Below are 57671 nucleotides of genomic sequence, written 5' to 3' on the forward strand. Positions count from 1 at the left end.
CAGATGGGTTTTGCTAAGCGAACTTAGACAGAATATAAACACTTAATGAAGTGTGGACTCAAACAAAGCAAATCAGCTTTCCGAATTATTATTAACGTGGTCCAGAGATGGACACGGTAATAAACAGAATTTGCTTGGTGACAATAGCCTTGTGGAACCACCTGATCCCATCCCGAACTCAGAAGTGAAACGCAAACGCGCCGATGGTAGTGTGGGGTCTCCCCATGTGAGAGTAGGTCATCGCCAAGCGCCTAATTATCTCATTGAGATGTAATGAAGCCAGCTGAATAAGCTGGCTTTTTTGCATTCGCAATTTGTTAAATCCAGCCTAGTGTCTATTTAATTAGTCAGTTTTCCTCCTATTTTTCTCTCGATAATCCCTTTTTTACCTTCCACGATACGAATAATTTGCACCATTTGGCTTTATATCAATTCTATTAATATCCGCGACAACGGTTCTATCAGATTCAGTTCCGGAGAATAAGGCTGCAGTTTTATCTCAGATTATAAAATCTTCTGCCATCTTTGTTTGATGCCCCCGCACAGTCCATCATGATCGCGGTATAGCGGCCAAAGAACGTAGCTTCAGAAGTTAAGGCGAGGTGCAGCTGCATATAATCGTGGTTTGCAAAAGGCGTTATGATGACTTTGGATGGCGAGTAAGGGGGGGTATTTAGGATAGCCCTGATGAAACAAGCGATAAATATTGGCTTTTTAAAATGTGATACCAAACTCAGATTGAGTGAATTTAGGACTGAGTGAACTTAGCAACGTTCTTTCCCATCAACTGATCACCTTATGAAAATAAGTTTTGCTGATGTACGAAGGCGTTAAGACACAATGGACAAACGAGCGTTTCGTATAAGCAATGATGGGAATTGGTATTGTGTGGTTTTCACGTATACACTTTTTTACATTCCCCATCTAGCATCAGCTTTTAGGTTGAAATTTCAATGGAATTGCGTGGCTTATTGAGGTTATTGTCGCTATTGCTGTGTATGCCAGTACTGGTGAATGCTGATCGTTTCATGGTGTCTAGTGCTAAACTTGCGGATCAAGATGTTAGCGTCAAGTCTGCTGTGATAGTCCGTTATTGCGTTGATCCTGATTGGTTGCCCTATGAAGGAATACGAGAAGGTAAGCATCTGGGGATTTCATCGGACTATATTCGTCATGTTGAGTCACATTCTTCCCTTAAGTTTCAGCTAGTGCGGACATCTTCTTGGACCGAAACTTTATCTTTTTTGCAAAGTGGTCAGTGCGATTTAACCCCTATGTTGAATAAAACGCTAATACGCGAGACTTATCTGCACTTCAGTGATGTCTATTTCCGCTCACCAAATGTGCTTGTTTCACTTAAAGAACAGCCTTTTCTGCAAGGATTGGAGAATATCAATACGCGTATTTTAGCCGTGCCCAAAGGTTATCGTTTAGCTGAGTATATTCAGCATTATTATCCTCAGATAGAGATGCTTACTGTTGCCAGTGAACCTGCGGGATTGCAGTCGGTTCTGGATAAACGTGCAGATCTGTTTGTTGGGTCAATGTTTTCGGTTAACGCTTACATTCAACAAATGGGATTTGAACATTTAAAAATTGCGGGTTGGGGCGGGCCGGAAGATGAGTTACGGATGGGGGTCGCTTATGGTCAAGAGTCCTTGTTACCTGTGATAAATAAAGCCTTAAACACTGTGAGTGAGCAAGAGCGGATCACGATTTATCAGAAGTGGAATAATGTGACTGTGATAGATGAGACTAACTATTCGCTTGTGTATCAAATTATCTGCGCGACGTGTCTGTTGCTCCTAATGTTGGGGGCGAGAACTTACTTTATGAGTCAATATAATCGAAGATTAACCGATAAGAATAAACAGTTGGAAACTTTACGCGAACAGCTTGAAGCGTCAAATGCCGAACTCGAATTTTTATCTACCCACGACCCCTTAACTAAATTGTATAACCGACATTACTTTAATCGCTTTTTTATTAATAACGAGCTGCATGATAAATCTGCTGGGGCAGGCATGTGCCTTGTAATGATTGATATCGACTACTTTAAAGAGATTAATGACACGCTAGGGCATAACGTCGGCGATCGCATTCTTGAGCAAGTGTCACAGGTATTACAGCACTGTGTGCGTGATTCTGATGTGGTCGCACGTTGGGGGGGCGAAGAATTTGTGATCCTCTGCCAACAGTCATCATTGCCATTAGTTGAAAGCTTGTGTGTGCGGATTGCGCAGAGGATTAACAATTATCAATTTACTGACAATGTTCACTTAACTTGTAGTTTTGGTATAGCTAAGCTCGCAGAAAACGAACCTATACAATTGTGTTTTGAGCGGGCAGATCGAGCCCTTTATCGTGCTAAAGCACAAGGGCGTAATCAAATGTGCATCGACACGTAAGGGTTTACTCAAGACTGATTTGTGGTTATTTGGCTAAAAGACTGCGATTGAAGTGAGTCGCGGATGTCATCTCTATTTTGGAGATAGGTATAACATGATTGTTCTAGCATCCATGCTTGCAGGTTAATGTTTGATGTTTGTACTGACGATATGATCGAAATCCCTTGAAAATCGCCTTATCCCATTAAAATGAGGTTTATTTAACGGTTTTTATTGATTGAGTGAAAAATAAGCTAAAGTGTTTTACTTATCTGTTTTAGTTCGTGTTTATGGCTATTTATCTAAATTATTACGCGACTTTATCGTGAAAAAGTACTCTAGCCATTTGCGCCGAGCAGGGTTCCAATTTACAATATGCGCCTAAAATAATCTGATGTGCGGTGTGTCGGTGTTTGTCGCATACTCCGTCTACTTCTTAAACTACTCATTAAAGTTGAATCATGACCGAATTATCCAAATACAGAAACATTGGTATCTTCGCTCACGTTGACGCGGGTAAAACCACGACCACCGAGCGTATCCTTAAGTTAACAGGAAGAATCCATAAAGCCGGTGAGACTCACGATGGCGAATCTACCACTGACTTCATGGTACAGGAAGCTGAGCGCGGTATTACTATTCAGTCTGCTGCTGTAAGTTGCTTCTGGAGAGATCACCGTTTCAACGTTATCGACACTCCAGGACACGTTGACTTCACCGTTGAAGTTTATCGTTCTCTGAAAGTGCTTGATGGCGGTATCGGTGTATTCTGTGGTTCAGGCGGTGTTGAGCCTCAATCAGAAACTAACTGGCGCTATGCGAACGAATCTGAAGTTGCGCGTATTATCTTCGTAAACAAGTTAGACCGTATGGGTGCTGACTTCTTACGCGTAGTTAAGCAAACTAAAGACGTATTAGCTGCTACTCCACTGGTTATGGTTCTGCCAATCGGTGTTGAAGACGAATTCACTGGTGTTGTTGATCTGTTATCTCGTAAAGCATACGTGTGGGATGAGTCTGGTTTACCAGAAAACTTTAATATCCAAGATGTACCTGCTGACATGGTTGACATGGTTGAAGAATACCGTGAAATGCTGATCGAAACTGCCGTTGAGCAAGACGATGCTGTGATGGAAGCGTACATGGAAGGCGAAGAGCCATCTATCGAAGATATCAAGCGTTGTATCCGCAAAGGTACTCGTACTATGGCTTTCTTCCCAACATACTGTGGTTCTGCGTTCAAGAACAAAGGTATGCAACTGGTTCTTGATGCTGTTGTTGATTATTTACCAGCACCAGACGAAGTTGAACCACAGCCATTAACTGACGAAGAAGGCAACGAAACTGGCGAATTCGCTATCGTTTCTGCTGATGAGCCATTAAAAGCGTTAGCGTTCAAAATCATGGATGACCGTTTCGGTGCCCTGACTTTCGTACGTATCTACTCAGGCCGTCTGAAGAAGGGTGATACCATCCTGAACAGCGCGACTGGCAAGACTGAACGTATCGGCCGTATGTGTGAAATGCTAGCTGATGACCGTATTGAAATTGAATCTGCTCAAGCTGGCGACATTATCGCTATCGTGGGTATGAAGAACGTTCAAACTGGTCACACTTTATGTGACGTGAAACACCCAGTTACCTTAGAAGCTATGGTGTTCCCAGAGCCAGTTATCTCTATCGCAGTAGCGCCAAAAGATAAAGGCGGTTCTGAGAAAATGGGTATCGCAATCGGTAAGATGATCGCTGAAGATCCATCATTCCGCGTAGAAACTGACGAAGATTCAGGTGAAACCATCCTTAAAGGTATGGGCGAACTTCACTTAGATATCAAAGTAGACATTCTGAAGCGTACTTATGGTGTTGAATTGATCGTAGGTGAGCCACAAGTTGCTTACCGTGAAACCATTACTCAAATGGTTGAAGATCAATACACTCACAAGAAACAATCAGGTGGTTCTGGTCAATTCGGTAAGATCGAATATATCATCCGCCCAGGTGAGCCAAACACTGGTTTCGTGTTCAAATCTTCAGTTGTTGGTGGTAGCGTTCCGAAGGAATTCTGGCCAGCAGTTGAGAAAGGTTTCGCGAGCATGATGAACACAGGTACTATCGCTGGCTTCCCAGTGTTAGACGTTGAGTTCGAATTAACTGACGGTGCATTCCACGCAGTTGACTCATCAGCAATCGCGTTCGAAATCGCTGCTAAAGGCGCTTTCCGTCAGTCTATCGCTAAAGCTAAACCACAACTTCTTGAGCCAATCATGAAAGTTGACGTGTTCAGCCCAGATGACAACGTGGGTGACGTGATCGGTGACTTAAACCGTCGTCGCGGCATGATCAAAGACCAAGTTGCTGGTGTAACAGGTGTTCGCGTTAAAGCTGACGTACCGTTATCAGAAATGTTTGGTTATATCGGTACTTTACGTACAATGACTTCTGGTCGTGGTCAGTTCTCTATGGAGTTCTCACACTACAGCCAATGTCCAGCTAGCGTAGCTGAGAAAGTTGTTGCTCAAGTTAAAGAACGTAAGGCTGCTGAAGCTAAGAAGTAATTCTTAACTTACCTTAGCTAATAAAAACCGCTGTCGGCCTCTAGGCTCTCAGCGGTTTTTTTTATGGGAGAGATCCAACTGTAATCACCCGCTACGGCTGACGAAGTTTCGTATCTCGTTGTTTAAAATAATATTAGTTCTCGCTTTATTTTCTCAGCCTTCAGTTTTTTGTTTACTCAATTCGAGCAAGGCCTTGGCTGCTGGTGTTAAAGGTAAACTTTGGCGCCAAATAAGCGCCAGATCCCATGTCATTGCGGGCTGCATAGGTTTAAAGACCAGTTTACTGGTGCTTAATCGATTGCAGATAGGCTCAGGTAAAATAGCGACGCCCATATCGGCTTCGACCATGGCGGCAAGGAAATCCCACTGACCGCTGCGAAAGGCAATATTGAGTTGAACACCTGCTTTGCGACTGAGGCGATTAATCAGTTTAGCAAGGGAGAAGTCTTCGTTGTAGAGGATAAAAGGATAGGGTTGGAAGTCCTGCCATTTTAAGTGGTCTTTCTCGGCTAAGGGATGTCCTTCAGGCAGGCATGCGAGTAAAGGGTACTTAGTCAGGGGTTGGTTGACGAGTTCTGTCTCATGGGTCGTGGGGAGCGCAGTAAAGGCGATATCGAGACTGTTATTGAGCAATGCTTGTTCGCAGCCGAATCCACCGTACTCATACATGTGTAGTTCAACTCCCGGATAACGCTTACGATAGCTAGTGAGCAAACCAATAATAAGACTGCTCATCATAGGACATACACCCAGTCGCAACCGCCCCGATTTAAGACCGCTAAGGTTACTCATGTCCTCCTGCAGTCTATGCCATTGGCCGAGGATTTCCCGTGCACTGTGCTCAAAGAGCTGACCAGCTTGAGTTAACTCAACCTTTTGGTTATTTCGGATCAGCAAGGTTTCACCAAGGCTTTCTTCAAGTCTCTGTATTATTTTGCTTAGTGTCGGCTGGGTGATAAAACATTTCTGCGCGGCGCGGGTAAAGTTTTCAGTTTCCACTAAGGTTAGAAAACACTGTAAGGTCTTGATTGGGATGTTCATGCTCAAATGGAATCCATATTATGGAATTTATTCATTTTACTAATGATAGCCTAAGTATTACTTTGACCTTGTTAACAAAACAGGGGAATACCGATGAAATCAAGTTCAAGTCTGTGGGTAGGTGCTTTGTGGCAGGCGGCTATGCCTGTGGCAAAAGATGTGCAAAACGCTAAAGCGGCGCAAGTAACTAAAACGGCTCCAGCGGGTAATTTGCATAAAGCAAAACAACAAGTAAACCCAGCCTAGGCTGGGTTTTTACTTTTCTGTGTTTTAGATTCTGCTCTTATTTTTATTTCCCTCGATTCTCACTTTGCCTTTTTAACTTCTGCTCAATCCCTTCCTTGGTGAAAGTACTGTTCAGCAACGGACGCTGAACCAGCGATAGACGTTTAGTCTTATATTTACTTGAATACTCATTACTGGCTCTAAGCTAACTCATTAGGATTGGATGCTTAAATAGCAAAAAAGCCATCCTCATAAACTCGGGTGGCTTTGCTCTGCAGGGGAGTGTGGTTTACTGGACGGAGAATTGATTCTCGACGAGTGGTTGCTTGTTTTCGGCCTGAGCGACATGGCATTGAGTACAGGCATAGTTATGTCCGTTAACTGTGCCTTTATCATCAATCACGTGGGATTTAGCTACTGGTGTGGCTTTCATGCGTTTTGCCTTGTCCCAACTATGGCAGCTTAAACAGCCATTTTTATCTAAGGTGATCTTGTAATCGTCCTTATGTGGGATGAGCGGTGGTTGCTCGCTAAAACTGCGCTCAATAGAGGTGCCGCGACTAGGATAAATCGCCATGGCATTGGCTGGGCGAATGTCGGTGATCGCCATGTTTCCTGCGAGGGATTGAATATTAACTGGTGCTACGTTGGTGTCGGTTTGCTGACCTGAACAGCCGGTAATGGCGACGAGTAACGCAGTTAAGGTGAGTATTTTTCTCATTGGTTATTCTCCGCCTTGAAGACTTTCACTGGGCATTTTTTAAAGTCAGTTTCTTTTGACAGGGGATCGGTTGCATCCAATATCAGTTTGTTGACTAACTGGCGCGCATCGAAGAAAGGCATAAATACTACGCCGCGTGGCGGTTTGTTACGGCCTTTGGTTTCAACTCGGGTTTTCACTTCACCGCGCGGTGAAGCCACTATGACTTCGTCACCACGTTGTACGCCGCGAGCTTTCGCATCTTCTGGATGCATGAAAATTTGCGCGTCGGGGTAGGCACGGTAAAGCTCTGGTACGCGGGCTGTCATCGAGCCAGTGTGCCAATGCTCCAGCACGCGGCCAGTCGACATCCATAAATCGTATTCTTCATTCGGCTCTTCGACGGCGGGCTCATAGGGCAGGGCGAAAATCACCGCTTTGCCATCTGGCTTGCCATAGAATTTAAAGCCTTCACCCGCTTTGACATAAGGATCGCTCCCCTCAACGAAACGACGCAGCGTTTCTTTGCCATTAACGACTGGCCAGCGTAGGCCGCGGGTTTCGTGGTAACGGTCAAAGTCGGCTAAATCATGGCCATGGCCACGACCGAAAGCTGCATATTCTTCGAAAATGCCTTTTTGCAGGTAGAAACCGAAGTGTTCGCTCTCATCGTTTAATTCGGCTTTGCAATCGGAAGTTGGGAACTTGTCGATCACGCCATTGGCAAATAGCACTTCATATAAGGTTTTATCCGCGTATTCCGGTTGTTTGGCTATCAGTTCGGCTGGCCAGACTTCGGAGACTTTGAATCGTTTCGAAAATTCGACTAGTTGCCACAGATCTGAGGTTGCGCCTTCTGGGGCTTTTACTTGCTGATGCCACATATGAGTACGGCGCTCGGCGTTGCCGTAAGCTCCTTCTTTTTCAACCCACATTGCTGTTGGCAAAATTAAATCTGCCGCCATGGCTGTGATGGTTGGATAAGGATCTGAAACCACGATAAAGTTTTCTGGGTTACGAAAGCCAGGGTAAATCTCATCGTTGATGTTAGGGCCTGCCTGCATATTATTGGTACACATGGTCCAGTAGCAGTTGAGCTTGCCATCTTTGAGCATACGGCTCTGGAGTACGGCATGGTAGCCAGGTTTGGCGGGAATGGTCCCTTCAGGCACTTGCCATAGCTTTTCGGTAATGGCGCGGTGCTTGTCGTTAGTGACTTCCATATCGGCGGGTAAACGGTGGGCGAAAGTACCGACTTCACGTGCAGTACCGCAAGCCGAAGGTTGACCTGTTAATGAGAAAGGACTGTTACCCGGTGTGGCAATTTTGCCCGTGAGCAAATGGATGTTGTAAAGCATGTTGTTCGCCCACACGCCGCGAACGTGTTGGTTAATGCCCATGGTCCACAGGCTCATGATTTTCACCTTAGGGTCGGCATAGGCTTTGGCTAAAATCTCCAGCTTCTCTGGCTCGACGCCACTCATCTTAGCGGCATATTCCAGCGTATAAGTGCTGACAAACTTGGCATACTCGTCAAAGCTAATGGGCGTGGATTTACCATTGCCCGGATTTTTGGCTTTTTTCTCTAACGGATGTTCGGGACGCAGACCATAGCCAATATCGTCAACCCCAAGGGCAAACTTAGTGTGTTTGGTGACAAAGTCGGTATTAACGGCTTTATTTTCAATAATGTAATTGGCGATATAGTTGAGGATCACTAAGTCCGACTGTGGGCGGAACACCATAGGGTTATCGGCTAAATCGAAGCTGCGGTTCTCAAAGGTCGACAGCACATGCACTCGGCACGTTGGACTGCTTAAACGTCTATCGGATATTCGTGCCCACAGAATTGGGTGCATCTCCGCCATGTTTGCGCCCCAGAGCACAAACTGATCGGCGGCTTCTAAATCGTCATAACAACCCATGGGCTCATCGATACCGAAGGTGCGCATAAAGCCGCCTACGGCTGAGGCCATGCAGTGGCGCGCATTGGGATCTATGTTGTTGGTAAGGAAACCTGCTTTATGAAGTTTAGAGGCGGCATAACCTTCCCAAATAGTCCATTGACCAGAGCCAAACATACCTACCGACGTCGGGCCTTTGGTGGCGAGACTGTGTTTCCATTTCGCGGCCATAGTATCGAAGGCCACATCCCAGCTGACTGGGGTGAACTCACCTTCTTTATGGTATTTGCCGTCTTTCATCCGCAGCAATGGCGTGGTTAATCTGTCCTTGCCGTACATGATTTTTGATAGGAAATAACCTTTAATACAGTTAAGGCCACGGTTGACTGGACTTTCAGGATCGCCCTTAGTGGCGACCACTTTGCCCGCTTGGGTGCCCACTAATACGCTACACCCCACACCGCAGAAACGGCAGGGAGCTTTATCCCACTTGATACTGTCAGCTTGTTCGGCGGCTTCGACCATCTTAATGGGAAGTGTGACGCCAACGGCCGTCGCAGCGGCAACCGCTGCGTTGGCCTTGAGAAACTCGCGGCGGCTTATGCTCATAATATTTCCTCACTCTCTTGTACTAAGGGTTCTACTTGGTGGTAAATCAAGCTGGCAGATAACACGCCGGACAGGGCATTGATGGCTTCAATATTGTCAAGAATCGCTCTTTGGCTACTCCCTTCTAGGGTAACGACCAATTTTCCTTCGGGTGTAATTGCATGAATATCAGTACCCACTAATGCGCGGATATTGGCTTCAACCTGCTGTAAGGTTTTAGGCGTGGCATGCACCACAAGGCTGGTGACGTGGTATTCCTGACTCATACTGGATGACCTGTAGTAGCGTAAACTCGGTTACTTAAGATTAAAAAGGAGGGTAACCGAGTGCTGATACTGGCGAGTCTAGACCTGATAAAAAATGTGGGTATACCTCACAAGAGGTATTGAAAGCGATAGTCGATCCGGATCAAAGTTTTGCGAGTGATCTAACTCCCAGTTTGATATTTAAGCGGTTAGCACTGTCGTCACTAGGACATAGTGAGGAGTACATTTATGGAGAATACTATTGTGCATATCTGGAACCCGTGAACATTAACGGAAGCACAAGTGTGTAGATAGGAATCCTATACTTTTTACCAATTACAGGTGTTTATAAAATTTCTGAGTAAGAGCAATAGCTGACGTGCATGTTTGCAAAATCCTTCGATAGAACATATTTAGGAATAATTAGTTATATTCACATTGTTTAGTATATATAAGACGTTAATAGCCCGTTAGCTCCATATAACCCGTACCTGTATGGCTGCCAGAGAGATGCACTGGGCCTTCCCAGTAGGGCGTTGATAATGGCATAGCGCTATTGGGATTGAGCGGGGTGATAGTGAGATCGATATTTTCGCTGGGGATTTTGACTTGCCAGCTAACGGGATAGTCGCCATTGACTGTGTGTTGCCATCTAAGAGGCGTCATCTGAATGTCATTGGGATTGTCAGTGGAATTAATGTTGCGCCCTGTGCCATCGGCAAACATTCTTCTGGCGCTATAAAATGCTGAGATAGGTGCATTCTTTGCGGACTCTGCCGGAGACTGATCCCGTAGCTGAAACAACATCAGCGTCGAGCCATCATTTAACCTGAGCGCGAACCAATCCCAGCCCTGTTGCGTTTTAGTGAGGAATTGCGAGCTCCATTCCCTGTCGAGCCAACCTTGGCCTGTGACTTGCTCCACTTTGTCATTGCGGTTGATTTCACCTGAAATTTCAATAAAGGGTTGGCTGTAATAGTAAGAGGCTACTTGGCCGTCGCGGCTTTTAAGGCTATAGCCGTTAACGCCTTGGTATTGCAGTGGCGCTTGGCTATTAAGTTGAAGTCGATAGCTAAAATCAGAATTCTCCACCGTTAAGGTCGCGGGAAAGAGTGCATTGGTTTCGCTCTGCCAGTGCCAGTTATCGAGGCGGATTTGATAAGGATCTAATTTTACCTCGGCAAACTCGCTATGACGGCGTGACCACTTTTCGTTGGCCAAGTGAGCATTACTCGAGGTTAATGCACTGTGGGCTAAATAAAGCTGCTGAGTCTCCCAAGTGGATTCACTTTTGGGCGTTGCATCTGTTACTTGCGGAACTGTTGTTTGTGGAGCGATTGTTTGCAGAGTTGTGGGTTTCAGGGCGACTCTAAACTGCGTCCACTGGGCGCCGAGTTGCTCACCTTTCTCTGTGGTCAAATTCGCGGTTAGATACCACCATTCTTGGCGAAAACTGTTATGTGCTAAGTGATCCCGCGGAAATTCAAATCTATAGCCGGGAACAACAGGCGTAAAAGCTAAATCATCTTGATTAGTCGAGGTTTTCCCCACCACATTGGCCATGGATTTGGACTGAGTGTTTTGCGTCGATGGCGTTTTATCACAGCCGCCGATAAGCATTAACCCAACTACTGCCCATACAATACTGAGTGTTTTCATCACAGTGTCTCCTGCTGCAGACTGGCGACCAGTGGCTTGCGGGTTTGCCAATACAGCGGTAAGAGTACGGCTAAGGTGCAGGTGGTTAAGGCAATCAGTATTGCATGGCCGTAAGCTTGCCAATCCCAAATCATTTTTATCGTCCAGCCAAAGGCTTGCAAGGTGATCTTATTAATAAGTAGGTAACCTAACAGCGCGCCCGTTGGCATAGCGAGCAGGCAAGTGATCAGTACCACAATCAACATTTGCATAAACACCATACCGCGCAGAGCATTACGACTGACGCCGAGGGAATACAGCCGTGCCAGTGGCGCTTGCCTTGCCTGAGTCAACATTAAGCAGGCACTAAAGAGGCCAATCGCGGCGACAATCAAGGTTAAACTATTCAGCACTAAGGTAATGGAAAAAGTGCGTTTAAACATAGCGATAGCTTGGGTTTTAATCTTAGTTTGGCTGTAGATTTGCGCTTGGGATAAACCTAGCTCAGTCGCCAGTTGGACTTGTAGTTGATCCAGTTCTGCTTCACTTATCCTACTGCCTTGCTCTTTACCGCGAAAACTTGCCGCTAAACTCACCGGCAGTACAGGTAACTGGGCCCGTTGCCAAAGTGGCTGGCTGATAATGACCTCGTTTCGGGTATTGCCGTGGTCATAATAAATGCCGCCAATAATGGCTTTGCTGTTACCTGTTTTCTCAAGCACATCCAATGACACAGTATCACCAAGCTGTAATTGGTATTTGATGGCTAGAGGTTCGCTCACCAATACAATGGGTGCATTAAAGTAGGATTGCCACAATGTGGGCAGGCTTTCCTTAAGCGCACTGGTGTGCCGAGTCGAAAATTCATCGCGGCTGAGTAGGCTCACCGGAATCGTCTGCTCGCTCGGATTATCCGTTGAAACTGGCAGTGAAAGCTGGGCTTCAATCTGCCACTGCTGATAAAGACCGCTAACTCTTGGATCGTGCATCAATTGGGTTTGAATAGTGTCGATACGCTGGCTTGGTGGGCGGATATAGAGATCGGCATGCAAGCGAGTTTCTAGCCAAGATCGCAGGGTTTGTTCGAAGCTTCCAACGAGGGTGTTCATCGACACATTGGCACTGAGCGCCAGTAAGATCGCCATCATAGCCAAGGAAAGCGGTGCAATAAGCTCACGGGTTTCGGCGAGCAGATATTGCCATAATCCAGGACGCGCCAAGGGCATTAACGCACTGACGCCCCAATGCAATAATTGCGGCAACAATAAGGGAATAGCGATAGCGACGATACCGAGCAACACTAAGCTGATGTTATAGCTTTGGCTGAAGGGAAACAGCAGAGCCGCTAAGGTCAATAAGCCACAGGCTAAGGCAAATTGAATGCTATGGTTTTTGCGGTGTGCCTGCATTTGCTGATAACGATTCGCCCCTTGTGCAAGCGCTTGGCGCGTAAGATCTAAATACAAGGGCAAGCAAGCGGCGAGCGCGGCAATTAAGGTGAGGGCAATTGCCTCAAAAAGCCAAGTCCATTGCCAAATACCGGGGAGCAAGTGGGCGCCATACATTTGCTCTAAGGTCATGGCGATCATAGGTTGCAGCCAGTGGCTGAGTTGCAAACCACTGATAAAGCCCAAACTTGAACCTATGACAACTAACAAAATTAATTCGAACATCAGCGCCGTCATCAAGGCGCGGCGCTCGATTCCCTGTTGTAATAATTGCACTAATAGTTTTTGCCGTTTCATTAGGCTGTAGCGCACACCGTTGTAGGCGATAAAGAGGCCGACAACGAAGGCTAACATGCTCATAGCATTAAGATTAAGATGAAAACTGCGGGTCAGCGCTATCAGCGCTTGACCTTGATCTTGCTGGCTAAAGCTGGCCTTGTGGGGCGTAATCCCTAAAGCGTCGAGTTGGGATTTTAGTTTAGGTAGGTTTTCTCGCTCACTGAACATGCCGATATAGCTCAATCTGCCTTGCATATTTAGTAATCGCTGGGCGAGGGACATATCGGCCAAGATGGCGCTGCCTAGACCAAAACTGTCATCAATTGCAATGATATCTAAGGTGCTATTTTCTAAAACAAGTTTACCTTCTGGTGCCACTTTGGCAGCTAGGCTGCGGCTCATTATTACTGTGGCTGCGCCGCTGAGGAGATCGGCAAGCGGTAAGTCATTCATCTGTGGTGAGGTGGCTGATTGTGTGTCAGTCGAGGCGTTACTTCTCGATTTTTGTAGTGTTAATGCAGCGATCAAATCGCTGCCTTCCAGTTGCCAGAACTGACCGTTTTTACCGGAGATTTTACCACTTACGACGGCGAGACTCTGACTTAATCCGGCTCGTCTCAAGGCGAAATAGACAGATTCATCTAAAGTGTTTTGTCCTAGGGGCGGCGTGAGTAGCACATCGGCGCGTTGACTCAGTAACTCAGTCGCATCGCTATAGCTGCGCACGGCATTGTCATTGGTTGCCTTGACTCCAATGAGCAGAGTGACGGCTAAGGCGATACCGAGCAGAATGGCACCTGCTTGTATGGGCGCATGGCGATAATGGGCGATAAAAACCTTTAGGCTGAGCCACGTCAGCCTCAGCCAAGTTTGCTTAAGTCCAGTCTGTTTAAGTTCTGTTTGCTTAAGCGCTGTGGGAGTCGCCTTAGTGAGCTGTTTATTGTTCATAAATAGCGACTGCACCTTGGGATAAGTGCCAACGTTTTTGCATAAAGGCTGCGCATTCTTCGCTGTGGGTGACCATTAAGATACTGGTTTGGCTTTCTCGTGCCAGTTCACACAGTAGTGCCATCACTTGTTTGCCCGATACATCATCTAAGTTACCTGTGGGTTCGTCGGCCAGTAGCAAGGTCGGTTTATGGGCTAAGGCGCGGGCGATGGCGACACGCTGTTGTTGACCGCCTGACAGGGCTTCAACTTGGCGGTGAAGTAATGGCATCAGCCCAAGTTTTTCAACCAGATAGTCACACCAAGGCGACCATGGCTGCGCGGTTAAACTTAAGGAGAAGGCGATATTGTCTTTCACGTTGAGTGGCGTGAGTAAGTTAAATTGCTGAAACACGACACCTAAGGAATTACGTCTGAAACGGCTCCAATCTTTGTCTTGCCAAGTTGAGGTGGACGCTTGTTCTAGCAAGATTTCACCCGAGTCTGGCGTTTCAAAGCCGGCAATCAGGTTGAGTAAGGTGCTTTTGCCGCTGCCGCTGGGACCTGTAAGCGCCACGGTTTCACCTCTGTGGATCTGTAGATTGACCGCTTGCAGCACTTGATGATATTGCTCACCATCGCGAAAGCCTTTGGTGACTTGGTTAAGCTTAGCGACGTCGGCCATTGAGCAACTCCTTTATATCCATTGGCGGCGGGTGTGGTAAGCAGTGTTTCAAACTGCGGCTGCAACTTACTTAGTGGCCGCAATTTAGCATTGCCATTCTATGTTCAAGGTAAAGCATTTTCTATTCAGATAGATACTGATTTTTCTTGTAATAGGATCATCCACGGAGTAACAAAACATAAATCGTCATTTGGTGTAAAAATAGTCAACTGGATTAAATCCTCCGCGAACTGTGAGCAAACGGCTTGAGCTGACGCCGCATTTGTTGCATTCTGTGCGTCCTGTTAGCTTGGGAGTAGATCTCAATCTAGCAATCCGTTCGGATGAAGGTAGCAGGAGAGTGGGGAATTGACCCCACACCGACGAGGCAACTTTGGTTTTACAGAAGCGAGTCTTCTTATGAAAACAAAGCACTCTTTCAGGTGCCGATAGGCGTGGACTGTTACTGGACGAGCCTCTGGAGAGACTACCAGTTGCACTCATTGTGCAATCAGGTGGCGCCGAAGGCGAAAGTGTCGTGGTGTTATTGTATAACCTGCGACGCGAAACGCTCAGGCAAAAGGACAGAGGAGAGGATGACTGCACAGTCCCTGTCGTTTGTCGTCGTGGGCTATTTTTACTCTTTTGCTTGAGATGGAGCACTTTTGCTCTTATTGAAAGCACTCGTGTAGAGCTCTCGCTTGCTACGCTTTTAGCGTTCAGCTTAGGCGATTCTCTGCCGAGATTAGGTCAAAATAGTTCGCTATAGCGTCCGACTGCGGCGCGTCACAGCCATTTCTTTTCCTCCTCCGTTTATTAATTTTGTTGTTTAATATTCGAGGAATATCATGAGTTTTCAAGCTTTTCTTGCCAGCATTAATAGCATAGTCTGGGGCCCAATCACCCTTTGTTTGCTGGTGGGCACGGGGATTTATCTCACTGCGCGCCTCAAGCTTATCCAAGTATTTCGTCTGCCGATGGCGATGGGATTGTTGTTTAAACCCGCCAAAGGTCATGGGGATTTATCTTCCTTTGCAGCGCTTTGTACGGCGCTGTCCGCCACTATCGGTACCGGTAATATTGTTGGCGTGGCGACGGCGATAAAAATGGGCGGGCCAGGGGCGTTATTTTGGATGTGGCTGGCGGCATTTTTCGGCATGGCGACTAAATATGCCGAGTGTATGTTGGCGGTAAAGTACCGTACCACCGATGCTCGTGGGCAGATTGCGGGTGGCCCTATGTATTATATCGAGCGCGGCCTTGGTCTACCTTGGATGGCGAAATTGTTCGCTCTCTTTGGGGTTGGTGTGGCCTTTTTCGGTATTGGTACTTTTGCACAGGTCAATGCCATTAGCGATGCGCTGACGATCGCCTTTGAGGTGCCGACTTGGTTAACCGCGGCCGTACTGACATTTTTAGTGGCCGCAGTTACCTTGGGTGGGGTTAAGCGTATTTCAAATGTGGCGCAAAAACTTGTGCCTGCGATGTCGATTGGTTATGTGCTGGCCTGCGTGTGGATCTTAGTCGGTTTCTCCGAGCAGATTTTACCCGCCTTAGCTTTAGTGCTTGAATCTGCCTTTACGCCACTCTCAGCTGCGGGGGGATTTTTAGGGGCGACAGTCGCGCAGGCGATTCAAATCGGTATTGCCCGCGGTGTGTTCTCGAACGAATCTGGATTAGGTAGTGCACCCATTGCCGCCGCTGCCGCTAAGACCAATGAACCCGTTGAGCAAGGTCTCGTCAGCATGACGGGTACTTTCTTCGATACCATTATCATTTGCACTATGACGGGGTTAGTGCTGATCATCACTGGGGTATGGAGTGGTGAGACTGCGGGTGCCGCGATGACGAGTGCTGCTTTTGCTCTGGGAGGCTCAGCGCTTGTGGGTCAGTATTTGGTGACTATTGCACTAGTGTGTTTTGCATTTACCACTATTTTGGGCTGGCATTATTATGGTGAACGCTGTTGGTATTACTTAGTTGGTGAGCGCGGATTACGCATGTATCAAGTGGTGTTTTTGGTACTGATTGCGGGTGGTGCTTTTATCAAACTGGATGTGATTTGGTTGTTGGCCGATACGGTTAATGGTTTGATGGCTATCCCTAACTTGATCGCCATTGTGGGCTTGAGGCATATCATTATCGCCGAAACCCAAAGCTATTTTGCTCGTATCTTACCTAATCAAACCTTAGAGACGGCTTATTAGTGTTTTTAAAACAATAAATTACTTCACATTATTTTAACTTTGACATTGTCGCCACTAAATTCTTCGTTTACTTTATAAGTGCTATTTTTAAATGCAGTGCTTATAAAATCGAGGGCTTTAGGGCGACGCCATGGAAAAAAGTAAACTTCGTACTTTTCGCAGTAGAATTTTATCCCACATAGCCTTGCCTCTCATTTTAATTATGGCGAGTGTCTATGGTGTAAACGCTTGGTTTAGTTATATCTCTTCAGAGAATCGGCTTTACCATAGCCTGACTCAAGAGGCGAGTCATTCGGCTTCTCGTCTGCAGTTTCTGCTCGAGCATGCGCAGGCCAACACCCAAGGTCTTGCTGATTTTATTGGTTTTTTGTCAAGTAAAGAAGACATGAATGACACTGAGAGTGTTAAAAGTGTCTTGATGAATCGAGTCAAACGTCATCCTGATTTTTTTGGATCCGCAGTCGCATTTAAACCCAATACTTTTCCTAACCGCAAGCTATTTTCTCCCTATGTTTATCGCGATACAAGTGGTGGTAACGATTTACACTACCTCGATATTGGCGCTGAAGGCTACGACTATACCGATGGTACTTGGGATTGGTGGAGCAAGGCTATCAATCAAGCGAGCGGTTATTGGTCAAAGGCATACTTTGATGAGGGGGCAGGGAATATTCTGATGGTAACCTATTCGGCTCCTTTTGGTGAGGTAGGCAATTATTTTGGGGTTGCCACGGTTGATTTAGCCTTAGATGGATTGCCAAAACAATTGGGGATTGCACCAAATCGTCTGGTGGTTTTAGACGATCAAGGGCGGCTTATTTATCATATAGATAAAGAAAAAGTGCTGGCAACGACTTCAGCCCAGTGGCTCGATAAAAATAAAAATGCCGATTTTTGGACGCTACAGGATAAAAGGCTTGATGGTCAAACAAGGTTTGTTGATAACCAAGATGTTGTTTATCTTGCGAGTATTGCGACTGTCCCTCAATTAAAGTGGCGTGTGATTGTATTCGCGCCAGAACAAGATTTATTCAACTCCCTACTTGATGATCTAGCATCTATTATCCTCAATTTAAGTTTATTAACCCTCTTATTATTGCTGACCTGTTATCTGGCGGCGAAACGATTAACTCGGCCGTTAGAGCTACTCGAGTCGGGTATCTTGTCCTTTGGACAGGGTAAAGCTCAGCAGCTCATTGTACCTAAAGGTGCCGTGAGTGAAATAGTGACGCTGAGTACTACCTTCAATCAAATGGCGGAATTACTCGCAGAACGTGAACAAGCCATTCTTGATTCCCGTGGCAACCGCTTTGCGCGCCTAATTGATGGTATGAGCGATAAATCTTTCTATTGTTCCCTAGAACCTAATGGTCAACTCGCCCAAGTCAGTGAGGGGGTAACTAAGGTGTTGGGGATCTCACCTGATTTACTCAAGCGAAAATATCAAAGGCTCTTCTCGGCTAATCCCCTTAATGAGAAAAACTGGGAATATACCGATTTGGCCTTAAAGGGCCAAAATGTGCCTTCGCATCAAGTTGAAATGCTGGATGAAAAAGGGCATTTAAGAAGGCTCGATGTATTTATGCAGCCGTTATTATCAGATACGGGTGAGTTAATGTCGGTGGAGATGTTATTTACCGATGTTACTGAGCAGTTTTCAGCAGCAGTCTGGTCAAATGCCGTACTAGAAGCCGCTCCAGAGGCCATGCTCATTGTCGACGAACTTGGGAAAATCGTCTTTACTAACAGTCGCTGTCAGCAGCTCTTTGGATACGAATCGGGCGCTATGCTGGGTTTGCAGGTTGAGGCGTTATTGCCGCAAGAGTTAGGAAACGGGCATGTACTTGAGCGGCAAACATTCCTGCGCGAAGGCCGCGATAGAGGCATGGCAAATGCGCGTCATGTTCGGGCTTTAAAAGCCGATGGTAATGAATTTATTGCGGAAATAGCGCTGAGTATTCTTCCCCCTGCCTTTGATGGACAAAGGCAAGTGGCGGCTTCAATACGCGATATGACACAAAAACTGGCCGTTGAGCAGAAGATCCGTGATAGCGAACAGCGTTTTCGTGGCTTAGTGACTAATATTCCCGGCGCCGTTTATCGGACTCGTATCGGGGATGTATGGTTCATGGAATATATCAGTGACAATATTGCTGAGATTACGGGTTATGCAGCGAGTCAGTTTATTGAAAATCGCCAACGTACTTTTGCTTCGCTGATTTTAGAAGAGGATCGGCCTACATGTCATTTGCATATTGATAGAGCACTCGCGCAGCAAGAAACCTTTGAAGTGGAATATCGAATCCGCCATCGCGATGGCAGTGTGCGCTGGGTGCATGAGAAAGGTAAGGCAAGTTATACCGAAGAGGGCGTTCCACTTTGGTTCGACGGCAGTATTGATGACATCACAGAGAGTAAGCTTGCTATAGGGCAGTTGGAGGCTTCGCGCCTGCAATTGACCAATATTACAGAGTCTATTCCTTGTACTGTGTACCAATTGTTATGGCACTCGCCTACTGATCGCAGATTTACCTTTCTCTCTGGTGCGGCAATGAAAATGCTGGGGCTACATCGTGATGATCTTATTAGTAATTTTGACACCATCGCTGAGCGGATTTTTGATGACGAAAGGCCGGATGTCGTGCGAGCACTTTCGGGTAAGAGTGAAGATAGGTTTCAATGGATCCGCGAGTTTCGTTATCGCCATCCCAATGGCAGCATACGTTGGATGGAGGCGGGGGCGAGCGGCCATGTAGAAGAAGATGGCGCTATTACTTGGAATGGGTATGTAATGGACATTACCCAACGCAAGAGCATAGAACAAGAGTTAGCCCTCAGTGAAGCGCACTTTAAGGCACTGTTCGATGGTGCGACCATTGGTATCGTAAATGTGGATGTTAAAGGCGTTATCTTAGATTGTAATGACCAATTCTGTGCCGATATGGCGCGGTCACGGGAGAGTTTACGCAATACCGCAATTTTTGAGGTCCTTAGCGCGCAAGATAAGCATATTGCCAAGGCGCAATTTAAGGAATTGGTCGGTGGCAAAATTGACCATTATCGTGGCGAGAGAAGCTTTATTCGTCCTTCTGGTGCGCCTTTATGGATGACGGTCAATGTGTCGGCACTGTTAGATGCCCAAGGACAATTTGAATCGGCTGTGATCAGCATGGTCGATATGACAGAGCTTAAATTGCTCTCCGATGAACTGTTACTTGCCAAAGAGCAAGCCGATGCCGCCAGTAAAGCCAAAGGTGACTTCTTGGCGAATATGTCCCATGAAATACGCACCCCGATGAACGCCATTATCGGCATGTCGCAGCTGTGCTTACAGACCGAATTAGATAAAAAACAGAAAAACTATGTGGAGAAGATTGAGCGGGCATCGCAGTCTTTACTGTCTATTATCAATGACATTCTGGATTTCTCTAAGATTGAAGCGGGTAAGCTCGACATAGATTCAGTGCCATTTCAGCTCGATACTATGCTAGAAGATCTCAGCGATATGTTCTCTGAGAAAGCCGCCCACAAGCAGATTGAATTGTTATTTGCAGTCGCCCCTAACGTGCCGCGTTATTTATATGGTGATTCGCTACGCTTAGGTCAAGTGTTGATTAACTTGATGAATAACGCCATTAAATTCACCGAGCGGGGTGAAGTATTACTGTCGTTAAATCTTGTTGAACAGCAAGATGATGATGTCGTGCTGCGTTTTAGTGTGCGTGACAGCGGCATAGGCTTAACTGAGCAGCAGCAAGCAAAATTATTTAAATCCTTTACCCAAGCGGATACTTCAACCACCCGTAAATACGGTGGTACAGGCTTAGGCTTGGCTATTTGCAAGCAACTCGTTGAACTCATGGGGGGCAATATTGGTGTCGAAAGTCAATTTGGTCATGGCAGCACCTTCTATTTCACTGTGAAGTTACAAATTTCCGAGGGCCAAAAATTAGTGCTTGAGCAAGAGCTTGAGGGCATGTCTGTGCTGGTGGTAGATGATAACGCGACCGCCAGAGACATAATGCGTACAACGCTCGAAAGTATGGGCTTTAGAGTCGATACGGTTCGTTCAGGTGAAGAAGCAATAAGCCGCTGTTTACTGCAGACCTATGAAGTGGCATTAATCGATTGGAAAATGCCCAATATGGACGGGTTAGAAACCGCCCGCCAGATCCAACTACAGGCTAAGTCTCAGCCTAAGATCTTGATGGTATCCGCCCATGCTAATCATGAATTTATCACTCAAATTGAGCAATTAGCACTGGCGGGGTACATCAGTAAACCCATCAGCGCCTCACGCATGCTCGATGGCATAATGAATGCGATTGGCCGTGAAGGCATATTGCCAGTGAGACGCCGTACTGAAGAGCTGGCGCCACAGTTATTATTGCCACTTCAAGGGAAGCGTATCTTATTAGTGGAAGATAACGAGATGAATCTCGAAGTCGCCAGCGAGTTTTTAGAGCAAGTGGGGATTATTTTATCCATAGCGACCAATGGCCAAATTGCCTTAGATAAGCTATCCCAATAGCATTTCGATCTAGTGTTAATGGATTGCCAAATGCCGGTCATGGATGGTTATCAAGCCACTCAGGCGATAAGAAAAAGACCCGCGTTGGCAAATTTACCCGTCGTCGCCATGACGGCTAATGCGATGGCGGGCGATAGGGACATGTGCATCAGGGCGGGCATGAACGACCATATTGCCAAGCCCATAGAAGTGAATGTGCTTTATCAAACCCTATTGAAATACCTCGGATCTTCTTCTGGAATTTCTGCAGCGATAAGGGCAGAAGCCTCAACTCAGTTAACTTCGTCCAGCGCACAGGGTGAAGTCAGCAATGGCGCTGATCAAACGGTATTGCTCAAATGGCCAGAACACCCTGAGCTGGATATCGATAGAGGTTTGCAACTAGTACAGCATTCGACGCGTCTTTATCAACGAATCTTTGATCGTTTTGTGAGCAGTCAGCGTAATGTGGTGGAGCAGGTTCGCAAAGCCATCGCGGCGAATCAAGTCGAAGATGCCGTGCGTATCGCCCACACCCTTAAAGGCTTAGCGGGTAATTTAAGTTCGGCAAAGTTGGTGGAATTAGCGCGTTTGCTTGAGTTGCATTTAACAGAGAAAGCGCCCTATGAAGATGAATTGGTTCAAATTCAACCGCTAGTGGCCTCTATCTGCGATGCGATTGAACACGCCAAACCAGCAGCGGTAAATCAAGCCGAACCTCAAGCCGTTGATTTATTATCTGCTGAAGATTTAAGGGCGGCATTACAGGCCTTGCGGCAGAACTTAGATGATGCCGATGCCAGCGCAGTGGCAAAAATTGATGCCTTAAAGCCGAAGGTGAGTAGTGCGATGTGGCAAACATTAAGCCCCGCTTTATCTATGATTAACCAGTATCAGTTTGATGAGGCAATCGACTTAATTGACGATGTGATTACACAGTTAGGATAGAAAGCGGTAGCGCGAATTTATAATGCGTGACATTGAGTGGAGTTGTTAATGGAAAAAGCAACAATATTAGTCGTCGATGACACACCTGAGAATATCGATATTTTGATTGGTATTCTAGGTGATGATTACAAAGTCAAAGTGGCGATCGATGGGCCAAGGGCATTAGCGTTAGTGACAAAATCGCGGCCCGACTTAATTCTGCTCGATGTCATGATGCCAGGTATGAATGGCTATGAAGTCTGCAAGCTGCTAAAGCAAGAGCCGCTGACCAGCCATATTCCGGTGATCTTCGTGACCGCCTTATCTGAAATTGCTGATGAAGCCCAAGGTTTTGCATTGGGCGCGGTGGATTACATTACTAAGCCTGTCAGTGCGCCTGTCGTTAAAGCGCGGGTTAAAACGCATCTTGCGCTCTATGATCAAAAACGTCTACTCGAACAACAAGTTAAAGTTCGTACTCACGAATTAGAAGAAACCCGTTTCGAGATTATCCGTCGTCTTGGCCGTGCCGCTGAATACAAGGACAACGAGACGGGTCTACATGTTGTGCGTATGAGTCATTACGCCCGCATATTAGCGATAAAGCTCGGCTTACCGACAACCTTTTGTGACTTGATTTTTAATGCGGCGCCTATGCACGATATTGGTAAAATCGGTACACCCGATGCAGTGCTGAAAAAGCCTGGGAAACTTGATGCGCAGGAATGGGAAATTATGCAGCAGCACGCCGCCATAGGTGCAGAAATTATTGGTGAACATAGCGATCCGTTATTGCAAATGGCCCGTCGTATCGCCTTAACTCACCATGAGAAGTGGGATGGTTCAGGTTACCCCAATGGCTTGGTTGGCGAAGAAATCCCCCTTGAAGGGCGTATCACCGCGATTGCGGATGTGTTCGATGCGCTGACTTCGCAACGGCCTTATAAGCAGGCTTGGACGATTGAAGCGACTATGGAGCTATTTGAAAATCAAGCGGGAAAACATTTCGATCCTAAGCTGGTGGAGGAGTTCAAGCAAATCCTGCCAGAAGCAATTGCTATTCGAGATACTTATTTAGAAAATTAATGCTCGAAGTGCATTGACTAAGATAAAGGCGCCATTGGCGCCTTTATTCTGCTTCAATATTTTATACTAATCATATTAAATCAAAGTATTATGCTTCATCTAATGAGTAAGGCAGGGCTTGGATCGTTAAATGTGATTGTTCATCGTCGGCAAAACGTAGTTGAGTATCATTAGCCGTGTCATTAGGAAGTACGGCGGTTAACAAGACTTGGTTGCCGCGCTGTACAAACTCAATGATTTGACCGCCACGGCGAAAACTGTCTTCCATCGCGATTTCAAGGCCTGATGCTAGGTTGATTTGAAGATTGGTGTGACCGCGCAAAATATACAGGGCGCGTTTATTACCACCGCGATATTTCATTCGCGCTATGGTTTCTTGTCCCATGTAGCAGCCCTTGTTGAAGCTGATACCGTTAACCGCTTGTAGATTACACATCTGCGGTACGTACTGGCTGGCATGGCTGGCGGCAAGGTTGGGGTAACCTGCTGCAATCTCTAACGCTTGCCATGCACTGGCGTCAAATACACTCAGTTCCGATTGCGCAACTAAAGCTGCTGCGGCATCTGGTGTTAATACTAAAATAAAACGTTCAGCGTCTTTTAAAATCGCACCATTTTCAATGAGTGTGAGCTCTTGCTGAATGTCACCAAAATGTTTGTTCACGAATTGGCTTGCCTGTTCACCGGCAACCCCGAGCAGAGTCCATTCAGTGGATGCATTGCTTAAGGTGGCTTTACTAAACACGGCATATTTTTGTAACTGGGGTAAATCGACTTCGATGGCATCCTTTGGCATCAACATAAAGAGTGCATCTTGAATGGCAAAGGTTCTGAAACTGGCCAGCATTTTACCTTTAGGATCGCAATGGGCGCCCCAGCGCCATTGATCCGTGGCCAATGAGCTGATGTCTGTGGTCACTTGGCCATGGATAAAACTGCGGCCTTGTTCTCCAACGACTTTGATGAGGCCCAAATGAGATAAGTTGGTAAGCATAAGTGGAGGCAAGGTAGCGTCCAGATCCCAATGGGGCGTAGAAACTGAAATAGTCATAGCGAGATCCTGAAAATGAAGACGATGTGAGAGGCTAGATTGTAACGGAATTCCAGTTGGCTCAAAAGCATAAGGCGCACATATCTGTGAATGATCTGTGCGCCTTATTATGTGTGCTTTAGTCGATAGGCTTAAAGCGAGTGGAGTTTAAAGTTTAAAACAGCACGCGGGTACGTAATGTACCTTCAATGGCTTTGAGTTCAACTAAGGCTTCTTCCGCTTGAGTTGTGTCTACTTCCATCACGACATAACCAATTTCTGCGGTGGTCTGCAAATATTGGGCGGCGATGTTGATGCCTTTTTCCGAGAAGGCTTGGTTGATCTTGATCAACACGCCCGGACGGTTTTGGTGAATATGCAGCAAGCGCGAGGTGCCTTTATGCGTTGGTAATGACACTTCAGGGAAGTTAACCGCAGAAACGGTTGAGCCGTTGTCTGAGTATTTAGCGAGCTTACCCGCGACTTCGATACCAATGTTTTCTTGGGCTTCGGCCGTGCTACCGCCGACATGCGGCGTGAGTAGAACATTGTCTAAACCGCGTAGAGGACTGATAAATTCATCGTCATTCGATTGTGGTTCAACGGGGAATACATCGATTGCGGCACCTGCGAGGTGACGTTCTTTTAACGCAACGGTTAAAGCTTCAATATCGACTACAGTACCGCGTGATGCGTTGATAAAGATGCTGCCCTTTTTCATCGCCGCAAACTCGGCAGCGCCTATCATGTCTTTTGTTTGTGGAGTTTCAGGGACATGTAAGCTTACTACATCAGCTTGTGCTAATAGGAGTTCTAACGAATGGACTTGTTGTGCGTTACCTAGTGGCAGTTTGTCTTCGATATCGAAGAACACGACGCGCATACCTAAGGTTTCCGCCAGAATGCCAAGCTGAGTACCAATATGGCCGTAACCAATCACACCTAAGGTTTTACCACGCACTTCATAGCTGCCCGCTGCGGTTTTCATCCAGCCACCACGGTGAGCGATAGCGTTGCGTTCAGGGATACCCCGCATCAACATAATGATTTCGCCAATCACGAGTTCGGCAACACTGCGAGTGTTTGAGAATGGCGCGTTAAATACTGGGATACCAAGGGATTCGGCGGTGGCAAGGTCAACTTGGTTGGTTCCAATACAGAAACATCCTATCGCGATTAACTTCTCTGCACGTTTCAGCACCTCTGCAGTTAATTGGGTACGCGAACGAAGTCCCACAAAATGCGCATCTTTAATGGACTCAAGTAAGGCTTCATCGCTTAAGGAAGCTTTGTGGTATTCGATATTGGTGTATCCCGCACGTTCAAATACATCGACCGCAGATTGGTGGACGCCTTCCAACAGCAGGATCTTGATCTTATCCTTGTCCAGCGAATGTTTCGCCATGATATGGGTACCCTCTAATTAATAGAAATGTTTCTTATGATATGCTCACAACCTTCACCCACCAAAGTAGCACTTTTTTTGCTCAGTGTGGAGGGCTAGATGGCTAAAGTTAATATTCTAAATTTAGAACAATATCGCATAAGAGGAAGAAACATTGAATAACAAAATCGCATGGTGCGGTATTTACCTCTCAGTTTTGGTGTGGTCGGCGATAAAACCCGCAGATCCTTTCACATGGTGGCTCGAAGCCTTACCTGCATTGATTGCTGTACCGATTTTATTCTTTACTCGCAAACGTTTTCCACTGACACCTTTAGTGTATTTTCTCGTCTTAATACACTGCTGTGTGTTGTTTGTAGGCGCTCATTATACTTACGCTGAAGTGCCGTTATTTGACATGATTGCCGATTGGATGGGTTCAGAACGTAATAATTACGATAAAGTGGGTCATTTTGCGCAAGGTTTTATCCCAGCCATGCTCGCCCGTGAAATTATGTTGCGTAATCAAGCTGTCAAACCTGGGGCTTGGTGCGCGTTTCTTGCTACTTGTTTTGTGCTCGCATTTTCGGCGTTTTATGAACTGATCGAATGGTGGGTTGCCGTGGCAACCGGCGAAGGGGCTGAAGCCTTTTTAGGGACTCAAGGCTATGTATGGGATACCCAATCCGACATGTTTCTTGCCCTCATTGGCGCAATTGTCGCGTTAGCTTTACTGTCTCGTTTTCAAGATAAACAAATCGCGAGACTCAAGCAGAGGATTTAGCGGCTAAAAGTGGGTGATGCTCTCTGTTTGAGTTGTAAGACTTTCTTCCCTGAAATATATGGTGTGAGTGTGATGACATTGAGTTGTCATACTTTAGTGTTGTTATTGTGTTTTCTTTGTGTTGCAACTTTGGATTGATAACGTCATAGTTGGAAAGTATTAGGTGCTGGGCGTTGGCCAAGTAAAACGGTATTTTTGACTGTTATTCCATTTTATTGTGGTGAGTTAGTCGAACCTACTAGCATTAAACAGGGAATAGTACATTTGGGTGATGTTTTTCAATCGTTAACTAGTCAGAATTAACTAGGTTAATGGAATGTTGAAAAATCTAACTAAAAAGACGAGTCAAACATACCATTTTGCAATAGAGAATACTTTTCAGGGAGGAGAGTCATTGAGCACAATTAATGAATTGGTTTTTTTACACCAAATGGCCGCGCCATGTCATTTAGCGTTACTTGCTGAATCCATAGGTTTGAAAACGCGTATAGTAAAGCATGCGGCAGAACTGGATTTAGACAAGAGTCGCCGTAGTTTTTATCTGATCACCCAAAAAGGTTCAGCATTAGATAACAAAGGGATACCTCTGTTAGCTTCGCGATTAGTGTCACATTTTCCTGTGGCGCTGTATCAAGTTGAGCGAGACTCCTTAGACCAAGAATCTGCAATGTTACTCGGCATTCGAGGTATTTTATTTGCCGATCAACGTATGGATCTGATGTTAACGGGTTTACGTAAAATGGTGGCAGAGGAACTTTGGTACGATAGAACTTTGCTAAGCAAAATGTTTCGCCGTGTCGTACAAAAGTTAGAAGGTAATAATGAAATGCCCTCTGATACTGTGGCTATGCTGCAGATGCTGACATCCCGTGAACGCACTATCATTCAATTCGTATCGAGTGGTGCGAGGAATAAAGAAATCGCTCATAGGTTATGTATCAGCGAACATACAGTGAAGGCGCATATTTCTTCTATTTTCCGCAAGACCCAGTCTCGTAATCGGGTTGAGCTTTTACGTTGGGCGCAAACCTATCAAACTCACTTTGAGCTGTGCAGTTAGTCAGTTAAAGATATTGGTCGTTAGCTTTTCGCTTTGAGTGGTTAATGTTAATGATTACTAGCATATCAACATAGAAAAGCGGGAATGTTTATTTAAACATTCCCGCTTTTTGTTTAACACCCTTTTTATAAACCACCACCAAAGAGTTTAGCTGTGGTGGTTTAACAGTATTGACTAGTATTGCACTACAGTGGCAACGTTCATATTGCCTGATTGGTTCACGTTGATGCTGTTGTTAGTGCCCGCTTGAGAACCTAACACTAAGTTGTCATTACCCGTTTGAGTGATTGACAGGCTGTTATTGTCACCGCTAACGCCAAATGAATTTGAAGCAAATGAAGTGTCGTTATCGCCGCCTACCCAGTTACCGTTACCTGATTGAGTAATTTGCGCGGTGTTTTCATCACCTTCAATAATCAGGTCAATAACGTTAAGATCGCCACTTTGAAGTGCGCTGACATCGGCATTGTTGTTGCCAGCAACAGAAATCAATGTTTCGTTCTCAGCGCCATCTTGCTCAACATCAACTTCGTTATCGCTACCCACGGCATCTACATAAGCAAAGTTCTCATCGCCTTCTTGGCTAACTTCAATACTGTTATCTTCACCATCAGCGAAGGCAATGATTTCGTTGTTATCGCCTTTAGAAGATAAATCGAAGTCATTATCTGTACCGTATGCACCAAAGGTTGCGAAGTTCGCATCGCCTTTTTGTTTCAAGTCAACGTCGTTGCTATCGCCCCATACTTGGAACTCTGCACCGTTGACATCGCCTTTTTGAGTGATAGTAATATCGTTATCATCACCTTGGATATCGGCCACTAAAGTATCACCGATAGTGTTGCCGCTGCCATTTTGGGTAATATCGACACTGTTGTCATCACCCGTAGTCATAGCAAGATAAGCCGTGTTGCCGGTACCTTTTTGATCCATTGAAATATCGTTTTTGCTGCCCGCCAGTGCGTAAACGAAGCCTACATGGTTATCACCCTTTTGGACCATGTCTACTTTGTTGTTGTCGCCTGCAATACCCTTAGCCGCGCCAAAGTTGTTGTTACCCGCTTGATTAACAGAAACGTCGTTGTTGTTACCCACGTTAGCGGTTAAGTCGAGAGCGATTAAACCCGCTTGGTTGTTGTCACCGATTTGTGTGATTTTACCGTCGTTGTTGCTGCCTTCAACGCGAAAAACTGCAAAGTTAGCATCGCCTTCTTGCTCAACAAACACGCTGTTTTCAGCGCCAGTGATTTCAACTTGGCTTTCGTTGACTTCGCCTAATTGGTTAACGAATACCGTGTTATCGTTGCCAGTAACATCGCTACTGCTTTGGTTAAAGAAACCATCTTGCGACACATTTACATTGTTGTTGTCACCTACAACATTTGCACTTGCCACATGCCAGTCAACTTGTTGCGTTATTTGGACCTTGTTATCATCACCCGTTGAATTAATAGCCGCTTCATGCCACACACCGTCTTGGATGACGGTTGCGGTTTGATCTGTACCTGTTTGCACAACCGCAGCAGCGTTAAGGCCACCCGTTTGTGAGACTAAAGTGTCTTGGGCTTGGCCTGACTGTACTACGCTAATTTCGCTCACTGTACTGGCAGCAAAAGCTTGACCGCTTAAACCTGTTGCAATGGCCAAAGCAATAAGTGATTTTTTAGCTTGTGATTTCATGTGACGCTCCCTGTTTAATATTGAGTTATTGAGATTGCAGCACCGTCCGCAATCTGTTGAATCGAAAAGTTGCCGCTTCCTAGTTGGTTCAGTTGCACGAGATTGTCATTGCCAATTTGTGTCACTGAAGCCGTATTTTGACTGCCGACTTGCAGTAGTTGGACTTCATTGTTTGAACCAATCTGTGTGATTAGCGCATCGTTATCATTGCCCACTTGTGTTACATCGGCCTTGTTATCGCTGCCTGACTGGAACAGTAATCCTTGGTTGGCAGTGCCTTGTTGAACCAGCTCGATAAGGTTATCGCGACCGGAACGTTCCAGTAATGCCTGAAGGGTTACGGGTAACTCGTTGACATTCAGCTCTTGTGCTGAAGTCATACAACTACAGAGCAAGATCAGCGGCGCCAAAAAGCGTATAGAGGTATTTGGCACGGGTGACTCCTTGCATCAAATATCTTGGGCTGCTTAAAGCAACTTGCATCCCAAATTCAGACCTGAAGATACGAGTCCCGTTAATATGTCGCAATTGGCCAAACGGGTATTTATTCTAGAAAGGATTAACGGAAGGTAAATGATAGCTGTATTTATATCGTATTGATTAAATAGATTTTATATGTTTATTGACGTGTTTTTATTTAAGGGGTCTAATCTAGTTGTCCTAGTAGTTAAGTCGTATTTGTTGTGAAGCGAGTATTTGATTTTTAAACAATGCAATAACAAGTGAAGGGAAATACATTGACTATCGCGTTTACATTTTCTTGATAAAAAAGTACGCGTTTGTGCCAGCGAGAAACTGCTGAGGAGTTTAATTAACTGTAGCAACCTATGTCATTTACCCTGTGTGCAACAACAGGCTTCTTGTCCTTGCGGTAATGAATCCTAGGTTAAACAAAGGGACATTACTGTGAGCGGAAGATTAACCATTATTATGATTGAATTTCTTAATCGGGTAGAGAGAAGATTAATACTACCGTCTTATGCGAGATCAGTGCTTTTCTGGTTTTTTTAACTCTTCATGGAATGCTTCGGTACTGATTTGGCTTTTACGGTCTTCCAGTTGTTGCATCGCACTGTTATTACTCACAGTTAACGCATTGAAGCGAGTATTGATATCGTCCATTTCGTTAATGTATTCAGGATCGGTTTTCTCTTTATTTTGCCAATAACGTTTACGTTCTAATTTCTGCAATTCACTGGCGCGCAGAATTTCAAAATAGCTATTTTCCTGCTTAAGACGATATATCTCGCCGTCGAGTAACTGCAATAATTTTTCTTTAGAAATGGTTCGACTATTCAGTAGAGTGTGTAAGGGATCGACAGGAATGTCTCTTTTATCAGAGTCTACTTCAGTCGTTATCCCTAACTGGTATTCGATTTTATGTTGGCTAAATTCCTGCGGGCAAGCGGTTTGGCTAAAGACAATTTTGTCATCTTTACGGCATTTATAAATGGTATTTGCCTGTATTGCAGTGGGCAAAATAACACAAATTAGGGTGAGTATCAGTCTTGCCATGAGGCCACAAATCCTTTGTACACTTGCATAGCTATTATGATTTAATTGTTTGATTAAGCATGATAAATAATGATTATGACGTTTACATTATTATGCCTTTATAACTGTTTTTATTAGGCTTAACCGGCTGTTAAGCCCAATAAATTAAAGGATTAGCCATACATCATTATAAGGTCAAATTCACTCGTCAATGTCTGCCGCTAATCATTTACCTTAAATTAACATCTGCATCATACTATGGCGTAAATTTAGGGATAAAACCAGTTTTTTGACGCTTCAAATTTTTGGCGCTGAGATTGATTCTAAAGAAGAAAATAGCTTCTGGTCGATCATTGGATAAATAAAAAGGAGCGACTGCTCCTTTTTATTTATTGATAACGCTTAAGAGATTAGCGATCGAACCTTAAGTTGTCGATAAGTCGCGCTTTACCTATATAGGCGGCGGCCAAAATGACTAAGGTTTGGTCTTGGCTCTGCGCTTTCTCAAGCGTGTGGGCATGACGAATTTCCAGATAATCCGGCGTAAAGCCCGCCGCCACTAAACTGATTTTCGCTTGCTCGGTGACAGCATCAACACTCTGACCTTGTTTGATCCCTGCAGCCATAGCATCTATCGCCTGTTTTAATGCTGGTGCAGCGGCTTTTTCTGCGGCGGTGAGATAACCATTGCGCGAACTCATGGCTAAACCTGAGTCCTCACGTATGGTATCAACACCGATAATCTCAATCGGTAATGACAAGTCTTCAACCATAGTTTCAATGACTAATAGCTGTTGATAGTCTTTATTGCCAAAGAGTGCCACATCGGGCTGTACTATGTTGAATAGTTTACAGACGATAGTCGCAACGCCTCGAAAATGCCCCGGACGGCTAGCGCCGCAGAGCAGATCTGAAATACCTGGTACTTCAACATAGGTTTGTTGCGCTAAGCCCTTGGGATACATCACGGCTGGCGTTGGGGTAAACAGCAACTCAGCGCCAGCGGCGGTGAGGGCTTCACTGTCGGCGGCGAGTGTGCGTGGGTAGGCATCGAGATCTTCGTTCTGGCCAAATTGCATTGGATTGACGAAAATCGATACCACCACATGATCACAACGTTTAGCCGCTTCTTTCACTAAGGTGATGTGTCCCCGATGGAGATTGCCCATGGTCGGCACAAAGGCGACAGTTTCGCCCTTGGCACGCCATGCACGCACTTGAGTGCGAATATCATCAATATGGGCGCTAGTGATCATTGAGCCTTACCTTGCATAAATCTGTTATTTGTTAAAAGTGTGTTCTTCGCCAGGAAAAGTTCCTTGGACAACTTCGTCGATATAAGCACGTACCGCAGAACGAATTTCACCGGTTTGTTTTAGGTAGTTTTTCGAGAAACGTGGAATGTAACCACTTGAAATACCTAACACATCATGCATCACCAAGATTTGTCCATCAGTCGATGCACCTGCGCCAATTCCAATGACTGGAATCGTTAAGGCTTGAGTGATCGCCGCAGCGAGTGGTGCAGGGATACATTCCACTACGAGTAGTTGAGCTCCCGCGGCTTCTAAAGCCTTAGCTTCGTCGAGGATGCGCTGGGCATTTTCGGCATCGCGGCCTTGCACTTTAAAACCACCAAACACATGAACCGACTGAGGCGTTAAGCCTAAGTGGGCACATACAGGAATACCGCGTTCGGTGAGCTTAGTGACGGTTTCGAGTAACCAGTGTCCGCCTTCGACTTTGACCATGTTTGCGCCAGCTTGCATTAACTCAGTGGCGTTGACCATGGCTTGTTCTGGCGTGGCGTAACTCATAAAGGGCATATCGGCGATCAGCAGGGCACGTTCGATACCGCGACGAACACAGCGAGTATGGTAAGCGATTTCTGCAGTAGTGACGGGCAGGGTATCGTCATGGCCTTGGAGAACCATTCCCAAAGAATCGCCGACCAGCAGCACATCGACACCTTCGCTATCGAACGCGCTGGCAAAACTGGCATCATAGGCTGTCAGTGCCGTGAATTTTCTACCTTCCTGTTTGTATTTCAACAGGGTTGAGCTAGTAATTTTAGACATATGGATGATCTTCAAACCAAATAGAAGTGGTGTTATAAGCTAACTGAGGACGGACTTCAATGATCAATGCCCAGTTGTTGTAACTCGGCCAACATTTTTGTATCGATAAGACTGTCGATGGCAGTGTTGCACGGCAGAATCAGATCCGGTGCAATTGCGGCTAAAGGCACGAGCACAAAGCTGCGCGTTTTCATGCCGTAGTGGGGCACTTTGAGTCTAGGAATATCAATGTTCTCATTACCATACAAGAGTAAATCGAGATCTAAGGTTCTAGGCCCCCAACGCTCTAGGCGGATTCGTCCTTGGGTGTTTTCAATATGCTGCAGTGCATCGAGTAAAGCTAATGGCGCAAGATCAGTATCGAAACTCGCTACCGCATTCACATAATCGGGTTGCACGACATCGCCCATGGGCGTCGAATGGTAATAGGGAGAAACGACGAGACTATTGCCTAAGGCGGACAATGCCGTCACGGCATTGTCCAATTGAGCCTTGGGATCTTCAAGATTTGCGCCTAATGCGACGTAGACGCGGGGCATTATTCAGCCGTTTTAACTTTAGGTGTGCCACTCGCTTTAGGTGCGCTCGTCGGCGCTGAACCATCGGCATTCGGTGCACGAGGACGGCGACGACGTTGGGTGGCATTACGGTTGCGGTTTGGCGATTTACTGCCGCTACGCGCTATGGCTAAACGTTCTGTTTCATCGGCTTCGACAAATTGTTGCCACCAAGCGGCACTTTTAGCGACATTACCCGCTTCGACTTCGCCCCTGAGTAAGAGTAAATCGTATGCGGCTCTAAACTTAGGATGCTCCATCAGTTTAAAGGCGCGGGTGCCTTGGCTACGATCAAAGCGTAACTGCAACTGCCAAATGTCTTTTGCCGGCGTACTAAAACGGCGCGGAATACTAATGGTTTGGCATTGCTGCTCCATCACATCGCCCATGGCGGCAAAGAAGGCATCGTATAACGTCAGGCCACTTTCAACCGCGATATCTTCGGCGCGTTGACGCAGTGGATACCAGAGAAGCGCAGCATAGAAGAATGAAGGTGTGACCGGCTTATCTTCGTTAACTCTTTGATCTGTGCTCTTCATGATGGCTTGCACCATTTTCATGGTCGTACCTTTAGGATCATCTTTCAGCAGTGCCGCCACTTGCGGAAACAGCGGTGCGAATAGCTTGTATTCTTGCATCAGTTCGAAGTTGGCTAAGGCTTTACCTGCAAAGAAGAGTTTTAACACTTCTTCGTACATACGTGCTGCCGGAATATCTTTTAGCAGCGGCGCTAATTGTTTAATCGGCGCGGCTGTGACGGTTTCGATACCCATGTTGAGTTTAGTGGCGAAACGCACTGCCCTTAACATACGCACCGGATCTTCACGGTAACGGGTTTCTGGATCGCCAATTAATCTTAGGGTGCCCGCTTTGAGATCGGCCATACCGCCGCCATAGCTGCGAATCGAGTAATCGCTGATATCGTAATAGAGGGCATTGACGGTAAAGTCGCGGCGCTCGGCATCTTCATCGATTTCGCCATAGACGTTATCGCGCAGCAAACGCCCTTCGGCATTGGCTTTAGAGACTTTCTCATTACTTTCGCCATGGTGACCACGGAAGGTGGCGACTTCAATCACATCGCGGCCGAAAACAATGTGCGCTAAGCGGAAACGGCGACCGACAACACGGCAATTACGGAATAATTTTTTGATTTCTTCCGGTGTTGCATTGGTCACTATGTCGAAATCTTTAGGCTCAATCCCTAAGAGTAAATCGCGTACACCGCCGCCGACTAAATAGGCTTTAAAGCCAGATTTATTCAGTCTGTATAATACCTTAAGGGCATTCTCGCTGATTTGTTTGCGCGAGATGGTATGGGCATCTCTTGGTACTAACTCTAAACTCAAAGCACCGGAACTTTGTTCAGGTGTTGTTGGTTCAATCTGAGCTGGAGTCGGAGCGGTCGTTTTAGGCGCGTCTTCAAATAGCTGTTTGCAGAATTGGCTGATACGGCGAAAAATGGGACACCTCGAAATATGATCTGTTATTTGATTAAATAATCTGGCGGCTATCATATACCAAATGCGGCCTAATGAGTATAACAGGGCTCGATCAGTATCTCAGATTGTTGCGGTATAGTGGATAATTGAAACTGATCCACGGCTTGAGCGAGCATTTGCGCCACAGAGCCGCGGGTTTCGACGGGTGTTTGGCCTAAAAATGCCAGTGCCGCATTGAGGCTCGCCTGTGGATTAAGTGTATCAATTGCCTGTGCATGATTCTGTTTTGAGAGCTTAAAGCCTTTACTTATGCAGGCGAGTGGCAAGTGCAGCCATTGCGGTGCGGCTAAACCAAAGCTTTGATACAAACTCAGTTGGCGACAACTGGCCTCGATTAAGTCGCAGCCTCGAACCACTTCGGTGACCCCTTGATAAGCATCGTCGAGTACTACGGCCAATTGATAGGCGTACAGACCATCACTGCGTTTGATGATGAAATCCTCTGCGGCAAAATGGCTATCAACGCAAATATGGCCCATTAGATTGTCATCAAATTCTTGCACTTGCGCCGTGTTGACGATTCGCACCGCACCCAACCTAACAAGATTTGCAGACTGGGTTTGTGGCAATCGGTGGCAGCGGCCATCGTAGACGCCGCCCATGGCTTGAATTTGCTTGCGACTACATTGGCAGAAATAGGCTTTATCTTGGGCGAGCAGCGAGTCAATTTGCGCTTGATAAGCCACTGTGCGCTGGCTTTGATACAGAGGCACATCATCCCACTCAAATCCATAGGCTTCTAAGGTGCGTAAGATATCATCGGCGGCGCCTTTGACTTCCCGCGGTGGGTCTATATCTTCGATGCGAATTAGCCATTTACCCTGTAGCGAGCGTGCGCGCAGATAGCTGCCAAGGGCGGCGATAAGCGAGCCAAAGTGCAAGGCACCCGAAGGCGAAGGCGCAAAGCGGCCGACATAGGGCTGGCTGGATAAATAGGAATGTAATGGCTTTGACATAACAACTAGATGGCGTTTTAAAGTCGCGACGGTAAAAGTGGATGTATTTTAGAGGGATGCTAAGAGAAAAGCGAATCGGGGTAAATTGGAGTGAGCTTGGCTTAAGCTCGTCGAGTTTACGAGTTGCTAGAAACAAATAGGCGGGGAAATCCCCGCCCAGTATGCTTGATTAACCAGCCATTTGTTTCTCTTTGATCTCTGCAAGCGTTTTACAGTCGATGCATTGATCGGCTGTTGGACGCGCTTCGAGACGGCGGATGCCGATTTCGATACCGCAAGAATCACAGAAGCCGAAATCGTCTTCTTCAATTTTTTGCAGTGTTTTTTCGATTTTTTTGATCAGCTTACGTTCTCTATCGCGAGCACGAAGTTCGAGGCTGAACTCTTCTTCTTGTGCTGCACGGTCAACAGGATCGGGAAAGTTTGCGGCTTCGTCCTGCATGTGGCTAAGAGTACGGTCGACCTCTTCACGCAACTGATTGCGCCAAGCTTCAAGAATTGTCTTGAAGTGACCCAGTTGCTTAGCGTTCATATACTCCTCACCCGGCTTTTCCTGGTAAGGATTTACACCTGCGATAGCGAGTACGCCAAGTTTTTTGGTGCCTTCAGGCATAACGCATCTCCTGTAATCATTTGCGTTTGTAGGGCGTCCTTAAGAACGGCCGCTATCTATAGCAGAATCTTCACATCGAGGCAAACTTTTCATTCTGCTTTGATTGAATTTTTTGACTATGTTCGCTAATTCAAATGAAATCAAATTTAACTCAGCCTTAACATCATACTCGTACATCGCAGGCTTGGGCTAGGTGAATCTCTGTAGGGGAGATTTTACAGCGATAGGCTAGCACTTCAACGCCGGCTAACACAGCCATTTTCAGTAACTTAGCATATTCAGGGTCGATATGTGCTGCGGGGGCAACACTGAATATTTCACTATGCTGCACCACAAATAGCAATACGGCTCGATAGCCTTGACTCACCATGAGCATCAATTCACGTAAATGTTTTTGACCGCGTAGGCTCACAGCATCGGGAAAATAACCTTGGCCATCCTCGAGCAAAGTACAACTTTTGACTTCTATATAACAGGCGGGTTTTTGAGCACCCTGTAGCAGGATATCGATGCGACTATTTTCATCACCGTATTTGACTTCACGGCTGAGGCTATCATAACCCGCGAGCTCCTTGATGATATCTTTATTGATGGCTTCTTCGGCTAAGGTGTTCGCCTGACCCGAGTGGATCCCGATTAAGCCAGCATCTGGCGTGGTCATCAGTTCCCATGTATGGGCGTACTTACGTTTAGGGTTATCAGAGGTAGAAAACCATACGGTTTCACCGGGATACAGGCAATTACGCATAGAGCCGGTATTGGGGCAATGTAGGGTGATCTCACTGCCATCGCTTAGCTGCACATCGGCCAGAAAACGCTTATAGCGGCGCAATAAAATGCCCTGTTGTAGTGGCGGTGTAAATTCCATAGGTATACCTATCTCGGCTGTTCTAGGTCGCAAAGCCTAGCAAATTTCGCAAATGTTTACAGATTTTACCTGAGTAACTTCAGCCAATCGCTTTGCGTCATCGCCTGCTAGCAGTAAACTGCCGCCATAAAGTTTGTTCTGATTGCTGATTGATTGTTCTAAAACGAATCGAAAAATAAGGATCCCTAATGAGTGAACTAAAAGTAACTGAATTGATGAAAGTGCAATTAACCAAAGAAGCACCCGCCGCGCACTGGGGCAAGGCTGATGTGACTTATACTGCCGACGGTGCGCAAATTCATTTAGCGGGTGGCGATGAGCTGCGTCAAATTCAAATGGCGGCCCGTAAACTGCGCAATCAAGGTATTAGCTGTGTGGAATTAGCTGGGCAGTTTTGGGACCTCAATAGCCAGTGGGTGTTTGCCCAAGGTTTCGCGACGGCAAAACCAGGCTATCAAATCCATTGGTGTGGTGATGAGTCAGTGCAAGCAGAATTGCAACGTCGACTCGATGTGGCGACTTTTGCCCGTCAACTGATCAACGATACGCCTGAGAACCTGTCGCCAGTGAAACTCGCCCAGCAAGCCGCAAAATGGTTGGCTGAGGTTGGTGGCGACAAGGTGAGTTATCGGATTATCGAAGGTGAAGCGCTGCTGGAAGAACAGTGGATTGGTATCCATGCCGTCGGTCGCGGCAGTGAGCGTCCACCGGCAATGTTAGAGTTAGACTTCAACCCATTAGCCGCCGATGCACCTGTGTCTGTGGCGCTTGTGGGTAAAGGGATTACCTTTGATTCTGGCGGCTACAGCATCAAAGCCTCTGAAGGCATGTTAGGCATGAAATGCGATATGGGCGGCGCGGCGACTGTGACTGCAGCACTTGGTTTAGCGATCAAATCTGGCCTCAACAAACGCGTTAAACTCTTCTTATGTTGTGCTGAAAACTTGATCAGCGGTCGCGCCTATAAGTTAGGTGACATTCTGACCTACAAAAATGGTGTAACAGTTGAAGTGGTGAACACGGATGCGGAAGGGCGCTTAGTGTTGGCCGATGGCCTACAAGCTGCTTCTGCGACAGGCGCACCTTTTATTATCGATGCAGCGACCCTTACAGGCGCCGCTGTGATGGCAGTGGGTTCTAACTACAACGCGATTTTCTCGCCACAGGCGGATGTGTTGCAACTGGCCCAGCAAAAAGCCACTAGCGTTGCCGAGCGCGTATGGCCGCTGCCGCTGGATCCTTGGCACAAAGAAATGTGTCCATCTGCCTATGCTGACACCGCCAACAGCCGCGCAATGAAAGGCGGTGGTGCAGGTGGTGCTTCTAATGCTGCTGGTTTCTTATGGCGTTTCGTGTCACCCGAAGCTAAATGGTTACACGTTGATTTAGCAGGCGCTTTTGAAGATTCAGCTTCTGCCATGTGGGGCGCGGGTGCAACAACCCACGGCGTATTGACCATTAGTGAATTGATTAAAGGCTAAGCCAAGCGCTAAGACTAAATCAGATATGTTAGCTAAGATCCATTAAGATTCTGTAGCTTTGATTAAAACCGCCTACGGGCGGTTTTTTATTGGTTGAAAGATGAGAACACTCGTTTACTTGGCGTTTTAGCGGCTTCATGGCATGTTATGGCTGAGCATTTTTAATAGGGAAACATGATGATAACTATACGAAAAGCAACGAAAGCGGATGCTCAGGCCTGCTGGGATATCCGCAATGCGGCGATCAATAAGGGCTGCGCTGGATTTTATGATGCGGGCGATCTGGTGATTTGGACCGAGGGCGAACTGACCGAGCAATTTAGCCGTATCGTCGATGCACATTTTTATGTGGCAGAGTTGTCCTCTGACGAGTCGCAGCTTAAGACTGTGGTCGGCACTGCCATGTTGGATGAACCCTATGCCCAGTTAGAAGCCTTGTTTGTTTCCCCCAATGCTATGGGGTTAGGAGTTGGTAAAGTGCTGCTGCAATTTATTGAAACTATGGCTTTTAATCAGGGGATTGCCCAGCTCAGATTAGAATCAACTTTAAATGCGGTGGATTTCTATCGCCACTGTGGTTTTGGTGGTGAGGGTTTAGAGGAGGAATCTATCTACTGTTCGCCCAGAGGAATAGCCTTAGAGTGCATGGTGATGTATAAAAATCTAGGACGGTCTTTGGTCTGCTAGGGCGTTGCTTCGCAACTGCTAGAACGTCGCGTCGCGTTGCGGCTACGGATAACGGCATGCAGCAAACTGCTACAGAACGTCACTTTGTGACTCACGATTTACGGAACAGGCTTTGCCCTTTCGGTAAGTGCAGCGTTCTATGAGTGAGTTTACGAACGTTCTGTTTTCCTAGAATCTAAAGCCTAGAACCTATTTTCTGAGAGGTTGCTGACATACTCAATGGAATCAAGAGATCAAGTATGAATGTGGAATGAACTCTGAAGATTTAGAGTTTAAGATAAGGTTGCTGGCATATTCGAGGGAATCAACAGATCAAGCATAGATGTGGAATTTATTCTTCATATAAGGTTGCTGACATACTCAAGGAAATCAACAGATCAAGTATGGATGTGGAATTAACTCTGAAGATTTAGAGTTTAAGATAAGGTTGCTGACATACTTAAGGTAATCAATATATCAAGCATGGATGCGGAATTAACTTATATAGTTTCGTTAAAAAGGTTGCTGACATATTCGAGGGAATCAACAGATCAATCATAGATGTGGAATTCATTCTTCATAAAAGGTTGCTGACATACTCAAGGGAATCAAGAGATCAAGCATGGATGCGGAATTAACTTATATAGTTTCGTTAAAAAGGTTGCTGACATACTCAAGGAAATCAACAGATCAAGATGGGGGAATTAACTCCCAAGAGTATGCCAACTATCGTTCTTTCGCCTGAAATCCCGATGCCGACAAGATTAGCGCTAGTGGCTTAAATAAAACTTAATCCATTGCAAAAAAAGACTTTATTTCCTTAGCCTTTAGTCAAACTTACCCGTAAATCCTCAAGGTTTCAGTTCGCCTCTGGGGTATTAAGTTGTTGACGTTTTTCCATCAAATCTTTAATCAAAGGCGTTAGGATCAGCTCCATCGCCAGCGACATTTTGCCGCCGGGGACGACGAGTGTGTTGACCCGTGACATAAATGAACCTTGGATCATATTGAGGTAATAGGGGAAGTCGACATTATTGATACCGCGGAAGCGGATCACCACAAAGCTCTCATCTAAGCTCGGAATATCTTTGGCACTAAATGGGTTAGAAGTATCGACCGTCGGTACTCGCTGAAAGTTAATGTGAGTGCGGGAGAACTGCGGCGTCATGTGCTTAATATAATCATCCATACTGCGCACAATCGAGCCCATGACTTTTTCACGGCTGTGACCACGTTCCGAAGTATCGCGGATAATTTTTTGGATCCACTCTAAGTTGACTATGGGCACCATGCCGATCAGCAAGTCCACATGCTGGGCGACATTGGCATCACCAGTAACTACGCCGCCATGTAAGCCTTCGTAGTAGAGCATATCGGTATTTTCAGGTAGTGGTCGCCATTGAGTAAAAGTGCCGGGCATCTGGTTAAAAGGCACTGCCTCATCGAAGGTATGTAAATAGCTGCGGGTTTCACCTTGGCCTGTGGTGCTGTAATCGCGAAAGCATTGCTCTAAACGAGCAAAGTTATTAGCCTCTGGGCCAAAATAGCTAAGATTGCGATTTTCAGCTTGGGATTTGCGGATCATGACTTCCATTTCGGCGCGGGTAAAATGATGAAAACTGTCGCCTTCGACAAAGGCGGCGTTGATCCCGAGTTGGCGAAAAATATGGCTAAAGGCGGTGGTCGTCGTGGTGGTTCCCGCGCCTGATGAGCCTGTAACTGCAATAATGGGATGTTTTGCTGACATTTTTTCTACCTAGCTAGGAACCAAAAGAGCCGCTTATGGGGAAGCGATAAAAACGCGAGTACTATTTATACGGTACAGAGGTAGGACTGGTCAATCTTGCTGCTGTGCTATTTGTTCCGCTGAACGTATCGCGAAGGATTCATCATCTTCACTGTACTCTAATTTCAGCTTACCTTGTTTAAGTGCTTGTTGACATTGGACTATCGCCTGAGCAAGCTCCTGTTCATCGAGACTGGCAAAGCTGCCATCCTCCACTTGACCGAAGAGATATTCGCGGATCACATTGGCGAGCGTTTCCTTGGGGAGTTGTAACAGGGTTTCATAGGGAATGAGCATCGGTGTTTCCTTGGGTAATATTGTCGCCGTTGATTGGGTCTACGCTAAGTGGGTCAACACTTTGATCGCCGAGTAAAAAGTGTAAAATCCGTCGCTCAAGGTAGAAGCGCGGTTTCCAAGGTGTACCGCCTTCAATAAAGCCGACATGGCCGCCATAGGGATGCAGTTCGTATTCCACATAGCCCGACAATTGACTCGATTGGGGGATCACTTCATCGGTCATAAAGGGATCGTCCTTAGCATGTATGATGAGCGTCGGTTTAGTTATACGGCTGATAAAGGGTAAGCCACTGGCACGCGTATAGTAATCGTCGACGCCGTCAAAGCCGTGTAATGGCGCTGTGACTTTATCGTCAAAATCATAGAAGGTATTTAAACGGTCGACCTGCAACTGGCTTAGCGGCATAGAGATGGCTAAATCGGGATCATTCAGTTTATGGCTTATCTTCTGTTGCAACTGTTTGATTAAATAACTTTGATACACCTTTGAAAAGCCATTTTCCAAGCGTTTAGCACAGGCTGACAATTGCAGCGGCGCAGAGACAACCACAGCGCGGGCTAATAAACTATCATCCTGATATTCGCCTTGATACTTAGTCAGCACATTGCCGCCTAAACTGTAACCTACGGCTAATAAGGGCGATTGCGGATACGCGCTTTTCAGTGTCGATAGACTAAACTGTAAATCGTCCGTATCGCCACTGTGATAACTGCGGGCGAGGCGATTGGCCTCACCCGAACAACTTCTGTGATGATGCACGACGGCAGCGAGTTGCTGTTCCTTACAGGCTTGCAGTATCCGCCGCGCATAATGGGATTGAGCACTTCCTTCTAAGCCGTGGATGATCACCACGATCGGTTTGCCAGACTGTGGAACATCCTGCCAATCTAAATCGATAAAATCGCCATCGGGTAACTCTAAGCGCTGCCGCTGTAATGCTGGTTTGGCCACTTTAGTGAATACGGGTAAAATCGTTTGTATATGGGGGCTCTTGGCCCACCAAGGTGGCATAAAGGAATTTGGCATAGATGTTTATCTTGGTATCGGCTATTGCTGAAAATTAAAACGTGTGTTTAATTTATACCCAAACCAACTCAAAATGCTGAAATTCGTATTTTGAGGTCGCTTGGGTATAAACTCGCGGCCATTGTAGCACAATTGTTTTTTATGCTGATATTTAGGCCGACATTTAGGTTGATAATTAGGAGATAGAGATGAAGCGACGAACCTTTATTATGGGCGCGTTTGCCGGTACGGCGGCGTTAGCCTTAGGGGTTAATCTCTATTCTCCTGAGTTTAGTTTGCCCGAGGATAGCGAAGGCAAAGATTATCGTTTGTTGTTTAGCGTGCTTTTGCCTGTGATGCTCGACGGCGCCTTGCCTGATGTGGCCATTCATAAGTTAGCGGCGCAAAACCGCACTTTAGATGCCATCAAACAGTCGATTGCTGTGTTACCCGATGAGCAGCAGACCGAATTGTTTGAGCTGCTCGATATGCTCGAAAATCGTCTTGGTTTACTGGTACTCACCTCGAGCATGACGCCGCTATTGATGCGCTCTCCCGCCGAGTTAACTGATATGTTAGAAACCTGGCGGCACAGTTATTTTGCTTTGTTACAAACGGCTTATCTCGGATTGCGGGAATTAGTGATGGCAAGTTACTACGCTTGTCCTGAGCACTGGAGCCGCCTGCATTATGCCAAGCCTGAACTGTTCAAATAGCGAGTCCATTTTTAACCTAATCAAACGCCGAATAATAAGCATCTTACCCGCGACAGTGGAGCACTCAAGTTGGCAATCATAGATCCTATAGTGAATGGTTTAAACTCTGGTTGGTTGCACACTGATGCGAGCCAATTGCAAGAAAACCAGCAGTTTGAAGCCGATGTGATTATTGTCGGTACAGGTGCTGGCGGCGGTGTGGCGGCTGAAATCCTCACCCAAGCAGGGCTGAGCGTGATCATGATTGAGGCGGGACCGCTAAAATCCTCCAGCGATTTTAATATGGAAGAGCGAGTTGCTTATCCCAACTTGTATCAACAAGCTGCGGCGATGAAAACCGCCGACAAGGCGATTGGAATTTTTCAGGGCCGCGCAGTCGGTGGCTCAACCACAGTTAACTGGACCACTTCAATCCGCACTCCGACCGAGGCGTTAGCTTTTTGGGCGCAACATAAATCGGTTGCTGGGCTTAATCGCGAGAGTTTAGATCCTTGGTTTGAGCAAATGGAACAACGGCTCAACATTCATGAATGGAATTATGAGCCTAATCGCAATAATGCCGCCCTGAAGCAAGGTTGTATCAATCTTGGCTGGGAATACACTGTGATTAAACGCAATGTGGCGGGTTGCTGGAATACTGGCTATTGCGGCATGGGTTGTCCGGTCAATGCGAAGCAATCTATGTTAGTCACTACTATTCCCGCGGCACTTGAGAAAGGCGCGCAGCTGATCAGTCGCGCTAAAGTGACTAAGATTGAGCACCATAATGGCCAAGTGTTTGCGTTAAAGGCGCAGGCGTTGGATGTGAATTTACGACCCACTGACGTTGAGCTGTTATTTAAGGCTAAACATTATATCTTGAGTGCGGGTGCTATCCATACACCGACGATTTTGATGCGTTCGCAAGTGCCCGATCCCCACCAACTTTTGGGTAAACGCACCTTTTTACATCCTACTTTGTTATCCGGCGGCGTATTTGCCGATTCGATCAATGGCCATAGCGGTGCGCCGCAATCTATCTATTCCGATGAGTTTGTGTGGAACAATGGCGCCGATGGTGAGTTGGGTTATAAACTCGAAGTGCCGCCGGTGCATCCGATTTTAATCGCCTCTAAAACTTTAGGTTATGGTACGAGTCATGCTGAGTTAATGTCACAATTCAATCAGTTACAAGTAACTATCGCTTTGATCCGCGATGGCTATCATCCCGACAGTCAAGGCGGTGAAGTACACTTAACGGATAAGGGCTTTGCTTTAGATTATCCGTTGACCGATGCTTTTTGGCGGGCCGCGAGACGCGCTTTTGCTAGTATGGCGGAGTTACAATTCTCGGCGGGCGCCTTAAAAGTGTTGCCGATCAGCGATGGCATGCCTTACTTGTCCTCGTGGAAAGACGCCAAAGAGAGCATTGCGCAGATGTCACTCGCGCCACTGCGCACTATCGTTGCATCGGCGCATGTGATGGGCGGTTGTCCCTTCGGCGAAGATGAAAAGCTTTCTATGGTGAACAGTTATGGTCAGTCGCACTATTTAGAAAACTTGTCTGTAATGGACGGTTCTATCTTTCCGACCAGCCTTGGTGCTAACCCGCAGCTGTCGATTTATGGCATCACGGCACGTAATGCCACCGCACTCGCACAGAAGCTCACTGACGGTAAAGGGTGATGTTATCTTATCAAAATGCAGCTTAGCTTGATAAAGCTTGATGGGGTGTGAATGTCTGAAAACATATTACGGGAAGGTGGTTGCTTATGCGGGGCGATTCGTTATCAGATTGAAGGTGAACCCTTTGATGCGGATTATTGCCACTGCCGTTCGTGCCAAAAAAGCACGGGCTCTGCATTTGGGGCTTGGATGGATTTTAAACTCAGCCAAGTGATTTGGCTTAAAGGTCAGGTGACTGAGTTCGCATCGTCCGAGTTTATTCGCCGTGGATTTTGTGACCAATGCGGTACATCGTTAACTTACCGGCATACTCAATATCCTGATTATTCGACCTTGAGCATAGCGAGTCTGGACGATGCTAACCAAGTTCAGCCTAAGTACCATATTTATACTGAGAGTCAGCTGAACTGGTTGGTGATTAAGGATGACTGTGAACGCTATCCGCAAGCACGAAGCCGTTAGCGGATCAGATGATCACTGCGTTGATTTGATCGAGCTAACTTGGCGGTGCTTGATTTAACGTGATTTGTTTGGGGGAGATCAGGGCGCAATGAGGCCGATTTCGTTGGCGTCAATGTCACTGAGTCCAAACAGGCTTAAGTAGCTCACTAGATTTGTCGCTTGGCCGCTTGGGCTGAGTTCATTGAGTTTATTCAAGATGGTTCGTTGCGCTTTACGTTCCATCATCAGCTCAACGGCGAGCATCTGCTGATACTCTTGTTCATTCAGGCTGGACTTAGCGAGTTTACGTAATTTGCGATAGGGCATGAGAAACCTTTCATCCCATTCACCCACAGCATTCATCAGCGTTTGCCATTGGTCCGTGCTGTATTGCTGCGGCCCAGACACATCCATAGTGATATCTAAATATTGTGCCAGTAGCAGTAGATTGACGTTCACCTGACAGCTATTTTGCAATTCGAGACAGAGCGCTTTGTTTTGCGCATAGCTCATATCACACCATTGCCAGAGTTGACTGTCGAACTGGGTTAAAACCGCCATACTATTTCCTTGTATTGCCGCTGCTACTGACTTTTATTTAAAAGAACGCTGGAGTTATTGTTGCTCCATGACCTCTTGCTCCATTGCATCTATCTCTTCTTGCAACTCGAGCCATTGCATTTCACTGTCTTCTAAGGTTTGCGTCAAGCTCGTTCGCTCGGTTAATACCGAGGTTAGCTTGGCTTTGTTATCTTGATCATACAATTCGCTATCGGCCAGCAAGTGTTCTAGCTCGGCGAGGCGTTCGCTCAGCTTTTGTTGCTCGGTTTCTAACTTAGTTTGTTTGCGCTTGAGCGGCGATACCTTTTGGCGGATCTCGGCCTCGAGGCGTTTCTGTATCTTCTTATCGGCGGCAGGTTTGATCTCGTCGCTGGTGCTGTTTTGATTCGAGTTGGCTTTCGCCGCATCGAGCAACCATTGGTGATAATCGTCTAAGTCGCCGTCGAAGGCGCGTACTTCACCTTGATCCACCAGATAGTAATCGCTACAGGTTAATCGCAGTAAATGCCTATCATGCGAGACGACAACCATAGCACCTTCAAAGGTTTGCAGTGCCATCGTCAGAGCGTGGCGCATCTCTAAGTCTAAATGGTTGGTGGGTTCATCGAGCAGCAATAGGTTAGGGCGTTGCCAAACTAATAGCGCTAACACTAAACGGGCTTTCTCGCCGCCAGAAAAGGGGCGCACAGGTGAAAGCGCCATATCGCCGTTAAAACCAAAACCGCCTAAGAAGTTACGTAATTCTTGCTCTCTGGCATTGGGCGCCAGACGCACTAAATGCTGCATCGGTGTATCATCGAGGCGCAAAAATTCGATTTGATGCTGGGCAAAGTAGCCAATATTAACGCCAGGATTAGGTTCATACAAACCTGTCATTGGTGATAATTGACCCGATAACAGCTTGATTAATGTCGATTTACCTGCGCCGTTACGGCCCAGCAAACCAATGCGCGCACCCGGTACTAAGTTTAAATGCACCTTGCTAAGGATGGGCTTATCGCCATAGCCGATCGCGACTTGTTCCATTTTAATCAGTGGATTGGGCAGGGCTTCTGGAGCCCGAAACTCCATATAAAAGGGGCTATCGGCTTGAGACGGCAACAACTCAGTCATGCGCTCTAGTGCCTTTAAGCGGCTCTGCGCTTGTTTGGCTTTACTTGCCTTGTAACGGAAACGGTCAACGAAGGACTGCATGTGTGCACGTTCTTTTTGTTGGCGTTCAAAGGCAACCTGTTGTTGCGACATACGTTCGGCACGAATGCGCTCAAAGGCACTGTAATTGCCTTTGTAGAAATTGAGTTTTTGATTTTCAACGTGGACGATTTCATCAACGATTTCATCGATAAAGTCCCTATCATGGCTGATTAAAATCAGCGTGCCTTGATAGGACTTAATCCAACCTTCGAGCCAGTACATGGTATCTAAGTCTAAGTGGTTGGTGGGTTCATCGAGGAGCAATAAGTCAGAGCGGCACAGTAGCGCTTGGGCTAAGTTTAGGCGCATACGCCAACCACCCGAAAAGCTTTTCACTGGATTGCTTTGCTCGGCTTCACTAAAGCCCAGACCCGCTAACAATGAACCCGCGCGCGAATGAATCGCATAACCACCGATAGCGTCGATTTTGCCGTGTAACAGCGCGATGGCATTGCCGTCGTTCTCTTCTTGGGCCTTGTGTAATAGGGCTTCTAATTGGCGATATTCGTTATCGCCATCGATCACATATTCCAGTGCCGAGACGTCGAGCGCAGGGGTTTCTTGGGCCACAGTGGCAATTTGCCAGCCAGAAGGCAGACTAAATTCACCTTTATCTAGGCTTAAGTGACCTAAAATTAATGCGAGCAGTGAGGATTTGCCTGTGCCGTTAGCACCGACTAAACCGACCTTATGGCCGGGATAAATCGTGAGAGAGGTCTCATCTAGCAGGGTTTTGCTGCCACGGATTAATTGCGCTTGGTTGATGCTGATCATTGACTACAACTTGGTTAGAACGTGAATTCGTCAGGGCACAGATAATAGCGTACAACCCAGTTTCAAACCACAGCCTGACCCGATAACTCGGACAATTATTCGACTTTTCAGGACGATCTTCAGCGAATCGCATCACATCGACCTAAGGCCTCATACTTTCAGGTAACACTGGCATTCAATCATCAGTGTGGCAAAATAGCGCCAATTTCTTCGGCCGAGTCCCTTGGCCCTGCTATCTGGTCCTTTATCTATTATGACAAACACTAAAATCAAAAAGCGTTTCGTAGCCGGTGCTAAGTGCCCAAAATGCAGCGCCAAAGACAGCATTTTACTCTACAAACAAAACGGCATCGAAACCGTTGAATGCACAGAGTGTGACTACCGTGAACAGCAAACCGATGAAAAGGTCACTGAAAAAGCCACCGGCGCTGTGATCGGCGTGTTTAAACCGGATTAGGTTGAAGATTTAATTCAATTGGGTTGCTTCGGCTGAGGACGCCTGTCCTATGTCTTATTTTTCCGTTTGTAGCTTTGCGAGTAAAAGGTGCGCAAATCATTAACCACTCGCAATTAGCTCAAGTTCATTGAAACGGTCTGAGTCAGATATCAGAAATGGTAGCCTAAGCATTGGGTACGGTTATGACCGCTTACCTTAAACATCACAAGACTTTTACCATAAAGAATTTACTGCCGGTTTCTGGGTAGGCTGGTTGTATCCACTGCACGCGATAGTTGTGGCGCTCATAAAAGGGCTTAGCTTGAAAATCTAAGGTATCGAGTAGGGCAAATTGGCAGCCGCGTTCTTTTGCTTGGCTTTCTGCGGCTAACAATAAGTGCGTGCCGATACTTTGGTGTCTTAAAGAATCATCGACCCACAGATAATCGATTAACAACCAATTGCCGAAGGTTTTACCGCTGATCCCTGCTAACAGTTTACCTTCGGAGTCCTGTAGTTTGAGTCCGAGATTTTTACGGCTAAGCCCCTGCCATTGGACTTGGTTGAACTCGACAATTTTTTGTTTTACAGCGTCGGCGAACTCGGTTGATTCATCATTAATTAAGCTTAAATTCATCGTCACTTCTCGTTTGATTTTTTATGATGTTAGCTCTGAATATCTAGGCTGATAGGCATTGGTATGCCGCCAAGGATTAGGGTAAACTAGCGCCTTTGTCACTGGCCATAAGTATCGTAATGGAAACTTTTTACAGTCTATATCCTGCGGTTAAACATCTGCATTTTACCTTTATCGCGTTGAGCGTGTTACTGCTTAGCGTGCGCTTTGTCCTGCATCTTCGCCAATCGGCTCTGATGGAGAAGAAGCTGCTCAAGATAGCGCCCCATGTTATCGACACTTTCCTACTGCTGTCGGGCTTAACTTTGTGTTTTATGATCCAGCAATTTCCTTTTGTGGATCCTTGGATGACCGAAAAAATCGGTGCTGTAGTTGCTTACATTGTCCTAGGCGCCATTGCCATAAAAGCGAATAGAAACAAATTGTTCAAAGTGTTTGCTTACTTAGGCGCGATAGGTTGGTTGGTTTATGCTGCTAAATTGGCTCATTTTAAACAAGCGGTATTATTGGGTTAATGGGTAACTACACTCTGCAAGATGGCATTTCATTGCCCGAGTCGGCATTGGATGTAGGTGCGCACCTTGGATTTTCTAAACTTGAAGCCGCTAAATGGGCTTGGTTTGAAATGGCGGGAGCCGTATTAAGTCATTACTTGGTTGATCAACAACAGCGTTTTAATGCGCTGTTGCATTGGTTTTACGAGGATTTAGGTTTTTGTGTTCGTGAGAACTACTTCAGTACAGAGGCGGCTGATTTAGGTACTTGCTTAATTAGTCGCCAAGGTAATAGTACAACGCTGGCGACGGTATTGATGTTGCTGGCAAAGCAGTTAGATCTTGAACTCGACCCCATATTGCTACCTGGCAATACAGTGCTGCGTTGTAAGATTGGCGGTGAAGTGAGTTATTTGGATCCTTTAACGGGCAAGGAACTCACCCGTCACCAGTTGCACGTGTTAGTGCGCGGCGAGTTAGGTAATGCTGCTGAACTTAAGGCAAGTTACTTAAAGCCTGCAACGGTGAAAAAACTGCTGACGCGTATGCTGCATGAGCTTAAGGCGGGTTGCATAGTGTCGCATCAATTTGAGGCAGCGATGGAGTGTTGCAGTCTGCTGTTGCAATGGCATGTTGACGATGTGCATTTGAATCGTGAGCGGGCGTTTATTGCACAGCAGTTGGGTTGTATTAATGTGGCCGCCGCCGATCTGCAGCATTTTGTTGATAATAGTCCTCACGATCCCGTGATCGAGATAGTGAAGATGCAGCTCAAAGAATTAAACGAACACGCCGAGGTTTATCACTAAAGCAGAGCCTTTCGGGGCTCTTCTTATTTATTCAACTTTTATTAACGAATTCAATCCGCAAAAATAATAACACTGGGCAGATGGAAGTTTGACCCAGGGACTTAAAAGTTAAGTCTCTAATAAAAATAATAACTGTATCGACAGGGAGAAATTAGCATGACAAGCACGGCTTTAGTGACGAACGATGCCACGGCGTTAGGAATACTCGCGACAATTCTAGGTTTTGTATTTTATACCAGTAGCAGTAGTCATCCTTTTTGGCAGAAGTTTTATCGTTTTATTCCCGCCCTTTTATTGTGCTATTTCTTGCCATCGTTATTGAATACCTTTGGGGTAATCGATGGTAATACCTCACAACTGTATTTTGTTGCATCCCGTTATTTGCTGCCAGCTTGTTTAGTCTTATTGATTTTAAGTGTTGATTTAAAAGCCATTTTAAGTTTAGGGCCGAAAGCTTTGATCATGTTTTTAACCGGCACTGTCGGTATCGTTATCGGCGGCCCTATCGCCTTGTTGCTGGTGTCGGTTATTGAACCTTCTTTAATTGGGGTCGATGGCCCCGATGCGGTATGGCGTGGTATGACGACCTTAGCGGGGAGCTGGATTGGTGGCGGCGCAAACCAAGCTGCAATGAAAGAAATTTATGACGTGGGCGGTAATATTTTCTCTGTGATGGTGACAGTCGATGTGATAGTCGCCAATATTTGGATGGCAGTGCTGCTGTTTCTTGCCTCAAAAGCGAAAGAGATCGATGCTAAAACCGGTGCAGATACTTCTGCTATTGAAGCGTTAAAAGATAAAGTTGAAAAGTATCACGCTGAAAATGCACGCATTCCTAATCTGCGCGATCTTATGCTGATTGTCGCTGTAGGCTTTGGTATCACAGGTATTGCTCATATCGCCGCTGATTTTCTGGGGCCATTTTTTGAAGTGAACTATCCTTGGACCGCAGATTACAGTTTAACCTCTAAATTTTTCTGGCTAGTGGTGATAGTCACAACGATTGGTTTGGCGATGTCATTCAGCCCAGTGCGTCATTTAGAGGCGGCGGGGGCATCAAAAGTGGCTTCAGCCTTCCTTTACATCTTAGTTGCGACCATTGGTCTACATATGGATGTGAGTAAGGTGCTCGATACGCCATTGTACTTTTTAATTGGTATTGTGTGGATGATCGTTCACGCAAGCTTTATGTTACTGGTGGCTAAGCTGATTAAAGCCCCGTTATTTTATATGGCCGTAGGCAGCCAAGCGAATGTGGGTGGCGCTGCGTCAGCCCCTGTAGTTGCGGCGGCATTTCACCCCGCTTTAGCACCCGTGGGCGTACTGTTAGCCGTATTAGGTTATGCGTTAGGAACCTATATGGCATGGATTTGTGGTCAAATTTTACAGTTAGTTGCGGTATAACCGCCTTAGCTCCTATTCACCGCTGGGAAAGGTTCCAGCATTTTAGAGAGAAGTTGCGATGAGTAATAAAATCATAAACCTAGGTTCAATCGAGATTGCCAACGATAAACCTTTCGTGTTGTTTGGTGGCATGAACGTGCTTGAGTCTCGCGATCTCGCTATGTCGATTGCTGAAACCTACGCCGAAGTGACTCAAAAGCTGGGGATCCCTTATATATTTAAGGCGTCTTTTGATAAGGCGAATCGTTCTTCGATCAACTCTTACCGCGGTCCAGGTATGGAGGAAGGCTTAAAGATTTTTGAAGAGATTAAAAAGACCTTTAATTTACCTTTGATCACCGATGTGCATGAAGTGCATCAGTGTGTGCCAGTGGCAGAAGTAGTTGATATTATTCAGTTACCTGCATTTCTAGCTCGCCAGACAGATTTGGTTGTTGCGATGGCAAAAACTGGCGCTATTATCAATGTGAAAAAGCCACAGTTTTTAGCACCACATGAAATGCGCCATATCATCACTAAGTTTAACGAAGCGGGTAATGACGAGATCATCTTGTGTGAACGTGGTTCAAGCTTTGGATATAACAACTTAGTCGTTGATATGTTGGGCATGGATGAGATGAAGCAATCTGGCTACCCAGTGATTTTTGATGCGACCCATGCGCTGCAGCGCCCTGGTGGTCGTGCAGATTCAGCGGGTGGACGTCGTGCACAGGCGACCGAGTTAGCGCGCAGTGGTATGGCGCTGGGTTTAGCGGGTCTATTCATTGAGGCGCACCCCGATCCTGATAACGCTAAGTGTGATGGCCCATGTGCGCTGCCTTTACATCAGTTAGAAAATTATCTGAAGCAAATGAAAGCGATCGACGATTTGGTGAAATCCTTCGAGCCAATCGATACCAGTAAGTAATCGCAAGCTAAGACTTAATGAATTAGTGACTTAATCCCAAAGCCTCGACTCGTTCGGGGCTTTTGTTTTTCAGTCGAGGAATGTGATTGGTATAGCCCCGTAGCTATCTGAAACATTAATGTTTTATGATGGGCTTTGCCTAACAATCTTGTTTTTATAGCCGACCAGATTCTTTACGGAATACCTTTATGTGGATCTTACTCACTTTGCTGGCGGCATTTATGCAGGCTTGGCGTAATGCGTTTCAAAGCCAGCTGAGTAAAGAAGTGAGTGTTGCGGGCGTGACCTTAGCGCGTTTTATTTGGGCTGGGCCGATTGCCGCCGTGTATTTGGCGAGCTTATATCTTTGGCAGGATGTCGGAATCCCCGATTTTAGCGACCGTTTTATCGGTTTTATTCTCGGAGCATCGGCGATGCAAATTCTCGCGACGGGCTTGATGGTGAAACTGTTCAAGCAACAGAACTTTGCCGTTGGTGCTGGGCTAGCCAAGAGTGAAGCTGTGGTCGCGGCGATCTTAGGCACAGTGTTTTTTGGGACGCATTTATCCCTTTTAGGTTGGTCGGGAGTGTTGTTGGGTGGTGTGGCAATTTTTCTCATGAGTGCCAAACAAGGCCTGCGAAGTCTGTCGCTCAATACGGTATTGATTGGTTTAGCCTGTGGTACTTCGTTTGCGCTGACATCGCTTTGGGTACGAGAAGCGAGTTTATGTTTGAATATTGGTTTCCCCCATAGCGCAGCTTGGGTGTTGCTATTTGTGATAGGCCTACAAACTTTGCTGTTAGTCAGTTATTTGTTGCTTAAGGATAAATTTACGCTGATAGCATTATGGCAACGACCTAAGTTGACTTTACTGACAAGCATCGCCAGTTGTTTAGGTTCTATCGGTTGGTTTAGTGCTATGTCGTTGCAGGCTGTGCCCTATGTTAAAACCTTAGGTCAAGTTGAAGTTTTCTTTATGATCTTGATTGCCACCTTTTGGCTGAAGGAAAAAGTAAAGATAAAAGATATGCTAGGGTTAGTCTTAATCGCTATCGCCGCCATTTTGGTGATGTGGGAATAGACTAAATTAATAGAAGGTATGCTGGTTTTTTAGACTAAAATAGAACTCGATTCAGTGTGTTTATATCAAGCAAACATTCGCTGAGATACAAATATACACACGTCTTGCTCCATAGATTTTGATACCATTTTTAACCGAGCGCAGTGCGAGTTAAGGATATATGCGAAAAAAGTTAGCAAAATTAAATCTGCCATTATGGCAATGGCTGGCAGTCATATTGTTTCCAATTGGAATTGCTGCTGTCGCAAGTTATCTCTCTGCACAGTATTTTGTTGAAGATAAAGTCAAAGGTGTGGGGGCTATTTATGTGAGTCATATTGATACTTTGGTGTCCCATGCTAATGAAATCAGCCATTATGCATTGGCATTGAAGGATTCTGAGTGTCAAGAGTTATACAACTATATGTTGTTCCAACCCTACTTTCGCTCGGCTTTAATATATGATTCACAACATGTTTATTGCTCTTCTAAAACCGGTGATATTGATACTCCCCTGAGCATTGTTAGTGCTACCGAAAATCTTGAAATATCTAACCAGTTTATTATTACGGGCACGCCTTTTATGCCTGAGGTGCCCGCGATAGTGTCATCTAAATGGGACCCTAAATCTAAACACGGCGCTGCTGTCATTATTGAAGGACAATATTTATTAGATTCCTTTGTACAGCCCGATGTGTTTCCTAGCGCAGTTATCAATGTCGCTTTATCCATCAATGGTAAAACGATTCCTGAATCACTCGAGTTTATCAAAAATGAGGTAATGACTTTAGATTCTGAGGATCATCGTTTTTCGGTGTTACTAGAAATGTCACCTGCTTTTTTTAGGCATTTTTTTTGGATATTTTTTGCCATCTCATTACCCTTTAGCATTATTTTGATTACGGGTTCTATCTTGTTTGTGCTCTATTCACGGTTATCTCGTCACTCCCTTGCTGATGATATTCGTAGCGGGATAGAGAACGAAGAGTTCTTTTTGGTTTATCAACCTGTGATCTGTGCTGAGGACGGCAAGGCCAAAGGAGTCGAGGCATTAGTGCGTTGGCAGCACCCACAAATGGGCTTAGTGCGGCCTGATTTGTTTATTCCTATCGCCGAAGAGAGCAAGCTGATTGTTCCATTGACCAATTATATCTTCGAAAAGGCATTAAAAGATTTTGCTAATATGAAGGTTGAATCGGGCTTTAGAGTCGCGTTCAACGTGGCGCCAGAGCATTTTACCCAAGATGATATCGAGTCGAAATTTATTCATCTGCGGGATTCTTTGGATCGTATTGGCGTTAAGCCTTTAATCGAAATCACCGAACGGCAATTATTAACGCCGGATATTTGCCAGCGCATTGAAAGCTTACGCCAGTTGGGGATTTTAGTGGCTATCGATGACTTTGGTACTGGGCAAACAACCTTATCTTTGTTACAAACCATGCCATTGGATTACTTGAAAATCGACAAATGCTTCATCGATACCATAGGGCAGGACTCTGTGACTTCCCACGTGCTCGATACCATTATCGAGCTCTCCCACAAGATGAATTATGTGGTGGTGGCTGAAGGGGTTGAAACCCAGGAGCAGGCGGACTATTTGACCAGTCGCCAAGTCCATTTTTTACAAGGTTATCTCTTTGCTAAGCCGATGAAGCTGGCGGATTTAAAGTTATGGTTAGTCGAACATTTCAAAAAGTAGCATCATGATGTAAGTCAGCCATCAGGGCGCCTTGGTGCCCTTATGGCTATTGAACTGTCTTAACTAAAGGTTCTGGCTCGAGGTTCTGATTAAAGGCTATAACCCGTTTCTTCGTGTTCCGATAAATCTAAGCCGTTAACTTCTTGTTCTGTGCTGACGCGAAGGCCGCCAAGTAGCTTACGGATGATCACAAACAGCAACCAAGTGACCACCGCAGTATAAGTGAATGTCGCTGCAACCCCGATAATCTGTACCCCAAGTTGGTCTATCATAGTGTTGTTCATAGTCGCAAAACCGTAGCCGCTAAAAACGCCTAATTGGGTCGAGCTAAAGACTCCTGCCAAAAGAGTACCAAGAATACCGCCGACACCGTGCACGGGGAAAACGTCTAAGGAGTCATCGATTTTAAGTTTCTGTTTGATATAAACCGTTGAGTAAAAACACACGATTCCACCGAGTAAACCTATGACTAAGGCGCCTGCTGGGCCAACATAACCAGAGGCGGGAGTGATAGTGCCTAAGCCCGCTACCATGCCTGTGACTATGCCAAGGGCGCTGGGTTTACCAAACTTAATCCACTCAATTGCCGCCCATGTCATCGCGCCCATAGAAGCGGCGAGATGAGTGGCTAGAATCGCCATGGCTGCGGTGCCATTAGCGCCGAGCGCACTGCCACCGTTAAAACCGAACCAACCCACCCACAGCATGCCCGCACCTGTGACAGTCATCGTCAGGTTGTGCGGCATAATCGCCGAGTTTAAAAATCCTTTGCGTGGACCTAGCACTTTAGCGGCCACGAGCGCAGCAACCCCTGCGGTGATATGCACCACGGTTCCGCCCGCGAAATCATACAGTCCTAGCTGTGCTAACCAGCCACCGCCCCAAACCCAGTGGGTGATCGGCGCATAAACCAGTAATAACCAAGCACCTGAAAAGATAAGCACAGCTGAAAACTTCATTCGCTCGGCAAAACCACCGATGATTAAGGCTGGCGTTATGATGGCAAAGGTCATTTGAAATAGCATAAACAGCGGCTCGGGAATATCCCCGCTAAGACTATCGCGACCAATACCTGACAGTAGTGCTTTGTCTAAGCCACCGATGAAACTGTTACCTGTGTCGAATGCGAGTGAATAACCTAGCCCGAACCATAAAACTGACACTAGGGCGGCAATAGAGAAGCATTGCATCAATATTGAAAGCACATTTTTACTGCGAACTAAACCGCCGTAAAACAACGCTAATCCTGGCAGGGTCATCAATAACACTAATGCGGATGAGCTTAAGATCCACGCCGTATTTGCAGCGCTAAATTGACCATCATCGGCGACGGCATTCGTCGCCAATATACTGAATAATATCAATAGGTATTTAATACTGAGTCTGAAGCTCACTAGCATCATAGGGCATCAACTCCTTCTTCCGAAGTGCGAATGCGCACCACTTGTTCTAACGAAGTCACAAAGATTTTGCCATCACCCACTTTGCCCGTATGGGCTGCAGCAATAATGGCATCAATAACGGCATCTTCTTGATCGGAATGAATGGCAACTTCGAGTTTAATCTTAGGTAAAAAGTCCACTGCATATTCAGCACCACGATACAATTCCGTATGGCCCTTTTGGCGGCCAAAACCGCGTACTTCAGTGACTGTCATGCCATGGACGCTGAGCAGGGTTAAAGCTTCACGTACATCGTCTAATTTGAATGGTTTAATGATTGCGGTGACCAGTTTCAATTTTCTCTCCAACAAGCTGCAGACTCAATTTATTGGAATAAAGCAGGAATTAGGCCATATAGATAAAGCATTTATTATCATTGCGTTAACATTAAGACGCACCGAAATAGCTTAAAATTTTGGTGCAAAACAGTGCAAAGCAAAGTTAATCTGCCCTGATTTGGTGCGTATTGTTGGTGCAAGGTAAATTTGCTTGACTAGCATGAGTGCAGCAAAAGCCGAGTGAGTATGGCGCTAGGGTAATTCGCGTTTTAATGTGGTAAATAAAAAGTGAGGATTCAGCAAAAAATTAAAAATTATTTAAATTAAACATACTGTTATATTTAGTTTTGTTATGTGAGTTTTCTTGCTTAAGCTTCTAGCTGTTTGATGCGCGCCCAGAGGTCAGCATTAACTGGCGCACTTAAACCGTGCGCTCGTGCACGCTCACAGATATAACCATTAATTTGGTCTATTTCAGTTCGTCTTTGGTGTGCAATATCTTGGTGCATCGATGAGAAATTCCCCGCAGTGAGGCGGATCACCTGATAGACCCTGTCGTGTAACAATTGTTTATCGA

47 protein-coding genes, 1 rRNA gene, 2 pseudogenes and 1 riboswitch (1 of these 51 running past the window's edge) are annotated in these 57671 nt (G+C 46.1%); of the genes and pseudogenes, 22 read left to right on the plus strand and 28 right to left on the minus strand.

Features of this window, described 5'->3' with window-relative positions; translation table 11 throughout:
* Nucleotides 1-133: 133 nt before the first annotated feature.
* The 3 genes from rrf to fusA all read left to right on the plus strand — a co-directional run bounded on the left by rrf (nucleotide 134) and on the right by fusA (nucleotide 4942).
* Nucleotides 134-249 (plus strand): 5S ribosomal RNA (gene rrf / locus L5L91_RS11535).
* 704 nt (nucleotides 250-953) lie between these two features.
* Nucleotides 954-2408, plus strand: coding sequence for a diguanylate cyclase (locus L5L91_RS11540; protein ID WP_263236588.1), 1455 nt, complete (start codon nucleotides 954-956; stop codon nucleotides 2406-2408).
* Between the two features lie 440 nt (nucleotides 2409-2848).
* Nucleotides 2849-4942: an elongation factor G gene (fusA, locus tag L5L91_RS11545; RefSeq protein ID WP_107402610.1), complete on the plus strand. Its 2094-nt coding sequence runs from the start codon at nucleotides 2849-2851 to the stop codon at nucleotides 4940-4942.
* 153 nt (nucleotides 4943-5095) lie between these two features.
* On the opposite strand, the gene L5L91_RS11550 is transcribed toward fusA, so the two are convergent.
* On the minus strand, nucleotides 5096-5983 hold the full coding sequence (locus L5L91_RS11550; RefSeq protein WP_168822466.1) for a LysR family transcriptional regulator: 888 nt from the start codon (nucleotides 5981-5983) through the stop codon (nucleotides 5096-5098).
* Between the two features lie 93 nt (nucleotides 5984-6076).
* Between L5L91_RS11550 and L5L91_RS11555 the strand changes: the two genes are divergently transcribed.
* Nucleotides 6077-6229 carry a hypothetical protein gene (locus L5L91_RS11555; RefSeq protein WP_263143059.1) on the plus strand — a complete coding sequence of 51 codons (153 nt, stop codon included), beginning with the start codon at nucleotides 6077-6079 and terminating at the stop codon, nucleotides 6227-6229.
* A gap of 268 nt (nucleotides 6230-6497) precedes the next feature.
* On the opposite strand, the gene L5L91_RS11560 is transcribed toward L5L91_RS11555, so the two are convergent.
* From L5L91_RS11560 to L5L91_RS11585, 6 genes are all read right to left on the minus strand, one after another.
* The gene (locus L5L91_RS11560; protein WP_263170176.1) at nucleotides 6498-6929 is read right to left on the minus strand and encodes a nitrate reductase cytochrome c-type subunit; all 432 of its coding nucleotides are present in this window, start codon (nucleotides 6927-6929) and stop codon (nucleotides 6498-6500) included.
* Nucleotides 6926-9421, minus strand: a complete 2496-nt coding sequence (gene napA, locus L5L91_RS11565) for a nitrate reductase catalytic subunit NapA (protein WP_263236589.1) — start codon at nucleotides 9419-9421, stop codon at nucleotides 6926-6928. Before napA ends, L5L91_RS11560 begins: the two co-directional genes overlap by 4 nt.
* Nucleotides 9418-9687: a chaperone NapD gene (locus L5L91_RS11570; protein WP_071940060.1), complete on the minus strand. Its 270-nt coding sequence runs from the start codon at nucleotides 9685-9687 to the stop codon at nucleotides 9418-9420. The genes napA and L5L91_RS11570 overlap by 4 nt, the downstream gene beginning before the upstream one ends.
* 438 nt (nucleotides 9688-10125) lie before the next feature.
* Nucleotides 10126-11325, minus strand: a complete 1200-nt coding sequence (locus L5L91_RS11575) for a lipocalin-like domain-containing protein (protein WP_263163870.1) — start codon at nucleotides 11323-11325, stop codon at nucleotides 10126-10128.
* The gene (locus L5L91_RS11580; RefSeq protein WP_263163868.1) at nucleotides 11325-13979 is read right to left on the minus strand and encodes an ABC transporter permease; all 2655 of its coding nucleotides are present in this window, start codon (nucleotides 13977-13979) and stop codon (nucleotides 11325-11327) included. The genes L5L91_RS11575 and L5L91_RS11580 overlap by 1 nt, the downstream gene beginning before the upstream one ends.
* A complete protein-coding gene (locus L5L91_RS11585) occupies nucleotides 13969-14643 on the minus strand; it encodes an ABC transporter ATP-binding protein (protein ID WP_173246740.1) in 675 nt (224 codons plus the stop codon). The genes L5L91_RS11580 and L5L91_RS11585 overlap by 11 nt, the downstream gene beginning before the upstream one ends.
* 447 nt (nucleotides 14644-15090) lie before the next feature.
* Nucleotides 15091-15220, plus strand: a riboswitch (glycine riboswitch).
* Nucleotides 15221-15470: 250 nt separating this feature from the next.
* Here L5L91_RS11585 and L5L91_RS11590 point away from each other — a divergent pair.
* From L5L91_RS11590 to L5L91_RS11600, 4 genes and pseudogenes are all read left to right on the plus strand, one after another.
* Nucleotides 15471-16829 carry an alanine/glycine:cation symporter family protein gene (locus L5L91_RS11590; protein ID WP_263163866.1) on the plus strand — a complete coding sequence of 453 codons (1359 nt, stop codon included), beginning with the start codon at nucleotides 15471-15473 and terminating at the stop codon, nucleotides 16827-16829.
* A gap of 130 nt (nucleotides 16830-16959) precedes the next feature.
* Nucleotides 16960-21592 (plus strand): annotated as a pseudogene (locus L5L91_RS11595) (PAS domain S-box protein); the annotation flags it as partial.
* Nucleotides 21593-21675: 83 nt separating this feature from the next.
* A pseudogene (locus tag L5L91_RS22735) lies at nucleotides 21676-22287 on the plus strand (Hpt domain-containing protein); the annotation flags it as partial.
* A 48-nt stretch (nucleotides 22288-22335) separates the two neighbouring features.
* Nucleotides 22336-23352 (plus strand): two-component system response regulator, encoded by a 1017-nt coding sequence (locus tag L5L91_RS11600; RefSeq protein WP_028759378.1) that lies wholly within the window; start codon nucleotides 22336-22338, stop codon nucleotides 23350-23352.
* Between the two features lie 88 nt (nucleotides 23353-23440).
* Here the strand turns inward: L5L91_RS11600 and ygfZ are convergent, their stop codons facing one another.
* Together ygfZ and serA are read right to left on the minus strand one after the other, a co-directional pair.
* Complete coding sequence (gene ygfZ / locus L5L91_RS11605) at nucleotides 23441-24403, minus strand: tRNA-modifying protein YgfZ (protein WP_263236591.1); 963 nt, start codon at nucleotides 24401-24403, stop codon at nucleotides 23441-23443.
* Nucleotides 24404-24557: 154 nt separating this feature from the next.
* Nucleotides 24558-25787, minus strand: a complete 1230-nt coding sequence (serA, locus tag L5L91_RS11610) for a phosphoglycerate dehydrogenase (RefSeq protein WP_105251515.1) — start codon at nucleotides 25785-25787, stop codon at nucleotides 24558-24560.
* Nucleotides 25788-25941: 154 nt separating this feature from the next.
* On the opposite strand from serA, the gene L5L91_RS11615 reads away from it, so the two are divergent.
* Together L5L91_RS11615 and L5L91_RS11620 are read left to right on the plus strand one after the other, a co-directional pair.
* A complete protein-coding gene (locus tag L5L91_RS11615) occupies nucleotides 25942-26550 on the plus strand; it encodes a DUF2238 domain-containing protein (protein ID WP_168822493.1) in 609 nt (202 codons plus the stop codon).
* A 394-nt stretch (nucleotides 26551-26944) separates the two neighbouring features.
* Nucleotides 26945-27610, plus strand: a complete 666-nt coding sequence (locus L5L91_RS11620) for a helix-turn-helix transcriptional regulator (RefSeq protein ID WP_014611267.1) — start codon at nucleotides 26945-26947, stop codon at nucleotides 27608-27610.
* Between the two features lie 174 nt (nucleotides 27611-27784).
* On the opposite strand, the gene L5L91_RS11625 is transcribed toward L5L91_RS11620, so the two are convergent.
* The 10 genes from L5L91_RS11625 to sfsA all read right to left on the minus strand — a co-directional run bounded on the left by L5L91_RS11625 (nucleotide 27785) and on the right by sfsA (nucleotide 37358).
* Nucleotides 27785-29290, minus strand: a complete 1506-nt coding sequence (locus tag L5L91_RS11625) for a curlin (protein ID WP_168822495.1) — start codon at nucleotides 29288-29290, stop codon at nucleotides 27785-27787.
* Between the two features lie 14 nt (nucleotides 29291-29304).
* Complete coding sequence (locus tag L5L91_RS11630) at nucleotides 29305-29724, minus strand: curlin (RefSeq protein ID WP_263236594.1); 420 nt, start codon at nucleotides 29722-29724, stop codon at nucleotides 29305-29307.
* Between the two features lie 553 nt (nucleotides 29725-30277).
* Complete coding sequence (locus L5L91_RS11635) at nucleotides 30278-30805, minus strand: DUF4124 domain-containing protein (RefSeq protein WP_168822497.1); 528 nt, start codon at nucleotides 30803-30805, stop codon at nucleotides 30278-30280.
* Between the two features lie 389 nt (nucleotides 30806-31194).
* Entirely contained in the window at nucleotides 31195-32040 is an 846-nt protein-coding gene (panC, locus tag L5L91_RS11640; protein WP_173246722.1) for a pantoate--beta-alanine ligase, read from the minus strand.
* A 24-nt stretch (nucleotides 32041-32064) separates the two neighbouring features.
* Nucleotides 32065-32862 carry a 3-methyl-2-oxobutanoate hydroxymethyltransferase gene (gene panB / locus L5L91_RS11645; RefSeq protein WP_263236600.1) on the minus strand — a complete coding sequence of 266 codons (798 nt, stop codon included), beginning with the start codon at nucleotides 32860-32862 and terminating at the stop codon, nucleotides 32065-32067.
* Nucleotides 32863-32918: 56 nt separating this feature from the next.
* The gene (gene folK / locus L5L91_RS11650; RefSeq protein WP_263236603.1) at nucleotides 32919-33401 is read right to left on the minus strand and encodes a 2-amino-4-hydroxy-6-hydroxymethyldihydropteridine diphosphokinase; all 483 of its coding nucleotides are present in this window, start codon (nucleotides 33399-33401) and stop codon (nucleotides 32919-32921) included.
* The gene (locus tag L5L91_RS11655) at nucleotides 33401-34936 is read right to left on the minus strand and encodes a polynucleotide adenylyltransferase PcnB (RefSeq protein WP_263236606.1); all 1536 of its coding nucleotides are present in this window, start codon (nucleotides 34934-34936) and stop codon (nucleotides 33401-33403) included. Before L5L91_RS11655 ends, folK begins: the two co-directional genes overlap by 1 nt.
* A gap of 14 nt (nucleotides 34937-34950) precedes the next feature.
* Nucleotides 34951-35877 (minus strand): tRNA glutamyl-Q(34) synthetase GluQRS, encoded by a 927-nt coding sequence (gluQRS, locus tag L5L91_RS11660; protein ID WP_263236610.1) that lies wholly within the window; start codon nucleotides 35875-35877, stop codon nucleotides 34951-34953.
* A 169-nt stretch (nucleotides 35878-36046) separates the two neighbouring features.
* Complete coding sequence (gene dksA, locus L5L91_RS11665; RefSeq protein WP_006082967.1) at nucleotides 36047-36490, minus strand: RNA polymerase-binding protein DksA; 444 nt, start codon at nucleotides 36488-36490, stop codon at nucleotides 36047-36049.
* A gap of 163 nt (nucleotides 36491-36653) precedes the next feature.
* The gene (gene sfsA / locus L5L91_RS11670) at nucleotides 36654-37358 is read right to left on the minus strand and encodes a DNA/RNA nuclease SfsA (protein ID WP_263236612.1); all 705 of its coding nucleotides are present in this window, start codon (nucleotides 37356-37358) and stop codon (nucleotides 36654-36656) included.
* Nucleotides 37359-37546: 188 nt separating this feature from the next.
* Here sfsA and pepB point away from each other — a divergent pair, with 188 nt between their 5' ends.
* Entirely contained in the window at nucleotides 37547-38839 is a 1293-nt protein-coding gene (gene pepB, locus L5L91_RS11675) for an aminopeptidase PepB (RefSeq protein ID WP_263236614.1), read from the plus strand.
* Between the two features lie 177 nt (nucleotides 38840-39016).
* Nucleotides 39017-39526 (plus strand): GNAT family N-acetyltransferase, encoded by a 510-nt coding sequence (locus tag L5L91_RS11680; protein WP_263236617.1) that lies wholly within the window; start codon nucleotides 39017-39019, stop codon nucleotides 39524-39526.
* Between the two features lie 838 nt (nucleotides 39527-40364).
* On the opposite strand, the gene L5L91_RS11685 is transcribed toward L5L91_RS11680, so the two are convergent.
* The 3 genes from L5L91_RS11685 to L5L91_RS11695 all read right to left on the minus strand — a co-directional run bounded on the left by L5L91_RS11685 (nucleotide 40365) and on the right by L5L91_RS11695 (nucleotide 42615).
* Nucleotides 40365-41252, minus strand: a complete 888-nt coding sequence (locus tag L5L91_RS11685; protein ID WP_011847692.1) for a phosphoribulokinase — start codon at nucleotides 41250-41252, stop codon at nucleotides 40365-40367.
* 90 nt (nucleotides 41253-41342) lie between these two features.
* Nucleotides 41343-41588: a YheU family protein gene (locus tag L5L91_RS11690; RefSeq protein ID WP_173246707.1), complete on the minus strand. Its 246-nt coding sequence runs from the start codon at nucleotides 41586-41588 to the stop codon at nucleotides 41343-41345.
* The gene (locus tag L5L91_RS11695) at nucleotides 41572-42615 is read right to left on the minus strand and encodes a hydrolase (RefSeq protein ID WP_263236620.1); all 1044 of its coding nucleotides are present in this window, start codon (nucleotides 42613-42615) and stop codon (nucleotides 41572-41574) included. Before L5L91_RS11695 ends, L5L91_RS11690 begins: the two co-directional genes overlap by 17 nt.
* 188 nt (nucleotides 42616-42803) lie before the next feature.
* Here L5L91_RS11695 and L5L91_RS11700 point away from each other — a divergent pair, with 188 nt between their 5' ends.
* From L5L91_RS11700 to L5L91_RS11710, 3 genes are all read left to right on the plus strand, one after another.
* The gene (locus L5L91_RS11700) at nucleotides 42804-43310 is read left to right on the plus strand and encodes a TAT leader-containing periplasmic protein (RefSeq protein ID WP_105251529.1); all 507 of its coding nucleotides are present in this window, start codon (nucleotides 42804-42806) and stop codon (nucleotides 43308-43310) included.
* Between the two features lie 69 nt (nucleotides 43311-43379).
* Nucleotides 43380-44975: a GMC family oxidoreductase gene (locus L5L91_RS11705; protein WP_131525357.1), complete on the plus strand. Its 1596-nt coding sequence runs from the start codon at nucleotides 43380-43382 to the stop codon at nucleotides 44973-44975.
* 51 nt (nucleotides 44976-45026) lie between these two features.
* Nucleotides 45027-45437 (plus strand): GFA family protein, encoded by a 411-nt coding sequence (locus L5L91_RS11710; protein ID WP_263236624.1) that lies wholly within the window; start codon nucleotides 45027-45029, stop codon nucleotides 45435-45437.
* A gap of 78 nt (nucleotides 45438-45515) precedes the next feature.
* Here the strand turns inward: L5L91_RS11710 and L5L91_RS11715 are convergent, their stop codons facing one another.
* Both L5L91_RS11715 and L5L91_RS11720 read right to left on the minus strand, forming a co-directional pair.
* Nucleotides 45516-45977: a TIGR02444 family protein gene (locus L5L91_RS11715; protein WP_113939753.1), complete on the minus strand. Its 462-nt coding sequence runs from the start codon at nucleotides 45975-45977 to the stop codon at nucleotides 45516-45518.
* A 54-nt stretch (nucleotides 45978-46031) separates the two neighbouring features.
* Nucleotides 46032-47945, minus strand: coding sequence for an ABC transporter ATP-binding protein (locus L5L91_RS11720; protein ID WP_263236627.1), 1914 nt, complete (start codon nucleotides 47943-47945; stop codon nucleotides 46032-46034).
* 253 nt (nucleotides 47946-48198) lie between these two features.
* Between L5L91_RS11720 and L5L91_RS11725 the strand changes: the two genes are divergently transcribed.
* On the plus strand, nucleotides 48199-48402 hold the full coding sequence (locus L5L91_RS11725; protein WP_263183047.1) for a YheV family putative zinc ribbon protein: 204 nt from the start codon (nucleotides 48199-48201) through the stop codon (nucleotides 48400-48402).
* Nucleotides 48403-48604: 202 nt separating this feature from the next.
* On the opposite strand, the gene L5L91_RS11730 is transcribed toward L5L91_RS11725, so the two are convergent.
* Nucleotides 48605-49018, minus strand: a complete 414-nt coding sequence (locus tag L5L91_RS11730; RefSeq protein WP_263179467.1) for a GNAT family N-acetyltransferase — start codon at nucleotides 49016-49018, stop codon at nucleotides 48605-48607.
* A 119-nt stretch (nucleotides 49019-49137) separates the two neighbouring features.
* Here L5L91_RS11730 and L5L91_RS11735 point away from each other — a divergent pair, with 119 nt between their 5' ends.
* The 6 genes from L5L91_RS11735 (at nucleotide 49138) to L5L91_RS11760 (ending at nucleotide 55374) form a co-directional block, all read left to right on the plus strand.
* Nucleotides 49138-49533, plus strand: a complete 396-nt coding sequence (locus L5L91_RS11735) for a SirB2 family protein (RefSeq protein ID WP_263167584.1) — start codon at nucleotides 49138-49140, stop codon at nucleotides 49531-49533.
* On the plus strand, nucleotides 49533-50321 hold the full coding sequence (locus L5L91_RS11740) for a SirB1 family protein (protein ID WP_113939759.1): 789 nt from the start codon (nucleotides 49533-49535) through the stop codon (nucleotides 50319-50321). The genes L5L91_RS11735 and L5L91_RS11740 overlap by 1 nt, the downstream gene beginning before the upstream one ends.
* Nucleotides 50322-50477: 156 nt before the next feature.
* Complete coding sequence (locus L5L91_RS11745; RefSeq protein ID WP_105250145.1) at nucleotides 50478-51725, plus strand: DUF819 domain-containing protein; 1248 nt, start codon at nucleotides 50478-50480, stop codon at nucleotides 51723-51725.
* Between the two features lie 58 nt (nucleotides 51726-51783).
* A complete protein-coding gene (gene kdsA, locus L5L91_RS11750; protein WP_113939761.1) occupies nucleotides 51784-52632 on the plus strand; it encodes a 3-deoxy-8-phosphooctulonate synthase in 849 nt (282 codons plus the stop codon).
* A 188-nt stretch (nucleotides 52633-52820) separates the two neighbouring features.
* The gene (locus tag L5L91_RS11755) at nucleotides 52821-53693 is read left to right on the plus strand and encodes a DMT family transporter (RefSeq protein WP_105250143.1); all 873 of its coding nucleotides are present in this window, start codon (nucleotides 52821-52823) and stop codon (nucleotides 53691-53693) included.
* 160 nt (nucleotides 53694-53853) lie between these two features.
* A complete protein-coding gene (locus L5L91_RS11760) occupies nucleotides 53854-55374 on the plus strand; it encodes an EAL domain-containing protein (protein ID WP_173246690.1) in 1521 nt (506 codons plus the stop codon).
* Nucleotides 55375-55463: 89 nt separating this feature from the next.
* Here L5L91_RS11760 and L5L91_RS11765 read toward each other — a convergent pair whose 3' ends face one another.
* The 3 genes from L5L91_RS11765 to L5L91_RS11775 form a co-directional block, all read right to left on the minus strand.
* A complete protein-coding gene (locus L5L91_RS11765) occupies nucleotides 55464-56777 on the minus strand; it encodes an ammonium transporter (protein ID WP_263236631.1) in 1314 nt (437 codons plus the stop codon).
* Entirely contained in the window at nucleotides 56774-57112 is a 339-nt protein-coding gene (locus L5L91_RS11770) for a P-II family nitrogen regulator (protein ID WP_263236633.1), read from the minus strand. Before L5L91_RS11770 ends, L5L91_RS11765 begins: the two co-directional genes overlap by 4 nt.
* Nucleotides 57113-57462: 350 nt before the next feature.
* On the minus strand, nucleotides 57463-57671 hold the 3' portion of the coding sequence (locus L5L91_RS11775) for a ketopantoate reductase family protein (RefSeq protein ID WP_263236635.1). Its footprint extends 748 nt past the window's final position; only the last 209 of its 957 coding nucleotides appear in the window; its start codon lies beyond the right edge, outside the window; the stop codon is at nucleotides 57463-57465.

The organism is Shewanella sp. SM55 (genome assembly GCF_025654025.1).
Classification (GTDB): Bacteria; Pseudomonadota; Gammaproteobacteria; order Enterobacterales; family Shewanellaceae; genus Shewanella; species Shewanella oncorhynchi.

What these genes read in the sequence shown, in the direction of transcription:
- L5L91_RS11540 (WP_263236588.1), top strand. Translation starts at nt 954, where the DNA reads ATGGAATTGCGTGGCTTATTGAGGTTATTGTCGCTATTGCTGTGTATG.
- fusA (WP_107402610.1), top strand. Translation starts at nt 2,849, where the DNA reads ATGACCGAATTATCCAAATACAGAAACATTGGTATCTTCGCTCACGTT.
- L5L91_RS11550 (WP_168822466.1), bottom strand. Translation starts at nt 5,983, where the DNA reads ATGAACATCCCAATCAAGACCTTACAGTGTTTTCTAACCTTAGTGGAA.
- L5L91_RS11555 (WP_263143059.1), top strand. Translation starts at nt 6,077, where the DNA reads ATGAAATCAAGTTCAAGTCTGTGGGTAGGTGCTTTGTGGCAGGCGGCT.
- L5L91_RS11560 (WP_263170176.1), bottom strand. Translation starts at nt 6,929, where the DNA reads ATGAGAAAAATACTCACCTTAACTGCGTTACTCGTCGCCATTACCGGC.
- napA (WP_263236589.1), bottom strand. Translation starts at nt 9,421, where the DNA reads ATGAGCATAAGCCGCCGCGAGTTTCTCAAGGCCAACGCAGCGGTTGCC.
- L5L91_RS11570 (WP_071940060.1), bottom strand. Translation starts at nt 9,687, where the DNA reads ATGAGTCAGGAATACCACGTCACCAGCCTTGTGGTGCATGCCACGCCT.
- L5L91_RS11575 (WP_263163870.1), bottom strand. Translation starts at nt 11,325, where the DNA reads ATGAAAACACTCAGTATTGTATGGGCAGTAGTTGGGTTAATGCTTATC.
- L5L91_RS11580 (WP_263163868.1), bottom strand. Translation starts at nt 13,979, where the DNA reads ATGAACAATAAACAGCTCACTAAGGCGACTCCCACAGCGCTTAAGCAA.
- L5L91_RS11585 (WP_173246740.1), bottom strand. Translation starts at nt 14,643, where the DNA reads ATGGCCGACGTCGCTAAGCTTAACCAAGTCACCAAAGGCTTTCGCGAT.
- L5L91_RS11590 (WP_263163866.1), top strand. Translation starts at nt 15,471, where the DNA reads ATGAGTTTTCAAGCTTTTCTTGCCAGCATTAATAGCATAGTCTGGGGC.
- L5L91_RS11600 (WP_028759378.1), top strand. Translation starts at nt 22,336, where the DNA reads ATGGAAAAAGCAACAATATTAGTCGTCGATGACACACCTGAGAATATC.
- ygfZ (WP_263236591.1), bottom strand. Translation starts at nt 24,403, where the DNA reads ATGACTATTTCAGTTTCTACGCCCCATTGGGATCTGGACGCTACCTTG.
- serA (WP_105251515.1), bottom strand. Translation starts at nt 25,787, where the DNA reads ATGGCGAAACATTCGCTGGACAAGGATAAGATCAAGATCCTGCTGTTG.
- L5L91_RS11625 (WP_168822495.1), bottom strand. Translation starts at nt 29,290, where the DNA reads ATGAAATCACAAGCTAAAAAATCACTTATTGCTTTGGCCATTGCAACA.
- L5L91_RS11635 (WP_168822497.1), bottom strand. Translation starts at nt 30,805, where the DNA reads ATGGCAAGACTGATACTCACCCTAATTTGTGTTATTTTGCCCACTGCA.
- panC (WP_173246722.1), bottom strand. Translation starts at nt 32,040, where the DNA reads ATGATCACTAGCGCCCATATTGATGATATTCGCACTCAAGTGCGTGCA.
- panB (WP_263236600.1), bottom strand. Translation starts at nt 32,862, where the DNA reads ATGTCTAAAATTACTAGCTCAACCCTGTTGAAATACAAACAGGAAGGT.
- folK (WP_263236603.1), bottom strand. Translation starts at nt 33,401, where the DNA reads ATGCCCCGCGTCTACGTCGCATTAGGCGCAAATCTTGAAGATCCCAAG.
- L5L91_RS11655 (WP_263236606.1), bottom strand. Translation starts at nt 34,936, where the DNA reads ATGATAGCCGCCAGATTATTTAATCAAATAACAGATCATATTTCGAGG.
- gluQRS (WP_263236610.1), bottom strand. Translation starts at nt 35,877, where the DNA reads ATGTCAAAGCCATTACATTCCTATTTATCCAGCCAGCCCTATGTCGGC.
- dksA (WP_006082967.1), bottom strand. Translation starts at nt 36,490, where the DNA reads ATGCCTGAAGGCACCAAAAAACTTGGCGTACTCGCTATCGCAGGTGTA.
- sfsA (WP_263236612.1), bottom strand. Translation starts at nt 37,358, where the DNA reads ATGGAATTTACACCGCCACTACAACAGGGCATTTTATTGCGCCGCTAT.
- pepB (WP_263236614.1), top strand. Translation starts at nt 37,547, where the DNA reads ATGAGTGAACTAAAAGTAACTGAATTGATGAAAGTGCAATTAACCAAA.
- L5L91_RS11680 (WP_263236617.1), top strand. Translation starts at nt 39,017, where the DNA reads ATGATAACTATACGAAAAGCAACGAAAGCGGATGCTCAGGCCTGCTGG.
- L5L91_RS11685 (WP_011847692.1), bottom strand. Translation starts at nt 41,252, where the DNA reads ATGTCAGCAAAACATCCCATTATTGCAGTTACAGGCTCATCAGGCGCG.
- L5L91_RS11690 (WP_173246707.1), bottom strand. Translation starts at nt 41,588, where the DNA reads ATGCTCATTCCCTATGAAACCCTGTTACAACTCCCCAAGGAAACGCTC.
- L5L91_RS11695 (WP_263236620.1), bottom strand. Translation starts at nt 42,615, where the DNA reads ATGCCAAATTCCTTTATGCCACCTTGGTGGGCCAAGAGCCCCCATATA.
- L5L91_RS11700 (WP_105251529.1), top strand. Translation starts at nt 42,804, where the DNA reads ATGAAGCGACGAACCTTTATTATGGGCGCGTTTGCCGGTACGGCGGCG.
- L5L91_RS11710 (WP_263236624.1), top strand. Translation starts at nt 45,027, where the DNA reads ATGTCTGAAAACATATTACGGGAAGGTGGTTGCTTATGCGGGGCGATT.
- L5L91_RS11715 (WP_113939753.1), bottom strand. Translation starts at nt 45,977, where the DNA reads ATGGCGGTTTTAACCCAGTTCGACAGTCAACTCTGGCAATGGTGTGAT.
- L5L91_RS11720 (WP_263236627.1), bottom strand. Translation starts at nt 47,945, where the DNA reads ATGATCAGCATCAACCAAGCGCAATTAATCCGTGGCAGCAAAACCCTG.
- L5L91_RS11725 (WP_263183047.1), top strand. Translation starts at nt 48,199, where the DNA reads ATGACAAACACTAAAATCAAAAAGCGTTTCGTAGCCGGTGCTAAGTGC.
- L5L91_RS11730 (WP_263179467.1), bottom strand. Translation starts at nt 49,018, where the DNA reads ATGAATTTAAGCTTAATTAATGATGAATCAACCGAGTTCGCCGACGCT.
- L5L91_RS11735 (WP_263167584.1), top strand. Translation starts at nt 49,138, where the DNA reads ATGGAAACTTTTTACAGTCTATATCCTGCGGTTAAACATCTGCATTTT.
- L5L91_RS11740 (WP_113939759.1), top strand. Translation starts at nt 49,533, where the DNA reads ATGGGTAACTACACTCTGCAAGATGGCATTTCATTGCCCGAGTCGGCA.
- L5L91_RS11745 (WP_105250145.1), top strand. Translation starts at nt 50,478, where the DNA reads ATGACAAGCACGGCTTTAGTGACGAACGATGCCACGGCGTTAGGAATA.
- kdsA (WP_113939761.1), top strand. Translation starts at nt 51,784, where the DNA reads ATGAGTAATAAAATCATAAACCTAGGTTCAATCGAGATTGCCAACGAT.
- L5L91_RS11755 (WP_105250143.1), top strand. Translation starts at nt 52,821, where the DNA reads ATGTGGATCTTACTCACTTTGCTGGCGGCATTTATGCAGGCTTGGCGT.
- L5L91_RS11760 (WP_173246690.1), top strand. Translation starts at nt 53,854, where the DNA reads ATGCGAAAAAAGTTAGCAAAATTAAATCTGCCATTATGGCAATGGCTG.
- L5L91_RS11765 (WP_263236631.1), bottom strand. Translation starts at nt 56,777, where the DNA reads ATGATGCTAGTGAGCTTCAGACTCAGTATTAAATACCTATTGATATTA.